This window comes from Photobacterium sp. GB-1 (assembly GCF_003026165.1).
Classification (GTDB): Bacteria; Pseudomonadota; Gammaproteobacteria; order Enterobacterales; family Vibrionaceae; genus Photobacterium.
On the sequence record NZ_PYOB01000026.1, the window covers coordinates 1 to 57671 of the forward strand.

A 57671-nucleotide genomic window follows, 5' to 3' on the forward strand; every position below is an offset into this window, starting at 1 on the left:
TCGCTGCTTTGTAAGTTGCTGGGTGCCAATCGGTGCCTTAGTGGAGGCTTGAGCCGTATGCAGTGAAAGTTGCACGTACGGTTCTTAGAGGGACGGCACTTGGTAACAAGTGTCGTCTACTCGACAATGGGGTGCTATCGGAGCATGAAAAGCGATGTGATAACCAAGCGATTCTGTCGTATCGTAATTACCAAGCGACTTTGCCATTACACTCACTTTAAAGAGAATATCTAGTAAATACTAAGAAAAATACCAACGACCTCCCCCTCTAAGCTGACAATTACCTGACATAACACCACAAAAATAGCGACTTTTGTCATAACCCTGTAAAAAGTAAGTTATTCTCACTGCAAATGATTGCTTTTAATTTATTAACAATCTAACATCTTCTGCAATATTTATTCATATATTGAAAAAGGGTTTTACATGAAGAAGTTATGTTTAGCAGCAATGGTAGCTACAGTACTTGTTGGCTGTAACGCAGGTGACGAAGTTGTAGAACACGGCGGTATCGACATCAATAATTTATCTCAAACCCAAAAACAAGATTACGCAGAGTTAACTGCCGATGCATTAGCAGTCATCGCGCAAGCGGCTGATAATTGTTCAAATGGAATGGCTGTTGGCGAGACAAAACAATGTGACCTTAGCGCTAGCAATACAACGACAAACATTATTGTAGCAAAAGGCCAAATTGACGTTGAACAACAGGAAAATCAAACTGTTATTGTTCATACAACAAAAGCAATGGAGTTTACCTCTCCAAATGCAGTGACAAACGGTGAAGTCATTTCACTTAATTTCAGTGAAAACCTTGATAAAGATTACAACATGACCCTTAAAACGCTACCTGGCGGAAATAACGTTACCTTTAAGGGAATGCTCATTAATACCGCTGACAGCGATGCAAAATATTGGTCTACTGAATCAACAACTGGGCTAGCTCTTAAATATGATGCCAATATCAAGCTTCCATCCCTTATCAGCGGTAATGCCGTAATTACTGGTAAAGATAACCAGACATTTAATTGGTCTGCTGATAGTAATGGCGATATTACCGCTCAATAGAGTTACGCCTAGCATTCATTAACCAGCACTATAATCTAGTGCTGTTTTTTTTCATTTAACCAATTGTTTATTAAACAATAAATTTCTTCCAGCTACGATAGCAGAAATAAGCAGTAACCTTTACTTTTCTAGGTTCAGTTAACATCATTTAATATCTGAGCAGTTCTGTTAGACAAGTGTCATGAAAATTATTTGAAAACAACCATTACTGTCATCTCTTTGTCAAAACCAAGTCATTAACACTGCGAATGATTGCTTTCAATTTATTAACAACCTACCCTCTCTCACAGTATTTATACATATATTGATAAAAGGTCTTGTATGAAGAAGTTATGTTTAGTGGCAATAGTAACAGCAACATTATTAGGTTGTAATGTTGGTGATGAAGTTGTAAATCACGGCGGGATTGATGTTGATAACTTGAGCCATGCTGATTTACAAAACTATGCAGACGTAACTGCAGATGCCTTAACTGTTGTAGCAAAAGCAGCAAAGGACTGTGCTGAGAATCTACCGGTTGGTAATTCTAATGAATGTTATATTCCTGAAATTCAGGGAAATATTGATATTGCTGTTACAAAAGGTCGTATCAAGGTAGAAAAACAAACTGACAGAGTTGTTATTCACACCATTGAAGCGATGCAGTTTACCACCCACAACGCGATTGCAAATGGCGAAATTATTTCATTAACTCTGGATAAAAACACTGATGATGATTACATCATGGCGATGAATAATAGTAATCAAATCACATTTAAAGGTATGTTGGTTAATACTGCGGACAACGATACTACATACTGGTCTACTGAATCTACATCGCCGCTGACTTACCGATATAATATCAATGAAGTTCATCCTTATATCACAAATGGTAGCGCGATTATTTCAGGTAAAGGTAACCAGTACTTTACTTGGTCTGCTGATGCAGATGGCGACATTTCTGTTATTCGATAAATGAATGATCGCCCAGCACGTCATTATACATTGGTCTATGCTGGACGATTAATAGAATCTTATTCATTACTATAATGAATCACGCTCTATTTTAAATTAGCTGTAACACTTGTTTAATTAACGTCACCCCTTCTGGGGTAAACGATAGAATAAACGCCGCGCAGTTAAGTATGATCATTGCCCATAATATGGCTTTAAATGGCTGTTTTTGAGATTTATGGCGCAATATCTTTTGTGCCCATAACGCACCAGGCCATCCCCCCACTAAGGCTAATATATGCAAGCTTGCTTCTTTGGTTCGCCATTTATCTAACTTAGCCGCACGTTTATCATGTGCATACACCGCAAAAGTCACAACGCTTAATACTAAATATCCAATCAGTACTTGATAAGGGGTATTAAAAAGCGCCACAGATATCGCAACAAAAGCCAAAAAGATAACACTAAACCACTGTGACTTTGAAAAAGGTGCGGTGTATTTATCTAAACCTGAATGTGCTTTGGTCAATGTCACTGTTGTTGCTGACATGCGCCCTTTTTTATCTTTACCTATACGAAATGTTACGACCTCATTGATACGAGGACGACACTGTTTATCCGGCAAGGCAGAGACATGAAAAAAAACATCTTGCTCGCCGTTATCTGGTGCAATAAATCCAAAACCTTTTTGTTGATTCCAGCTAATAATCTTTCCCGGTTGGGCCATGTTTGTTCCTAGCTTAAAAAATGTCGTCTATCGCGACGATAGACGTTGTTTTAAATGTTGATGGGCTGAATCAGAGATATCGCTACCCCATGCTTGACGCGCTAACCTATCGGCCGCCACTAATGTTGAACCTGAACCAAAAAACGGATCGGCAATAACATCACCTTCAACACTACTTTGCTCTATTAATATCTCTAATAGTGGGACGGGCTTTTCTGTCGGATAACCACGATAAACACGCTTACATTCCAATACATCTGGAATCGATAAGTTATTCAGTTTTCGCTTACCTTTTTCGAAAAACAAAATAAATTCATAACGTGCTCGATAATGGTATCCCATCCCTATCGCGACTTTATCCCACACGATGGGTTTCCAAAACTTAAACCCCACCTGCTCTGCAATCGGTTTAATGTGAAACATTGTTTCTTGATCACAGAACAAATAAAAATGACTGTTTGGTTTTAAAACGCGATAGGCTTGCGTCAATAAACTTTCAAATCGTTCATTGGGGAAAATATCAAACCATTGGTTACTCGATCCTTTACTTTGTTTTAATCGCGTTGTTGTTCCCACTGAGCGGTGTTTTTCAAGCGACTCATAAGGTGGATCGGTGATCATCAAGTCAATACTTTGATCGGGCAAAGCTGTTAACCACTCAATCGCATCTTTTTGGAAAATTTGCATCAACAAACCTAATCTAATATGTGGGAGGAGAAACACGCAAAATAATGTCCGTCATAATACGTTAAATAACAAAAAACTCATAAAAATGTGATCTAGAATTAAATGTGTGCATATTCTTAAAGGTAATATCGTCTAATTCCAATATGGAATAATTAAATCACCAAGGATAAGGAACAGTGATGAGTAAACGCGCTTTGGTTGTCGAAGGTGGGGCAATGCGTGGCATTTTTGCCACTGGTGTATTAGATGCTTTTATTGAACGTAGTTACAACCCATTTGATTTTACTATCGGCGTATCAGCAGGCTCTGTAGTACTCATGGGATATCTGTGTGAAAGTTATCAACGTAACTATAAAGTTATTACCGAATACGCACGCAGTAAGGAGTTCATTAATTACAGACGTTTTGTTAAAGGTGGTAACTTAATTGATATTGATTGGTTATGGAACACCAGTATCAGTCATCTTCCTTTAGAGCTACACAAATATGAGAATCGTAATGTCCCACTTTACGCCACAACAACGGTGGTCGATACGGGTGAGCCTAACTACGTTGAAGTAACACGTAACAACTTAAATGAAGTGATGACTGCAACATGCGCCCTACCGATCATTTACCGTCAATTTCCACAAGTTGGCGGTATTGAAATGAGCGATGGCGGTATTGCCGATCCTATCCCAGTGATCGAGGCTTACAATAAGGGCGCACGTGATATCACAGTTATTCTATCTCATGCTCAAGGTTTGTTTGCTAAAAATCGACAAGTGCCATGGTTAACACGTCGCTTATTCCGAACAAATCCCGTGTTTGGGCAAGAGTTTTTAACCAAAGAGTCTCGCTATAATAAGGCATTGTATTTTATTCATAATCCGCCAAAGGATTGCAAAATCACCGCCATTGCACCTGATAAAACGTTTATGATTAAAAGATTAACTAAAGATATCAGTAAATTAGATCAAGGTTATCAACAAGGTAGAGAAGCAGGATTAAGGCTGATCAATAATGACCTTCAATTTAAGCCATGATATTTAATGACTTTTTTACTACAAATAGCATCACTATTACGTATACTGCCCGATTCAATTTACACCACGGTTAGTTTTAGATGATTATTTTTACCACCAATGTTGGCGATATTACGATTGAGCTGAACAAGCAAAAAGCGCCTGTTACGGTTAAGAACTTCTTAAAATATTGCCAAGACGGTTTTTACAACGACACTATTTTTCACCGAGTGATCAAAGGCTTTATGATCCAAGGTGGTGGTTACACTGTGAAAATGAAAGAAAAACCAACCCGCGCCCCCATTGTTAATGAAGCAAACCGTGGTCTGAAAAATGTGATAGGTACTATCGCAATGGCAAGAACAGATGCCCCGCATTCAGCAACGGCTGAGTTTTTTATTAATGTTGCTGACAATGATTTTCTTGATCACACAGCAACAACAAATGCGGGCTGGGGATACACTGTTTTTGGCGAAGTAACGGCTGGAATGGACGTAGTAAACAAAATTTCAAAAGTAAAAACATTATCTGTTCGCGATCATGACGATGTCCCTCGTGATCCGATTGTGATTGAAAAAGTCACTATCGTTGAATAGTAAAAAGCCCGTATACGTTTAACTCGCTATGATCGAGTTAGCGTAATACGGGCTTTACCGTTAACTGTAAAGGCTTAAATATCGCTACAAACCTAATGTAAGTTTTCTTGCTTCTCGCCTAGCTTGCGGCGTTAATATACCAATATTCGATATAAGAAAATGATCAACGAAAGGGAAATCGGTTTCACTGTAATTTCGCAATACTAACCCTATCGCTTGCTGCACCTCATAATCACTATCATCGGCTAATAGCAGTACTGTCTCGCACAGTAAGTCGACATTGGTATGCTGTTTGTGATGACAATGCGCCAATAATGACGCTCGTTTCAACCATTTATTATCAGACTCTCGCCATTCAATTAGTTTTGATTCAAATTCGCGATGCCCTAACACAACAGGACTGATTAACTGCTCAACTAAGCGATCAGCAATATCAACCCCATCAACAGTTTCCAGCATTTCTTGATAAGTGTGAAAAGCATGTTCATTTCTAAATGCATGGTAATACTCACCAGCATCAAGTGCTAAATAACGCTCTTCACGATAAACACCGGACCATAGCCAAAGCAGTAAGCGACGATAATTTTCTGCATTATCAATTTTTGTATGTGCTCTCGCATCTTTAAAAATTTCACTTCGTTGCTCGGCATTAACCCCATAGCAAGGCTGATTTACCCTAAGTGTTTGTTGCATATTGGCAGCAACCGCTTTATCTGCAACTTTGGCTAAGTGCTGCTGTATATAAATAACCATAGGTATAACAAGTGACATTGGGCGAATCTTTCCTTTTGCACTGTGTAATGACGCTATGACACTACACATTATGGCCAATTGGCTGACTTTTTATTATATAAACGAACCAAATGGAACGCTGTTCGCTTAACTGTTTCATATTCACTCTAAACAATCAATTTATAAAACACTTTATAATCCCAAGCGATTCGAAACCGTTTTATTTTAGGTTATCAATAGCAAACTAGTTATCAGCACAATCTTCCATTTTTTGTATACAGATTAATTGAGCAGCGTGCAAAACTAAAAAGTGTAAACATCTAATAACACTTCTATCTTTTTTACAGAAATTAACTAATTCATTACAATTAATGATTTTCAACCCCGCCAATGCGTGATAAATATGTTAATTATGTAAACTCAATCAGTTTAAATAACTTTTTATTTTATGATTTATAGTCAAAGATTTTCATATTTCTCATAGTGAAAAGGATATTTAAGACTAAATATTTATAACAATTATGACTCACTACAATCATTAACAGGATGTTTTATGGACACATCAACTTCTCCAACCGCTAATCGTGGAAACTGGAGTTCACGAATTGGCTTTGTTATGGCCGCAGCAGGATCTGCTGTTGGTTTAGGAAACATTTGGAAGTTTCCTTATACTGCTGGCGACAATGGTGGCGGCGCGTTTGTTGCTATTTACTTGTTTTTCGTTATTTTCATTGGCTTTAGCGTCATGCTAACTGAATTTGCAGTGGGACGTAAAACAGGTTTGTCTGCCGTTGGCGCATTTAAAACCACCGATCGTCGTTGGACGTTTGTTGGCATCATGGGGGTATTAAGTGGCCTACTTATCATGGGGTTTTACCCTGTTGTTGGTGGTTGGGCCATTGCTTATATCTATAAAATTTCAACCGGATTATTAAGTACGCCAACGGCTATTAACGATAGTTTTGGTAGCTTTATTTCTGATCCTATACAACCGCTTTTCTGGATGGGACTTTACCTTTTATTTAATATTTTTGTCGTTATCCGAGGCGTTTCAGGTGGTATAGAAAAAGCAGGTAAAGTGTTAATGCCACTGCTTTTCATTATCTTAATCATTGTGTCTATCAAAGGCCTTACCTTACCTGGCTCAATGGCGGGCTTAGAGTTTTTATTCAAGCCTGATTTTTCAAAAATTGATAGTTCTGTTGTGCTTGCTGCACTGGGACAGGCGTTCTTCTCACTAAGTTTAGGTATGGGCTGTATGCTGACATACGGCAGTTACTTACGCAGAAAAGAGAATATCGTACAAACCACCGCTATGGTTACGGCGATGGATACGGGGGTAGCATTACTCGCCGGTATCGCTATGTTCCCTGCAATGTTTGCGTTCAGCATGGAACCTTCTGCAGGGCCAGGTTTGGTATTTGTCGTTGTTCCGCAATTGTTTGCTGAAATGGGTGGCATCGGCTTCTTACTTGCAATTTTATTCTTCGTTGCTTTAAGTGTGGCGGCATTAACCTCGTCAGTGTCATTACTGGAAGTGGTCGTTGCCTACTTAATTGACGAGAAAGGTTTTAGCCGTGTGACTGCGGTGATCAGCGCAAGTATTGTGATGGCGCTACTTTGTATTCTTGCTTCGCTATCTATTGGTGGCTTTGGTCCTAAGCTATTCGACACTGGCGCATTTGATGTCTTTGACTTACTTACTGACAAAATCTTCCTTGCTGTTGGTGGTATGTTGGTGTGTCTATTTGCGGGCTGGCGTTTAGATCGAAGTGAGCTAAAAAAAGAAATTACCAATAACGGAAAAGTGTCATTCCCACTGTTCAACCTTTGGTATGTATTGATTAAATATATCATTCCAGTGGCTATCGCTATTGTTGCAATTTCAGGTGTGAAAGCTGGATTTGATAGTGATAAAGGCGACATCATGTTATTAGGTTTAGCGATTATTGCGCTGTGTGGGGTTTTCTCTAAAAAGCTGTAAATCTATTCGCTACAATCATGACAATATAACAATGAAAGGTTTGTCACTAACAATGACAAACCTTTTTTTTCTTATCGGTATACATTTATTACAAATGAAATCTGGCCATACTTGTATATTTTTATAAATTTGTATTCTCGTATTGAGACCCTTCATAATAATTCGTACACTGAGAGCGTTTAAATAATTAACTGCCATGCATACGGTTTTACTGTAATAAGCTCAATCATAAATCATATTTTTCCTCATTTTCTTATGAATGCGCGACTACACAGCTAATAACAAAATGCCAATACTAACTAGGTGAACTATGTTCAAACGCTTCGAAGGTTTCACGAACGCTTTTCCAAAGCAAGAGCCCACACAACCCCCCCAAGGTATTTTTGCATTTTGTCGCTATTACACTCGTGGATTTGAAAAGCCGTTAGCTTGCATGGCGTTACTTAGTGCTATTGTTGCAATTATTGAGGTTGTGCTATTTGGTTTTATGGGTAAGTTAGTCGATTGGCTAGCAGCAAGTGATCCTAAAACATTCTTAGCTGAAAACGGGACAACCTTAATTTGGTTATCCGTGGTCGTGCTTATCGTAATGCCACTATTAGTCTTGATCTCATCATTGCTATCACACCAAACGTTACTGGGTAACTACCCAATGTCCATTCGTTGGCAAGCTCACCGTTATCTGCTCAAACAAAGCCTGTCGTTTTACCAAGATGACTTTGCAGGACGTATTGCAACTAAAGTCATGCAAACTTCTCTTGCAGTAAGAGAAACGGTAATGAAAACGGCTGATGTTTTCGTTTATGTCTCTGTTTACTTTACTTCGATGTTAGTGATCCTTGCTCAAGCGGATTGGCTATTGATGTTACCTATGTTGGCTTGGTTAATCGCTTATATTGGTATTCAAATTCACTTTATTCCTAAGCTAAAGAAGGTCGCAGCAGAGCAAGCTGATGCCCGCTCGACCATGACAGGACGAATTGTTGACAGTTATACCAATATTGCAACAGTCAAACTGTTCTCCCACAGTAAATATGAAACCGATTATGCCGAAAAAGGGATGAAGGGCTTCCTTGCAACGGTTCATCATCAAATGCGCTTGGTTACCGGATTTGATATTTGCGTTCAATTAGCTAACTACTTATTACTTTTTTCTATTTCTGTCCTCTCTATTTACCTGTGGATGCACAGTGCAATTCAAGTGGGTTCGATTGCAATTGCGATTAGTTTAGCGCTGCGTATTAATGGCATGTCGATGTGGATCATGTGGGAAGTGGGTGCGTTATTTGAAAATATGGGTACCGTTGTCGACGGTATGAAAACGCTGTCTAAGCCAGTTGAAATTGAAGATGAGCCTAACGCTAAGCCATTAGCTGTGCAAAATGGTGGCATTGAATTTGATAACGTAAGCTTTAACTATGGCGAAAATAAAGATGTTATCAACCATCTCACGTTGAATATTAAACCTGGTGAAAAAGTTGGCTTAGTCGGTCGATCTGGCGCAGGCAAATCAACCTTAGTTAACTTGCTATTACGTTTTCATAATTTAGAAGGCGGAAATATTCGCATAGATGGGCAAGACATTGCGAAAGTTACGCAAGATTCATTACGCAGTAAAATTGGCATGGTAACGCAAGATACGTCTTTGCTTCATCGCTCTATTAAAGACAACATTCTTTATGGTGATCCTAAAGCCAGTGAAGAGCAGTTGCTTTCCGCAACTAAACAAGCACATGCCCATGAGTTCATCGAAACATTGACAGACCCGTTTGGTAATATTGGTTACGATGCTCAGGTGGGTGAACGTGGTGTTAAACTCTCAGGAGGACAACGTCAGCGTATTGCTATCTCCCGCGTATTACTGAAAAATGCGCCAATCTTAATCTTAGATGAAGCAACCTCAGCGTTGGATTCTGAAGTGGAAGCGGCGATTCAGGAAAGTTTGGTTGAATTAATGGAAGGCAAAACAGTTATCGCGATTGCCCATCGTTTATCGACTATTGCAGCGATGGATCGTCTTATCGTATTAGATAAAGGCCAGGTTATTGAGCAAGGTACACACCAAGAGCTCATCAATCAGAAAGGTATTTATGCTCAGTTATGGGCACATCAAACTGGTGGCTTCATTGGCGAAGAAAATCATCACCTTGCCACTGAAAGTTAACTATTAACTTAGCCTATGTGTGATTGATGTTAAAAGAGGTCGCTTAGCGACCTCTTTTTTATAATAAGATTATCCGTATTCAATAGCACTGCCCCTTTCATACAACTCTTCCCTTGATTCACGTTGAAACGCCTAACAGTAATATTCCTCATGAAGATAACCCACCAAAAAACAAAAGCTTAATTGAGTTACACGTTGTTACATAAGAATATTTGTTGATTATTTAATTAGCTATTATCATCCCGCTCCCTTTACAAATTTTAAATCCATTTTCCTTTTCTGAGCTTATATGGTTAATAGTCAATCAATTCTAATTGTCGATGACAGTGTAATTATTCAGCAAACGACTAAATTAATTCTGTTGAAAGCGAAATTTGAAGCACAACGAATTTATTTTGCATCAAATGCACAAGATGCAATAAAGCTTTGCCAACGCAATGTATTCGATATCATTTTTATTGATTTTAATTTAGGTCTTGGCAGCACAGGCCTTCAGTTACTTGAGCGCCTCCACCACAATCAATTGATCACTCATCATCCTTTGATTTTTATTGTTACTGCAGATGATTCAGAATCAATTTTGATGGGATTTTCTGAATACCAACCTACAGACTATTTAATTAAGCCTTTTCGTTTAGAAACACTGACAACGCGAATAAATCTCCATTTTAATAAGCATAAGTTTGAAGATGCTGTATTTAACACTTACCAATCAAAGGGTTGGTTAGGTGTACAAGAGTTTATTGAAAACTATTCTTATTGTGATAAATATTGGTCGAGTGTAACAGCCTTGGCTAAACGATTATTGCTAAATAAAGTGACGACAAGTTATAACGATATTGACGTCATGTTAAATAGTTTACTTCAACAAAATGACTATGTGCCTGCTAAATTATTATTAGCGCAATTATGGTTAGAGCAAAATAAATTTGACCAGCTTACTCCGTTGCTTACATCAATTAATTCTTCTAGCCCACAACAACACCTGACACTATTAGATCTTAAAGCTCGCTCTGCATTAAAACAGAACCGTATAAGCATAGGCTATGAATTTTGGTTAGCGGCGCATAAAGTAAGCCGTAATAATCTCTACCGCTTGTTTGGTTTAATATGGATTGAGTTTTGTCTTCAACACGACACTGAGATCGAACGTCATATCAGAGAAGCCTGTTTTTCACTGCGTTTTTCCATTTGGGATAAACCTCAAAACTACGCATTTTTAGTGTGGGTACAGCTACAACAATACAACAAAAAGCACCAGTCGATAGAGAAACTATGGTGCTCTATTAATCAGCAGCAGAAGATCACTAAGCACGATCGCGCCTATATCTATTTATTACAGGCATATCAGGCCGCTGAAAATGATTCTAATTTGATTGCGTATCGTGAATTTATGAATGCATTAAATTATGTAGAGCACCATGAATATAATGAATTACCAAGCGAATTTCTTATTATTGCGCTAAGTACAGCCATTAAGCTTTCAATGCATACTCATATCATTAAGTTTGTAAAGCAGTTGACCAACATTTTCAATTTACAACCTAATGAACCACATAATGTCATTAAGCAGATGTGGCTAAAAGCGCAGACGGCTAAAATTAATGAGAGCAAGTGTGCTGAGTATAGTTATACCTTACAGTTGGTAAAACAAAAACAATTTGTGACGGCTGGACAGTTACTTTTTACATTATGGCCGATGTACCGTTTTGATATCACTTTGGCACGCTGCATAGTGGAACTATTTGCTCGTGGACACCTCGATTTATATGTTAGTGAAAAAAATACTGTCAACGAAGCAAGGTGGGTATTTGAGTCACAAGATATTAAACCTGAATGGTATAAAACATTAAAAACGAAACATACCGTACTCAACCAGCGCCTTTACTAAACGTTAATGAGAATTAAGTCATGCGTCACTTTACTTTACTAATAATTTTATTTATTAGCTCATTAACCTGGGCTGATGACAATGTTCAAAAAACAACATTAAAAGTTGGATACCTTTCATTAGATTGGTCACCGTTATCCTCACTCAATAAAAAGCAAGAAGTCGTAGGGCTATTACCTGACTATATGTCAATTATCAGCCATAACGCTGGGTACACTATTGAAAATATTGTTTATGATACGCCGACTGAAATTCTAACAGCATTAGCACGCGATGAGCTTGATGTTGCCATAGGGGTAAGCAACAGTGCAGAAAGAGAAAAGTTTTTTGCATTTAGTGAGCCTCTATTGGCTTTTCCTTACGCAATGCTTAGCTATTCGTCTTCTAATATTCTCTTAAATTTTGATGACAAGATAATCGCCATTGAAGAGAACAGTGTTCTTAGTGGTTTATTACCTCAAGTTAACGAAAGTATTACCACGATTTCAATGACTGATTCAAAAACCGCTCTCAATTCTGTTAAAAGAGGCGTGGCTGACGCTTACATCGGCAATTCAATTCTTTTAAATAAGCTACTGAAAAGCAATGATCCATCGATCCCATTTGAAGTAACAATACTTGAACAATTACCTTTAGAGCAGTTGCATCTTGCAAGTTCAATAAAAAATAGTGCCATTATCAAACAACTCAATAGCACTATCGTTGCCCTATCTAAAACAGAAATAAATTGGCTTCACAATAAATGGCTGACAAGTAATCAAATTGCTCTACTCAAGGATCCGAGTAAAATTAAACTTACTGGCGATGAAAGTCATTTTCTTGAGTCTTTAGCTACGCTAAAAATTGGTTACCAATTTGATGATAATCGTCTAAAAGATGAAGATATTCTATATCTGCAAGTTGAAGATATCGCTCAAAAAATGAGTTCAGGGCTCGGTATTAATTATGAGTTTATCCATATTAATGACTACTCCCAAGCTAAAGCGTTGCTTGCACAAGGGGATATACATATTCTTAGCGCCGTTGCCACGTCATCATTACGGAAAAAAGAACTGCTTTTTAGCATGCCTTATGGGCAAGAAGGCTGGGTTATTGTAAATAAAATATCAAAACGAAATAGCTACGGAATTACACCTAAAAATAGTATTGGTGTTATTAAATCAAGTTTTGTTAAAAACCTTGCTTTAAACTTATACCCAGATAATAAAACTATTAGTTTTGATTCAAGAAATGACATGCTTGCTGCATTGATTAATGATCAAATCGATTATGCTGTTATTTCACTTAGCCAAGCGCATGTGTTGTTACAAAATGAATACCTTGGCCAATTAAAAATTGTCCCTAGCAAGTTGGATAACCACCAACGTTCAATTAATTTTGCAGTAGATAATAACAATCTTCAGCTAAGAAATATCATTAATAAAGTGATAATGACATTGCCACCAGAAGATCTAACGAATAGTTTTAGAAAGTGGCATTCTATAACCATAAAATCTGACGTTAATTACAGCCAAATCATTGGCTGGGCGATCATAGTTACAACAGTAATTTTTAGTATTATTACTGTAATTATCTATTGGAATCGTCGTTTAAGTCGAGAGATCACACAACGGAAAAATGCCGAACAAAAGCTAACTTATCTAACGAATAATTTTGATGGTGTTTTGATTCAACACTTACAATACAGTGCAAACCCATTTGATATTGAATTTTTATTCATTAGCGAAAAAATCAATCTATTCATTGATTGTGATGCATCTAAACTATACGAAGATCCGGCTTTATTAATTGATATTTTGAAACAGCGTGAAGACTTCGAATCTCTTTATTTAACAATGCAACAGGCAGTTTCTATTGGCTATTGGAGTACTAATTTACAAATTCATTCCAACACGCTTAAACCGCGCTGGATAGAACTACGTTGCCAAATATCGGAAGTTGAAAACGGTTGGCAGTGGAATACTATTATTCTAGATATTTCGCAAACCAAAGAACAACAAGTAGCACTAATGGAAGCTAACGAGAAATCACTGGCTGCGACTGAATCTAAATCACGCTTCTTGGCCATGATGAGCCACGAGATCCGCACGCCAATCAGCGGAATTCTAAGTTTATTAGAGCTAATGGAACCACATGCGAAAACTAATGAATTACGCCAAATTCATCATAATTTGTCACAATCAGGGCGTAACTTGCTCAACATTGTCAATGATGTATTAGATTTTTCGAAAATTGAAGCTGGTAAGCTCAGTATTAACCCAAGTGAAAATAATATTTCGGATCTTATTCATGAATTAGTACAGCCCCACTCTATTCATGCACAGCAAAAAGAAATTACATTCACCTTGTGGCTCGATCCTTCCATCGCACACTGTTTGCTGTTTGATGAAGTACGTTTAACGCAAATTCTTAATAATCTTATTAACAATGCGATTAAGTTTACCGTGCAAGGAAACATTCATCTGGCTGTTGATATGATCCAAGAATCAGCATCAGAACAAAAGCTGACATTCTCTATCACTGATACGGGGATTGGTATTAAACCTAAAGATTTAGAGCGTTTATTTCAACCATTTGTTCAAGTTGAGCAAAACAGTAACCGTCGCTTTAGTGGTACAGGGCTAGGTTTATCCATTTGCCACCAATTAGCCCAACTAATGGGGGGTGAAATTGTCGCGAAAAGTGACATTAATGTTGGCACTACATTTAGTGTTACGATCCCCTTCACTGTTGTTGAAAAGAAATCTGTCAAGCCGTTACATAAACATTGTGGCTTTTTGGGCGATATTGACGAGCAGTTTTTAGAGTTATATTTACAATCATGGCATTGCTCATACACAAAAATTGCAATTGCAAATAAAGCTAAATTACCAGCATTCATTCTAACGAATAAAATCAATACGATTATCGTGAAAGACACATGGCTTACTGATCACAATATTGATGCAGCATGGTTTAAGGCTAATTTACCGTCAATAAACGTTATTACAATTAGCTCTCCGAGCCATTTTTTCACTCAAAGCACCTCGGAAGGTTATATCATTTCTTGTAATCCATTATTGCCGAATCTGTTCTATCAAGCGCTAGCAAAACAGACCTGTAAAAATACCCTATTCCCTGATATAACCACCACAGAAAAGCGTGTATACACCTATGAGCAGGCTGTTGCAAAAGGGCGTTACATTCTGGTTGCAGAAGATCACCCTATTAACCAGCAGATCCTTAAACAACAACTAGAGCAACTTAACTATGCCGTTGATATTGTAGATAACGGTCAAAAAGCACTAGATGCATTAAGCAAGAATTCATATGATCTATTACTAACAGATTGCCATATGCCAGAGCTTGATGGTTTTGAGCTGGTTAAAGCCATTCGTAAACAAGAACAGATAAAAGCTGCTAAGCCTCTTCCTGTATTGGCGTTAACAGCAGATGCGCTATCTAACGAACAATTTTTTAAAGAGATTGGATTTGATGCGTATTTAATTAAGCCAATAACATTAGATGAATTAAATACCGTATTAAACCAATGGATACCGAGTAGAAATTGTGACAATGTCACGTCAACATATGAGCACCTCGTGCCTAATACGTTAACGGATAGTGAAAGCACAACGGATTTAGTTAATATTAACGAGCTTATTGATATCTTCGGTGATAGTGAAACAGCCTATACATTGCTCGATCAGTATCTTGCATCATGTATTAAAGACCAGCATGAATTGAATATGGCTATTAACGAAAATAATATTGAATTAGTAGGCTTAATTATTCATCGAATTAAAGGTGCAGCTCGCGTCATGACGTTCCACCAGCTTGATGCACTTTGCATCGATGTGGAAAAGGATATTCAACAGCATAGAATAGAGACTTTACAGCACCATTATGAATCATTAATAGCTTTAGTTGGTCAACTCACTCAACAAATCGATAATTTAAAAGGTAACTAAAATGCGCATACTATTGATAGAAGATCATGATTTTCAGCGCCAAGTGCTAACAACGCAGTTAGCTCGTATTATCGATCCTGTTAATGATGAAATTCATTGCGCGGTTAACGGTGCCGAAGCATTAAAAATTATGCAGCAATATCAACCACAGTTATTGTTGTGTGATTTAAATATGCCGGAAATGGATGGCATCAGTTTCCTTGGTCACATTGCAAAACAGCAGTTTAAGGGCGCTATTATAATCACCAGCGCCTTGAAACAAGATATCTTAGCCAGTGTTGAGAAAATGTGTCTTAACTATAAACTTAATTTATTAGGCACATTGGCTAAACCTACCTGTTTAAAGCAAATTAGTGCTTTAATTGAAACAGCAAAGCAAACTAATGCATTACCTGAACGCCTACCGTCTTGTGATATAAAATTGGATGAAGCCTTTATCGATCTCGCCTTTAAACAATACTGGTTTGTGCCTTACTTTCAGCCTATCGTATCGCTTGAAACAGGTGAATGGGTTGCTTGTGAAGCGTTAATACGTTTAGTGCATCCTGAATATGGTACGGTTCCGGCTTACCAGTTTATTGATCAAATCATGGCGCACAATAAAGAAAAGCAATTAGCAATTTACATTATTCATTACGTAATTTGTTATCGTTCATATTTCCATAATCGAAAAATTGCGATAAATATTTCATCTAAAACATTGGCTGATCCACATTTCATCAACTGCGTACTGAAATTAAAAGAACAATATTACGATTTAAATCAATGGTTATATTTTGAACTAACAGAGTCCGATATATTTGAATCAGTCGGTGAAGCCATTGAGTCTGCATCACGCTTGAGTATGCACGAGTTTGTTTTATCCATTGATGATTTTGGTACTGGCTATTCGTCACTTAAGCAGTTAGAAACATTAACGTTTAATTCCCTTAAACTTGATCTTGGCTTTATTCAGGCATTACCAACAAGCATTACGGCACAAGCCATTGTGGAATCATGCTTACTACTCACTAAACGCTTAGATTTAATCACTATTGCTGAAGGCGTTGAAAACCTTGCTTTATGGAAGCAATTACAGGAAATGCACTGTCAACAAGCACAGGGATATTTTATATCTCCCCCTTTGCCATATGACAGTATTGAGCAATGGTATCAGCAGTGGCAACAAAAAAGCGCCTCACTTGCTATTACTCCCGCTGAATAAAAAAAGAGTTAGTGTTTTTGAACACTAACTCTTCTTATGCCCTCTTAAAAATTACAATGCTGCAATTTCAGCTTTTCGCGTTTTAGAGGTCACACAAAAATTCCCACGGCGAGTTCGACATTTTGAGCATCTTTCACACTCAACATCGATCCGATCCCCCTCTTTCCAACGTTTGATCAGTTGTGGCTCCGTCAGTAGCGGACGTGAAAACGCAAACAATTCAATATTTGTATTATCAGCAAGCGCTTCAATTGCACAGTAATTACTTAAGCCACCAACAGTCATAACAGGCACTTTAACGTCTTCACTTATCACACGGCCATATTCGCTAAAGTAACCTTCCGCTTGAATCTCATAACCATCATGCACTTCACCAACCATAGTATCGGCTTTGCCATGAATATTGCCTGAGATGATAATGGCATCAACCCCAATCGCTTCCAGTTTTTTACAAATAACACGCGTTTCTTCAAAAGTTAATCCACCTTCAAAAAATTCTGTCGCGGTTAATTTCACTAGGATCGGGAAATCTTTACCGACTAACTTTCTGATCGCATCGTAAATTTCAATTAAGAAACGCATACGATTTTCAAGGCTACCGCCGTACTGATCTTCACGTTGGTTGTAGTAAGGGCTTAAAAACTGATTTATTAAATAAGTATGCGCCGCATGAATTTCTACACCATCAAAACCCGATTGTTGAGCACGTAAGCTTGCTTGGGCAAATGCATTAACGATGTAATCAATTTCTTTTTGTGTCATTGCTTTACCCAATGTTTGGGTACTTTTTTCACACACGGCACTAGGTGCAAAAATAACACGTTCGCCAAGATTATAGGTTGTTTTCGTGCCACCATAGGCTAACTGCATGACAATTTTTGAATCATATTGATGTACAAGCTCTGTAAGCTTTTTATATTCTTCAATAAAAGAATCGTTATACATCCCCATCATGCCTGCATTCGGCTTTTCTTCTTCTACAATATTGGCATAACCCGTGACAATTAAACCAACCTCACCTTTGGCAAGCTCTTCATAGATAGCATAAAGCTTATCTGTCATATGCCCTTCTTCTGTCGCCATATTTTCCCACGTTGCACTGCGTACAAAGCGGTTTTTTAACGTCATCGAACCAATGTGAGTTGCAGAAAACAAATTACTCAAGGTGAAGCCTCTTACATCTTTTTATGATTTATCATCAGATTGAAGAACAAAAAAGAACAGCGATACGATTAAGGTATCGGTTCTTTTTTCTAATATCTGTCAACTTTGAACAGATGAAGGGGATAGTACTGATAAAGGAAGGTGAAAACTTTAATCTGGATTAAGTTAAAGGCAGTTCTGTAGCACGTAAAAGTAATAATTTGGCTTAAAAACGCAATATATCCAAATACCCTGTGTGTATAGAGCACAGCCTTGCTAGCGATTTAGTGCATCATAATGCTTTTACTTAACCGTTAGTTGCAAATGTCTGGGTTAAATGATGTCTTTTCAATACTAGCAACCCATTGCTGTAACTGCTGGTCTGTAAATAACGGCGCCTTAAATGTATGGATATAATGCATCATTGCACTTACTGATTTGACTACATTATCAGGCATCTCGGTTTTAAAAGTACAATCACCAACAAAAACCACTGCGGAATGAAATGCCGTTTCATCAACACCCAATAAATATTGAAGTGTCTTAGTATGTTGAGCATTTTGATGTAACGGGTTTTTAAATACTGATGAGCGATTAAACGATGCTTGTTGCCATACTGACTGATAGGTCCCACCAAAAATCCACCCTTTAATATTTATCGTTTCCACGACAAAAATACCGTATTGAGAAACAACAAGATGATCAATTTGCGTTGTACCACTTTCAGTAGGCAAGGTTACATTAGTTAATACTTTGTAATGTTTTGCTGGCAAAAGTTTTAATCGGTAATGAACAATTAATTCACCTGCACGACCTTTAAACCACGGTGAATTTACTAAAAACAGAATAAAAACAACCGGAATAATCCAACATAAAGGCTGTAGAGCATTAAATATTATTGATGTCATATCCATGAATTAGGTTATCCATTCCAGTAAGAACGATTGCGCCTCTGTCTAACATTATTTAAGTGAAAAAATTAACGTTTTTAGAGATAAAATACTAAGTCAAAAATATGGCAGTATATTTACTGTTTTTAAAGGTCAAAAATGTAACGTTTTAATACACATGAAATTATATTGAAAAATACACATGGCGTTACATATAAAGCTATTATACAAATCATGAAATACAACTATTTGAGTATCGTTTAAATTTTACTTCTATTTCTACAAATGGAATTTAATTATACCGCTGTTTCATAGTAAAATATTTGCATTATGAATGCGTAAAAGGCATGTTATTAGGCTTTAATTAAAATCTAATTTCGTGGAGTTATATTAGTGTTTAAGCGTTCTACCTCACTTGTTGCACTTACTTTTTCTGTTTTTAGTATTTCTAATGCTTTTGCTGATACCACTCAACATAATACCTACCAAGCTGTCCCGTCCAAAAATGAGTTGATCACTCAAACTGATTTTGGCAATCAAACCTATGTTTTTCACTTTAGTAGCGGCTCACATCAACTCGCCCGTATCGACTTTATCGACCATATGCCTACTAACCAAAGTGTATGTAAAAGTTGGAAATATGTTTCAGCGCTAAGTAATTACAATGTGGCTAAACAAACCTTATTACGTGTATCTACTAGCTTCGATCCAAGCAATAACACCTGTACGGCCTATGCTTACGCCAGTAATAATGGCGCACAAATGTCGCAAGTTCTTGACCTATTTCAAACTAAAAACTACGTTGACATCGCAGGTTTCAACTTATCGGCTGACGGTTTTACCGCAGCAGTAAACGCACTGTAATCAAAGCGTTAATATCAACAAGAGATCCAAGTACTATTTAGTGATACTCAAATATTCATTTTCTTGGATCCTTACTCTCCGATACGTTTCACGATCACTTCTCCCCTTGCAACTAATCTAAAACTGACACACCAGTAAATGTTAATAAATCTTATTACCATTCATTAATGGATCCTTATCTCTCAATAAAACACATTTATAACGATAATTATTATCATTACTATTTCGAAAATTTTTTAAGGATAGCCATTTTGAAAACGCCCATTAAAACGTTGCTTTCTCTAACTGTTGGCTTAACAGTTTCCAATATCGCTTTAGCAAGCACCTATCCCATCACAGTAACGGATGTTGCGGGTAGACAAGTTACCTTTGATCATCAACCTCAAAACATTGCACTTTCAACCAGTCGAATTTTTCCATTGCTAGAAATTATTTATCAAAAAGAAGCAGCAAAGCACCTTGTTGCGGCAAGAGATGATATGCGAGTTTCAGCGCCAAGCATGTATGCTAGCTATATTAAGCAATACCCCTCACTAAAAAATGTTCCGACTATTGGTCTTATTAAGTCTGGAGAATTTGATGTTGAACGGTTTATTAATCTAAAACCTAAACCTGATCTTTTTATTGTTGATCTATCAAATATTAAGTTGGCTGAAGATAAAGGCTTATTGAAAAAACTCAATGATGCTGGCATTAAAGTATTAACGGTCGATTTCCGTGAAAATCCACTCAAAAACACAGTGAAATCAGTACAGGTTTTCGCTGATGCTGTTAACCGCTCAAAGCAAGGCGATGCATTCGCCAAATACTATACAAGTCACTTGAATGTGATAAAAGAGACACTGGCACAGCACCCAAACACACCGACTCCGCGCGTGTTTATTGAACGCGCTGCAGGTTACAGTGACTCCTGCTGCCGTACTTTTGCTAATGGTAATATGGGCGCTTACATCCCAATGCTTAAAGCTGAAAATATTGCGATAGCGCCACTTGATGGTTCTGAAACTGGACAGATGTCACCAGAGACAGTCATTACCTCACAGCCTGATGTTTATATTATGCAAACAACCGGTTGGATCACCAATGACGGTCAGCCAACAAGTGGGATTCCTCTTGGTTACTCTCCTAACCATGCTGCAATTAAACAAGCGACCACCGATTTGATGAATCGACCATGGCTACAAGCACTAACAGCGTATCAACAAAAGAATGTTTATTCGATTTATATGCCATTTTACAACTCGCCGTATAACTTAGTGGCGATTGAGTATTTTGCAAAATGGTTACACCCTTCACTTTTTTCAACGTTACAGCCAGAAAAGACATTTGAAGAGATGAACCTTAAGTTTGGTCATCGTCATCTGAGTGGTCAGTTTGGTCAAGATAACTTCAAGGCAATGAATCAGTGAATAGCATTACAGTTGAATTGAGAGCTCACCATATTCGTTCTCGTAATAAAAGAATCGCACTGATCAGCCTTGCCATATTAAGTGTGTTATTTGTCATTATTGATGTGCTTATTGGCTCACAAGGTCTCTCTTATTCACAAGTGATCCAAGCGATTTTCTCACCAAACCAAAGTGCTATCGCTAGTCGAGTCATTGTGTGGGATATACGCATGCCAATGTCACTCATGGCTCCTTTTATTGGGGGAGCATTAGCCTTGGCGGGTGCACAAATGCAAACAACATTGCATAACCCGCTAGCGGATCCTTATACCTTTGGCGTTTCAGCAGCGGCAGGGTTCGGAGCGTCTTTAGTTATCACCAATGTTGTTGCTCTGCCCTTTATCCCTGCACAGTATCAAATAGCTGTTATGGCGTTCATCATGTGTTTATTAACGACGTTATTAATTGCGGGTATTTCGTCAATAAAGCGTATTTCAATTGAAGGTGTAATGTTATTTGGTGTTGCCGTTATGTTTGCATACGATAGTTTGCTGATCATGATGCAATACATTGCCAGCGAAACCCAATTGCAAACATTAGTCTTCTGGCAAATGGGATCGCTAGATCGTGGTAGCTGGGAAAAAATTGTTTTCTTACTGATTTTGTTACCCATTGTATTAATCATTATGATGAAAGATGCTTGGCGATTATCTTCATTAAAAATGGGACAAGAACGTGCAGAATCGATGGGAATTAACGTTAAGCGTCTACGTATGAAGACCTTAGTGTTAGTTTCAATTATTACTTCTATCTCGGTTTCATTTGTTGGCGCAGTCGGATTTGTAGGTTTAGTGGCTCCGCATATTGCACGGATGGTTTTAGGTGAAGATCAACGCTTCTTCTTGCCCGCATCATTCTTAGTTGGAGCGGTATTATTAGAGTTAGCCTCTATTGCGAGTAAAGCAATTATGCCTGGGATCATTTTGCCTCTTACTGTTGTAATGTCGATTGTTGGGATCCCTTTCTTTATCTTTCTTGTGATTAAAAAAGGGGGACGCTAGCATGAGCCTTGATATCAATCATGTCACAGTGACATTTGGTAAACAGTCGGTCTTGAATGACTTAACATTGCCCACTATTCACTGCGGCGAAATGGTAGCCTTGATAGGAAAAAACGGTGCAGGTAAATCGACACTCTTGCGCCAAATGACTGCGCTGCTTAAACAATATCCTGAACAAATTCGATACCTTAAACAACCGCTTTCATTAAAGGATATAGGCTATTTACCGCAAGAGCATCGTATCCACGCTAACGTTACGGTACTCGAGTTATTGATCACGACAATGAACATCCACTCAACGTCTTTGATCGCGAAAAAAGAAAGTGCAGAGCAAGGGTTATTCTTATTAAAAGATATGGGGATTTTACATCTCGCTAATAAACAATGTTTTGCACTCTCTGGTGGTGAAAGCCAAATGGTAGGGCTTGCTCAAGCGTTAATAAACGCCCCTAAAGTATTGCTGTTAGATGAGCCAACTTCAGCACTTGATATGCAAAACCAATTACGATTGCTCAATTATGTTCGATCTTATACTAAGCGCACAGGGGCATGCGTGATTATGGTGATCCACGATCTTAACTTAGCGCTTCAATATGCCGACCATATTGCCGTGCTACATAACGGCAAATTATTTGATTATGGCTCGCCTAAAACAACAGTAACGAGTGAACTTATCTCTGCTGTATTTAATGTTGATTCGCATATCATTATGGTTGATCACACCCCTATTGTAGTCTTGAAAAAAACGCATTAAATAATAATAACAACTAAAAAGCCCGTAGCAGAACAATGTGCGTCTGTTACGGGCAAGTATTTGATGACTTATGATATGGGCTAAATATTAGTTTGTTGATACCACGATTTTCTTACCTAATGACATCGCAAGATTATTATCATAATAAGCGGCTTCATTAATAAAGTGAGGGTACGCTTCATAATCCCCTTCCCAGAAAATCTCTGTACCGTCGAACAAGGTGAAAATAGGGTCGCCTGAGCGCAGTGGTTCAAAATCATTATCTTGAACAGATTGATGAACCATACCAATTCGCTCCCCTTGTTCATCTACTGGAAGCTTGAGGGTTTCTTCATAACGGTAAGCGTCATAACTTGCAGGTAAGTCAGGCACTTCATTAGTGTTATTTAAATGAACAAAATCCAAAATATGTTTTGTCATCGCTTCCATCCAATCTAATACATCCTGACGGATAACCGATTGTGGTTGCGGCCCTATTTCAACGATCACACCTTGCTTGGCAATTGAGCAAAGAAATAAATGCTCATCAACAGAGGTATGATCTTCAAATACCACCACTGCTTTTGGCATTTTAGACTTAACATACGCCCCTAACTGACGATTAAATAGATCAGACTGAAGTAAGATTAACGAAGGTCCCATATTACTGGTGGTATTATGCAAATCGATAATAAAATCAGTATTTGCCTTTCCTTTTGGTCCAATTTGCTGATTAATTGCTTTAGCGCGAGTCTGTTCATAACTCGTCAGCTCATTATTCACGAGATCATCAATACCAAATTGGCGATTCAAATCATGATCAACATATCGCTTATTTTCACCGTATGCTTTTGGGTTAGCAAAGACAGTGTCGACAGAAAAACTCTCACGCGCTAATTGCAGGGGATCACTTTGCCACTTTTTGAGTAAGTAAATACCACTAAATTCATTACCGTGAGTACCACCAACAACTGCAACTTTATTTATCTTACTCATCCTTGACCTTCCTAATATCCAAACCTTTTTATCAGTGTACTGATAATATACATCGATACCAGTCTATTTTATCAACCAAAAAGCTATAGATTAGAATTTAATAGGTCGTGTTTGCGCTAATTTAAGATACGAATGCAGCTCGCCATTTTTGTACTCGATGGCGGAATGGATATTAGCGTGACGGTTAGCAAAGACAGTAAAGCGATAGGTATTCTCTGCTTTTTTAATTTCTATTTCGATCGCTCCATCTACTAGCTCCCAATAGCCAGTGGTGTGTAGACGATTAAATAGCGTGTATTCATCAAGCGTTCCGTCATCATGTAACCTTAACTCTGTTATGTACCCTGCACTACAAGTTTTTAACCATACCTGCTCCACAATTTCATTGTGTTCAAAATTGCGTTTGGTTTCTAACCATAGGTTCATTTGTTGTTGCTGTTCAACAGCTAATGGCGGGAGATCGTCTAAAGTGAATAAACGTACGCGCTCTGTTTCACGATAAAACAACTGTAAAAGTTGAAGTGTTTTTTTCTCGAACATCCCTGCCACCCAATAATAAATAAATGCAATAAAGAATTTACACAGCTATTGATAGCAAAGATATTCGGTTAGGTATCACAATGTCACTTCTTTACAGCAACTTATGCCGTAAAGGTCACATTAATATTGGTTAAAAATTCACTTTACCTCTGAGGTTTTTGGTTTTCCCTCGCTGGGTTTTCTTATCGACACGACGTACCTGTGAGTTTTTCGTCGGACGTGTCGCTTTACGCGCTTTCTGGGTTGTCATAACACTTTGAATAAGTGTTTTTAGACGTGCTAATGCTTCATCACGGTTCATCTCTTGAGTACGATGTTGTTGACTTTTAATAACAATGACACCCTCTTTTGTGATACGGCTATCAGATAGTTTTAAAAGGCGTTCTTTGTAAAAGCCAGGTAAGGATGAACGATTGATATCAAACCGCAAATGGATTGCACTCGACACTTTGTTGACGTTCTGACCACCAGCACCTTGAGCTCGGATAGCGGTAAGCTCTATTTCCCAATCGGCAAGTTGGACTGAATTTGAAATAACTAACATGTATTTACTCTCTGCATTTCTTACGTCAATTTTACCATAGAGAGCGTTAAATCGTTATATAGCAATATGGAAAGAAATAGTTATGCCTTCTTCGTACTCAGAGCCACGACAAGGATCTAAATACTGTAATAGAAGCCAGTTAAGTATATCTCTGTATGCCGTGATCTTCTTGGCAAGTTTGTACTACTACACTAGTTTTTTATCATCAACACAACTACCCTCAAACGTCATTATTTAGCAGAAATAGTATACTTACATGGAGCTCATTATTCGTCTTTTATCTGATTTAGGACACGATCTTCGTCCTTGGTTAGATGATATTTCAACCGCGATTGTCGCTTGTTCATTGGTTGTTTTCGGTGGGGATTTTAATCGTTTTTTACGCAGGCATTTGTCCCATTACAATTTTATTATTAGGACTATTGTATTTATTCTCGTCAATGCCTTCGGTTATGGCTTTTTAATTATCAATTTATCACCTTGGGTATATCGTGAGCTGTTAAATCTTCCTAATTATTTGTCAGTTTGTATTATAAGCATCTTTTTTATCTTTATTGGCTGTTGGGCACAACGAAATAAACATATATAAAAAAAGCGACCATAACGGTCGCTTTTATTAAATTCATTAACAACTAGTACTGTGAATTAGTCACGACTTCTTCACCGAAAACACCATTTTTAGCAATTGGTCGGTTACTTGAGTTGGCAGCTCGCATAATACGAATGCCTTCTGCTCCCGCTTTGCGAGCTGAAATAATATCACCGTCAGAATCACCATAATATAACTTAATATTATTTTCTTTTATGTAAGGCGTTTTAGTAAATTCTGTTTTACTTGATCCTGCAAATATCACCTTATGCATATTTTTAATACCAAATACATCTTTTAAATATTGCGTGGTAATTTCACATTTTGACGCTGTACGACCTGTAATAAAGTAAATTTGATCGCCACGTTTTTGGTGCATAGCAATCAACTCTTTACCTATTTGCTTTGGTAAACTAAATTTCTCCCACTCACAGTTCATTTTATCCCAGAACTTCTGCTCATGCAGGTATGAAAAACTATTTGGAGAAAACTCCTGCTTACCACGATAGAAACCCGGTGTACTGAATAATACCGTGTCATCAATGTCAAAGCCGACAGCCATTGGTGGCTTACCTTTTAATTTTTCAGCAATTTGCTTAACTGAGATCCAATGGACGTCTTTTGGTTGCCCCATTTCCATTATTTGGATCGTACTATAACCAGGATCAGTCGCCGGTACTTTAGGATCCGCAAAAGCCGCTGTAGAAAGTGTAGATAAAGCAAATAATGAGCTAACGGCTAATAATGTAAATTTTTTCTTCATAATAAGATCTCTGTTCATTCGTTATGAATAATTTACAACAAAAGTATTCATAATTATGCGCAATACATCACAATGATATTTTCAAATAATGAAAAATAAGATCTATATTTTATATAACAATTTAATTAACTCACTTTCTTCTATTGAATTTTTTATTTAAAAATAAACATTTCTATAATATTTAACAATTTGATTCAGGTTACATTCATACTCTATATCATTTAATTGGTGATAATTAATACGCTATCTAACGTATAGAGATAAAATGAAAAAACTAATTTTACCGCTTATGGTGACAGTACTATTAGCTGGCTGTAATGAAACAACAGCAGTTAATAATAAAGACTTTAGCCCTGAGCAAAAAGCGCAAATTGAAAAGATTGCCAGCCAATATATTATTGAGCACCCTGAAGTTTTAGTAAAAGCATCAGAAACATTGCAAAAGCAACAGATGGAAAAGCAGGTACAATCAGCGAAGCAAACTGTTGTCGCTTATGCTGACCAACTTATTAAAGATGCTAAAACACCATATGTTGGCCCTAAAGATGCCAAAGTAAACGTTATTGAGTTTTTTGATTACCAATGCATGTTCTGCTCAAAAATTTCACCTATCGTGAAACAACTTGAAGCTGAAAACCCCGATGTAAAATTCATTTTCAAAGAAACGCCAATCTTTGCATCACGTTGGGAAGCTTCAAAATATGCGGCAGATATGGGTAACTGGATTTTTGCCCATAAAGGCAGTGACCTTTACAGTAAATACCATAATGCCGTATTTGCCTCAGGTAAAGATGAAGGCAAATTAACCAAACAAGATGTTAATGATATTGCAACTAAGTTGGGCATTGATATTAGTAAGTTTGATGCAAACAATAGTTTTGAAGGCAACTTCCAGCTATTTAGTAAATTAGGTTTTCAAGGAACACCGGCATTAATTGTTATGCCAACAGATAATGTAACCACAGACAATGTTCACATTATTAATGGCTACGATCCTCAGGGGCTTAAAGATGCCATTGCGGAAGTAAAGAGCAACGCTAAATAATTCAGTACGTTATTAAGCGAGTATCAAGCCAGTCAGGAAGACTGGCTTTTTACTATAACAAACCTACGTAAACACGAAACTCAAGCCAATAAATATAATCTAGTAATACTGAAACATCTTTTGTACATCACGATAATCATTTGTTTGCGTTAATGACAGCATTAATAGAATACGGGCTTTTTGGGGATTTAGAGTTCCGGATGCAACAAAACCATATTTAGTGTCATCGATTTCTGCCGCAAGTGTTGTCGCGCCAGTAGGTACACGAGAACTCCGAACGACCATGATCCCGTCTTTACTTGCTTTAGCTAGTTGTTCGAAAATACCTTTATAAATATTACCATTACCAACACCAGCACTCACAATACCATCAAATTTTGCATCAATTAGCGCTTTAACAGGTAAGTCAGAGGCGTTGGAATAGTTATAAACGATCCCGACTTTAGGTAAGGCTTTCACTTTCGATATATCAAACTTAGAATCGTTCGTATTATGACGCTCTGGACTGCGTTGATACACCGCATCGCCATTATGGATATAACCTAACTCACCAAAATTAGGTGATTTAAATGTATCGACAGCTGTTGTACTGGTCTTAGTGACATCACGCGCATCCAAAATCACATCATTCATCGCCATTAACACACCGCGGCCTTTTGAATCAGTGTCAGCAGCGGTGATCACAGCATTGTATAAGTTAACAGGTCCATCAGCACTCATCGCGGTTGATGGGCGCATTGCACCCACTAATACAACAGGCTTATCACTCTTCACGGTTAAATTTAAAAAGTATGCTGTTTCTTCCATGGTGTCAGTACCATGTGTAATAACAATACCGTCAACATCGTCTTTCGCTAAGAGTTCATTGACACGTTTAGCTAACGTAAGCCATACCTGATCATTCATGTCTTGCGAACCAATATTCGCAACTTGCTCGCCACTGATATCGGCAATTTTTGTCATTTCCGGTACAGCATTAATAAGGGCATCAATACCGACTTGTCCTGACGTATACGCACTGCCTGTTGCCGATTGCCCTGCACCAGCTATTGTTCCACCCGTTGCTAATATCTTAATATTAGGCAGTTCAGTACCTTGAGCAAAAGAGGATGATTGAAAACTTAAACCAGCAACCAAGATACCTAAGCAAACTAAATTCTTTTTCATTAATACTTCTCTCGATATTTATTACAAAATATTTATAAATTGAGAGTAGTTATTAATAGAAATCATTTTTGCGCAGAGAATCACCCTTTATATAAATGATAATTCGATATTCATCACACAAAGGAATAACGCAATACAAGCATTAACATTAATAAGACGTAATATTTTAATCCATCACATCAGAACAACATATTAATTATATTAATAACAAATTTTTAAGCACCAATAGCTGAGAATGGATCAACTTCAAAATAGTGGCTCTGACAACAATCTGCTAATTGAGCATCGACATAATGCTCAATCATTTCAAGAGATTCTGCTTCCCAAATACATTGAAACGTTTGATTATCAACATAAACTAAAGCAAGGTGTAATTGTAAATTAGATGGTAAATTGCACCCCATATACTGCGACTTAATGAAAAATTGCTCTTCATTTGTCATTTTATGTTCACTGGTAAAGAACATCACTGACCCTCCTTAACCGTTAAATTAACAATAAGTATAGGTCAGCTTTTTACATAATTAATTATGGGCGATATCTTTAACTGCACGTAAATAGGCTTTTTCAGATTCTATATACTCTAAAGACTTTTTGGCTCTTAACCATTCAGGATACAATAAATCTCTTTTTATCAATAAGTTATTTATAAAGGATTGTTGTTGTTCTGACGCCGGGTATTTTGTCTTAATACGTTGAATTTCAAACATCACATGAACTTTATTACTAACAATTTCTTTATAACTTTGAAAATCAAACTTTTGCAATTGCGGCCAAGTATCATAAAAAGCACTTAGACACTTTTGCTCTATGAGCGATAATTCATCGTCCATAATTTTGTACCACGCATAGGACTGTCCTAAGCGCTCATACATTACGCGTTCTCTTTCAGTATAATAAATCGGTGTTGTGTTATCCCTAACCTGTTGATCGATACTTCCCATCACATTCGACTGAGGTTGATATTTCACAAAACTACCTGTGGTTACTTTATTGTTCCTATTATTCAAATAATGCTAGATATTTTTGTCAATATAATGACAATTTATCTCAATCCGTATTAATTAGTTTATATAAAAGATGGATAAAGACTCATAGCTTTAGCAATAAATGACCACTATACATCATGTTAGATATTCCCCCTTTTTTGCACAGTAGTCTTATTTAACCTTCGATTATGTTTAGTTTGTAATCACTCTATGGTGGCATTTTAAACAGCAATGAAAGCGGCGTGTAAATTTTCATCGAAAAAACACAACACGCTAGGTTTTATAAGGGCTGGGAACAATTTTAAGGTATCCTATAGACTCCTTTTTTGCTTGGCGTTAATAACGACAAGCGAGCAAACGCTCATTACTCAGACTTAATTTATGCTTTACGATCAGAAAAGTCACATCCGCTACCCGAAAGGATTTTTTGCGATGTGGACAGTTTATAGTTTCACAGGTGCAGCTATTCTCGCCTCTATCATCTTCTCGCTGCTATTATTCCTTTCCATTGATGATGATCCATTAATGAAGTTTCTCTTTGGTGGATTGGCGGTTATTTTCGAACTAGGAAAATTCTTCGCATGGTACGAAGTTGGGGAACGTAAAGCACGTCGTAACTATACTGGCACACTATCTGCTTTTACTTTTTACGCCGTTCTTGCCGCAATTTCGATTGGTGGATCTATTGGCGGTATTAACAGCGCAACGAATAAAGCACAAAGTGAAGTTAACGTTCAAAAAAGCAAAATCAATGCATTCAACATGCAGATTGAAGCCATTGAAAAACAAATTGATCTCAATAACGTCGCAGCAGAAAAATACATCCAGATGGAGCGCATTGCCTCTGGTGTTGCACGCATTCAAAAACAAAATGATGAATTACGTAAGCAACAACAAAAGCTTGCAATGGAACGTGATAGCATTCCTGTCGTTAGCCAAGGCTCGGTTTTAGGATTGATTGATAGTCTTGCAGAATCGTTACATGTAACCCCTCAAGCCGCACAGTTAGGTTTAGTGGTGTTTCTATCAGTATTATTAGATTTCTTTGCTGCATTCTTTGTAGGGTTAATAGGTGAAGAGAATCGTTTTCGTCATCAGTATCGCCATAACAAAGTGTTAGAAATGGCAGGATACAATGAATTTGACCAACCTAAACTGCTAGAACATTTTGACCCTTCAACGATTGGAACATCAGAAGTTAATGTACATGAGCAAGAGCCAGAAGAAATTATTGTCGAACCTGAACAGCCTAAAACCCCTTATGAATTAACCGTTGATGCGCTTAGTCATAACAAAGTAAATTGCAGTAAACGCGCTGTAAGTAAGTTTTTAAATATTTCAACCGATGAGGTTGATAGTATTTTCAAACAGCTATTGGATGAAGGTATTGTGAGTAAAAAACCTAACAATCATTACCAATGGCATGGACTTACAACCACGACGAGTTAACGCATCACTGTGATAGATTAACCAAAATACCAGCCCGAAATAAGCAATTATTTCGGGCTTTTTTTGACTCAAGATAATAATAGATTCTTACTTTGTTACACTTCTTATCAGTTAGTTTTCTAAAAGCAGAAAATGATCACATAATGTATTTTTAATTACAGCTTACCCAATTATTCCTCTGTAGAATCCAGTCACATTTATTTTCAATGTCTTAGCCATGATCCGTATTAAAGATTATAAGAAGCTGTTATCTCGTACTATTATCGCAACAAGTATTCTAGCACTTGTTGGTTGTGCTCAACCGTTATCACTAGAAAAGCAAGCAAGCTATTCCAATGTAGATAATTTCAACACTAGCTTGTACCAAAGCTCTTTGCCTTATACCAGCATTCATCCTGATAAAACAGGCTTCTACCCTCTTGGTGATGGTCAAGCCGCATTACTTGCACGTTTGGCTATTATTGAACATGCACAAAAAACACTGGATGTTCAGTACTATATTTACCGTGATGATGCGACAAGTGGGTTGATGACATGGTATTTATATCAAGCTGCTGAGCGTGGCGTTCGTGTGCGCTTATTACTTGATGATATGCAAAATCGTGACGATCAAGCATTAGCAAGCCTCTCTGCTCATCCTAATGTTGAAGTACGCTTATTTAACCCATTTTCAAACCGTACTATTAAGCCATTAAGTTTCTTAACTGACTTTGATCGGTTAAATCGCCGTATGCACAATAAAGCCATTATTGCAGATGGTGTGTTTGCCATTACCGGAGGACGTAATATCGGCGACGAGTATTTCTCTGCCAATAGTGACGTAGAATTCGGAGACTTCGACCTCATTATGCTGGGTAAAGTGATCCCACAATTCGCACGTCAATTTGATGAATACTGGAACAGTAAACCAGCAACACCGATTGAAGCCTTAGTCTCATCAGCACATAAGCCTACAAAAGAACAACTGGCACAGTGGAAAGATGCTCAGCTTAAGTACATGTCATCAGACTATGCAAGTTCGCTAAAAAACCACCCAATGGTACAGCAGTTAATGGAAGAGACATTACCGCTATACTGGACAGATGCAGAACTGCTTTACGATACACCGTATAAAATTGCGAATAGTAAAGATGATTTATTGCTACATAAGCTATCAGAGATGATCGCGAAAGCAGAGCATGATTTCTTTTTAGTTTCACCGTATTTTGTCCCAACAGAAGAAGGGGCTAAAGTGCTAGCTAAAGCGGCAAAGAACGGCAAAAACATCACTATTGTTACCAACTCATTAGCTTCTAATGACGTTTTCGCTGTACATGGCTGGTATGCCAAATACCGTAAAATCATGCTAGAAGGTGGTGTTAAGCTATACGAAGTAAAAGTAGAACCCGGCCATAAAACAAAACACAAATGGCTAAGTCGCTCTCGTACAAGTTTGCATGCGAAAACGTTCATTCTTGATAAATCTAAAATTTTCGTCGGTTCATTTAACTTTGATCCACGCTCTGCATACTTAAATACAGAGTTAGGCGTGATTGTTGATTCACCTAAATTCTCAGGTGAAGTTTACAACACGATCAATAACTCACTAGTTAAAGATGCTTACCGTTTAGCATTGGACGAAAATGGTGAGATCATATGGAATGATGATACAACGGGCAAGCAGTATACATCAGAGCCAGACAGTAGCATTTGGCTTAAAATGGGCGCTTGGGCGGCCGGTGTATTACCAATAGAGAAACAGTTATAAGTCGGTAAGATAACCATTAAATAGTGACAAAAAAGGCGCTCATTGAGCGCCTTTTTTATGCTTGATTTTTCAATTAGCCTTTATTGCGAAGTGTCGTTTTTTTCACTGCATTTTTTTCGATGTAATCGATGATCATGCCGGCAATATCTTTACCTGTCGCTTTCTCAATACCTTCAAGGCCTGGTGAAGAGTTAACTTCCATAACAAGTGGACCACGCTCTGAACGTAACAGGTCAACACCAGCAACACCTAATCCCATAATTTTTGCAGCTGCAACGGCTGTTTTACGTTCTTCAGGTGTGATCTTAACCAGTGCTGCGCTACCACCGCGGTGTAGGTTTGAACGGAACTCGCCTTCTGCACCTTGGCGTTTCATTGCTGCAATCACTTTATCGCCAATAACGAAACAACGGATATCTGCACCGCCTGCTTCCTTAATGTATTCTTGAACCATGATATTCGCTTTAAGACCCATGAAAGCTTCAATAACACTTTCAGCAGCTTTACGTGTTTCAGCAAGAACAACACCAATGCCTTGTGTGCCTTCTAATAGCTTAATAACGACTGGCGCACCACCAACCATATCAAGTAAATCTTTAACGTCATCAGGCTTACTTGCAAAACCTGTCACAGGCATACCAATACACTTACGTGATAGTAGTTGCATTGAACGTAACTTATCACGTGAGCGGCTTATCGCTACAGATTCATTAACGGTATATACACCCATCATTTCAAACTGACGCAAAACAGCAGTACCGTAAAATGTTACTGATGCACCTATACGTGGAATAATCGCGTCAAAATCCACTAAATCTTCACCTTTAAAGTGAATCTGAGGTTTTTGCGAGTTAATGTTCATATAACAACGCAGTGCATCGATCACTTTAATTTCATGGCCACGTTGTTCAGCGGCTTCAATCAAACGAGCTGTCGAATACAGTGAACGATTGCGAGATAAAATTCCAATTTTCATGACAACTAGCCTTGATTTTTAATAAGATAAGATGCTTCTGGATCAACAATAATACGATCATGCATAGCTGTACGCCCTAGTAGCATACGGAAAGCCATATTATCACGACTGGTTAGCGAAATTTCAATCGGCCACTGTTGACCATTAAAATCAATTGTAGAAACGATAAAGTAGCGCAGTTGCTCATCACCACCTGAGTTTCTTACAACGCGTTTATCAGCCACTTTAGCTTCACAAATTTGTTCTACGTCGGTGTTGTTATGGATTGGATGAATCCAAAACTTCACCCAATCTTCACCGTCACGGGTAAATTCTTCAATTTTGAAAGTATGTAGGCACGAACTACGTGCACCAGTATCAATTTTTACATGAATATTATTGATACCCAGATCAGGTAATGTAGCAACTTCACGCCACCCAACAAGAAACTTATTATTTTTATTCACTATTGTATCTTTATTAACCATATTAGATGTCCAATATACTATAGAAGCATTAAACCCAATACCTTGAAATGATACTACTACAGTATAGAGAACATTAACCAGACCCTCTGGTATAAATTTTACATTGAAGAAATGTAAAATTTATAGCTAACAGCAGGGAAACAAATTGCTTATTTTCATTAAGCTAAGATTTTTCGCTCAGGACACCTCGGCGTATTTGGTCAAGTTCAATTGATTCGAACAAAGCTTGAAAATTACCTTCACCGAATCCTTGATTTCCTTTGCGTTGAATAATCTCAAAAAATACGGGGCCAATCACAGTTCCCGTGAAAATTTGCAACAAAATACCATGTTCATCGCTATCGATCAGTATTTTGTCATGCTGCAACAATGCAATATTTTCATCGTGACAATCAATCCTTTTATTGACCAGTTCGTAATAAGTATCCGGTGTATCCATGAAGATAACACCTAATTGACGAAGTTTTTTCACAGATGAAAGAATGTCATTAGTACTTAAAGCGATATGCTGAATCCCTTCTCCATTATATTGTTTTAAGTATTCTGCAATTTGAGAATGTTCATCGCTTGATTCATTGATAGGAATGCGGATTTTGCCACAAGGTGATGTCATTGCGCGAGATTTTAAACCAGTCAGTTTCCCTTTAATATCAAAATATTTAATTTCTTGAAAATTAGCAATTTTTTCATAAAAATCAGACCACTTATCCATGTGTCCAATTGCAACATTATGCGTAAGGTGATCAATCGTTAATAACCCTGTATCTATAGCGGCTAAACGCTGTTGTGCGTCTGGGTAATACTCAAAATCCACTTCATAAATATCTCGTTCGCCATAACGATCGACAAAATATAATAATGCACCACCAATACCTTCAATAGCGGGAATGTTGAGTTCCATAAGCCCAACATTATTTTCGCACCTCGTTGCACCATGCTTGATAGCATAGTCTAACGCCTTGTTAACCTCTTTCACCCGAAATGCCATCGCATTAACGCTTGCGCCATGCTGCAATGCAAACGAACTTGCTTGCGAAGCTAACTCGCCATTAACTATGAAGTTTATGTCCCCCTGACGGTAAAGCCACACCATTTTATGTTTATGTTTCGCTATTTCCGCAAAGCCCATTTGTCTAAATAATTTTTTAAGCTTAGTGATCCCAACTTTTGTTGGAGCAGTGTATTCAACAAATTCAAAACCATCAGTGCCTAATGGATTACATACTTTTGACATACAGTGACTCCTATAAAACTTATTGTTAACTCTTTAAGCTTTAGCAGCACTTCAAAATAACGGGCAGTTTTATCTTTCGTCATTGTTCATTTAATTTATTCTTCATTGTAACGTACTGTTTCCATAATATTTACATACACAAATAAGCCTCATGTTTCAGCTGTAAACGTTTATTTGTTCTATATTTAGGGTTTAAAGTGAATTTTACTAGTTAGGCAAAATCATGCATAAGCGAGACACTTTTCAGCTTCCTCGAAAAACGTCAGGTGTTTATCCTATTCATTCTACTTTGCCACTATTTAAAATTATTCGCGCTCACGTATTACAGAGCTTCTCTTTTTGTGAAAACTATCAAAAAGGTATTGTAAAAGATGATGATCCTGAATTTCTTCATCAATATCGCGTTACCATGCGCCGTATACGCGCCATACTTAGTCTCCATCAATCACTTTTCATTCCAGAACAACTAAAAGAAACGAATTTAGCTATCAAAAGTTTAATGCAGCCCACTAATTTACAACGCGATCTCGATGTTTATCTCATGCAAATGGAGCATTACTTTTACTTAGTCGAACATAAGCATCATCAAGGACTGGCACGCTTTTTTGACGATCTGCAGCACCAACGCCAAAAAGCCTATAAGAAAAATAAGCATTGGTTAAAAAGCGAAGAATATAAAACGCAATATAAGCTCATCTGTATACAGTTAAAGCAGCTATCGCCTCTCATGGAAGATCTATCTACACCACCACAACAAATGATAAACACGCTATTCGTGAACTTAAACAATCGTATTATCACCTCAATGAAGGCTATTGATTCAAAAACGTCTGACGCGCAACTTCATCGCTTGAGAATCAAATATAAAAAATTACGTTATGGTTTGGAGTACTACCACCCATTAACAGAACAGTTATCACTTCGTTTGAAATTAAAAACAGTGAAGTTTCTACAAGCCAAATTAGGTGACTTCAATGACAGCTCGGTACAAATTGACTTTCTTAATCATTATTTAGAGCAATACAAAACAACGGGGAGACGTGCGAAGGCGATTGGTTTATTACTTCAAAAAGCACAACAACGGCACCTAGAAAATAAGCAGCAATTGATTAATGAAGTCATCCTATGTAGTCAAAATACTGCTTATTAATCATTATGATAGTAGCTTGATAATATCATCTTCTAAAGCAAATGGTTTTGTGGTGGGTGCATAGCGTTTCATTGGTTCACCCTCTCTTGAAATCAAAAACTTGGTGAAATTCCATTTAATATCATTGCCTAGCAGGCCAGGTAATTGTTTTACGAGATAAGAAAATACAGGTTCAGCATCACGCCCTTTTACATCCACCTTACTAAACATCGGAAATGTCACGCCATAATTGATTAGACACTCCTGTTTAATTTGGCTTTCAGTTCCAGGCTCTTGTCCACCAAACTGATTACATGGAAAACCAAGTATTACTAAGCCTTGATCACGATACTTTTCATATAATGCCTGTAATGCTTCATATTGAGGTGTAAAACCACACTTACTAGCAGTATTTACAACGAGTATAACCTTCCCTTCAAAAGCACTTAATGAAAGCGCTTCCCCTGAAAGTGCTTTAACCTCGAAGTCATAAATTTTTGTCATTCTCATTCCTATTTATTATTACTCGCTAATTGTCCATGTTATTCTGTGGACGTCCTTTTGTACGAAGTTAATAGCATGACAGATCTCAAACACTTATTTTTTTCTCTTGGCCTTGAACAACTTGATTTATCAGAAAAAGAGAAAAACATTATTAATGCTTTTATTCATGAATCAACACCTCGATTTAATGATATTTGCCACCAACGACAAGATAAAGAGCCTTTAGCGTTACTATTAGGCTATATGACGCAACAACATCACATTGCCTCGTCTCGTTGGACTGAACAACAGACCGCCTATCATCAAATGCAATCGGTATTTCAATCAACCGTAGGGGTTGAACACGCTAGCAAATTTATTAATCAAGATGTCGATGAATATATTCTGATCACTCTACTATGGTTGCTTGTTCAAGGGGCAAATAAAATTGATTATAGTTATGCTAATGAACAAGCAGAGACGCTGTTAGATCACATTAGTGAAGAGATAAAACAGTCGAATGACAGTAAAAAAGATGAACAGCTTCGACAACGGTTACTGCAAGCATACTATCAAGGAAAAAAAACGACGCAGCAAAGCCTTTTCACAAAACTAAAGCGTATGTTCAGGTTATCGCAACAACAATAGGAAATGACAGCATAACTTATCGCGATAATACGCGAACCAAAACGTAAATAGACTGTCACCTAATAATCTAAATATTTTGCTAACTCGATGAAATAGAGTCGTTATTTTACCGTTCTATTTTATCACCAAGACCATAGTATAAAATTTATACGCTCATGATCGTTGCAATGACATGCGCATTGTTAAAACGGAGTTCTAGATTGAAAAAGATATATCTCAATACTTATTTCGTCTGTGCCATGCTCGGCGCATTACTCAGTATCACTTTTTCCAGTCAAACCTTTGCGGCTACTGAGATTACAACTGGGTGGGTAACAAACCCACAGCATCCCCCTGTGCAAGTTAGGTTAGTGCTAACGGGTGAAAAAGACACAGCTAACCATACAGTTCAAGGACTGCTAGAAGTTAAACTTGATAAAGATTGGAAAACCTATTGGCGATCGCCTGGTGAAGGTGGTGTCGCACCATCTATAAACTGGGATATGTCTAGTAATGTTGAAAGTGTTGACTGGCAGTGGCCGATGCCAAAACGTTATGAGTTCTTAGGTGTTGAAACGCTGGGCTATAAACATGATGTTATTTTCCCACTTTCAATTCATGTAAAAGACATGAATAAGCCTGTATTCCTTGCAGGTAAATTAACCATGTCTTCCTGTACCAGTATTTGTGTACTGACTGACTATGAATTAGCACTTGATTTTAACCCTGAAAAACTCAGCTTATCGACTGACGCGATGTTTTTATACAACAAGGGTTATAGCCAAGTACCTAAATCGTCTCAAGCAGTAACATTGGATACTGTCTCTTATAACAAGGACAAAAAAGCAATTACGGTGGTTGCAACAAATAAGGCTGGCTGGATAAAACCAGATGTGTTGATTGACGGACATAATAAAGCCGTTAAAGACACCTCTTTTTTAGCGCCGAATGTTACGATTAAAGATAAAACACTGTATGCGGTATTACCGGTGACCAGTTGGTTTGGTACACCAAAGCTTGTTGGTGAACCACTTCAAATCACAATCGGTGATAATAATCTCGCTGTTGAGATCCCAGCAACAGCAACAGATACCCCAGTGATTGTGCCAAGTTCTAATAGTAACTTATTAGAAATAATTGGCATTGCGCTATTGGGCGGTTTAATTCTTAATATCATGCCATGCGTATTACCGGTATTAGGCATGAAGTTAAGTAGCGTTGTTTCAGCGAAAGGCTTAGAAAAACGCCAAATCCGTACCCAATTTATCGCTTCTGCTGCAGGTATTATCACCTCATTTTGGCTATTGGCTGGCTTTTTAGCATTAATGAAATTATCAGGCCAAGCGTTGGGCTGGGGAATCCAATTCCAGAGCCCTTGGTTTATTGGTGCCATGATTGCGATCACCGTCCTGTTTGGTGCAAATATGTTAGGCTTATTTGAAATTCGCTTATCAAGTAACACCAATACTTGGATGGCAACCAAAGGGGATAACTCACACCTTGGGCACTTTATTCAAGGAATGTTTGCCACCCTTCTTGCAACGCCATGTAGTGCCCCATTCTTAGGCACAGCTGTCGCGTTCGCATTAGGTGCTAATTATGTGACACTTTTTGCCATCTTCACCGCGTTAGCGATTGGTATGGCTGCACCATGGTTGCTCATTGCTCTCTTCCCACAACTGGCAAACGCATTGCCAAAACCTGGTCTATGGATGGATAGGGTTAAAACGCTGTTTGGTTTGATGATGCTGGCAACCAGTATCTGGCTATTAAGCTTAATGACTAGCTTCTTTTCTGCAGCGGTTGTTTGGGTGATTGGTCTACTGATCATGCTTGTTATCTTATGGCAATTAGGTCGTAAGAAAGGACGTAAAGCCGTTATCATCACAACAGCAGTTCTTTTACTGGGTGTTGCAGGTAGCCTTATCGTGGGTAGCTTAACCTCAAACCATTGGGCGAAGCCGCTAGCTGATGACCACCATTGGCAAACGCTAAACGTTGATAACATTGCAAAACAAGTCGCTGAAGGAAAAACAGTCTTTGTTGATGTTACAGCTGAATGGTGTATCACATGTAAAGCCAATAAAGTCGGTGTATTACTGCAAGAGCCCGTATATTCAGCCTTATCTGCTGATAACATCGTGTTAATGCGCGGTGATTGGACAAAACCTTCTGACTACGTCACAGGCTTCTTACAGTCACATGGACGTTTTGGTGTACCATTTAATATTGTATATGGTCCTAATGCGCCTCAAGGTATCCCATTGCCCGTAATTTTAACAAGTGACGAAGTGCTTAACGCAATTAAAAAAGCAAGTAAGGAATAAAGGAATAACATACATGACAAGGACGTCTGCCAAAGGATGGCTTAAAAACATACTTATCACTGCTATATTAGTAACAGCAATAAGTATTGTGGTTGATATCTGGCGAAATAAAGATTTAACGGTTTCTGTTGATAACCATTCGGTAGAAAAAACTATAAACCAGCATGATATTGATTGGCTAACTCTCAGTTATCAACAGCCTGTTGTACTCTATTTATGGGCAACATGGTGTCCAAGTTGCCGCTTTGTAAGTCCATCAATCAATTGGCTGCAGCAATATCAAAGTGATCTGAATATAAAGGTATTTAGTGTTGCTATTCGCTCTGGAGATGACCGTTCTTTACGAGCATACATGAACAGTAAAGATTATCGCTTTCCTGTCATTAATGACCAAAATGGTTCTATTAGCCAACAATTAGGGATAAGTGCTACACCTACTATTCTTATTGTTAAAAATGGCGAAGTCTTTAATTCTACGACAGGTGTGACGACTCCTGTTGGTTTATTCGCTAGAGTAATGGCCGCAACATATTTATAAATAAAAAGCCCAGCTAGAGTAGTTGGGCTTTTTATCATCTAATTGTCATTGTGGTTTCGGCATACGTCTAATTTGCCAAAAATGTCGCTTCCAATAAGGATTATCTAAGCGTGAAATCATCACACCTTTTGATTGTGACGCGTGCATAAATTCTGAATTGCCTAAATATATTCCAACATGGCGTGTATTACGTCCCGTTCGGAAAAAGACTAAATCCCCTTCTTTTGCACTGTTACGTGAAACTTTACGTCCCTTTTTCACCAATTGTAATGTTGTTCTTGGCAACATCATTTGGTAAACACTGGAATAACCTACTTGCACAAATGCTGAGCAATCAATGCCTTTCTTTGTTGTTCCACCAAGACGATAAGGTGTTCCTTTCCATGAATGGTAAACACCATCAAACATACCTGTATCTACAGAAGCGTTCTTTTTCAAACCTTCTTCCAACATATCATTGCTAACAGCAATTTTTTTGTCTACTGACGTTGTTTCAGCAGCCTTATTGTTTGATGTTTTATCATTTACAGAGTCAGTCGAAGAACACCCAATCATTGACACAAGCGCCAATGCAAATAATGCGTGTTTATTATATTTAAATCCGTTCTTCAAAATTTAGCCTGTACTGATCGTTTGATAATACTTTTATTGATTATGGCTTAAAATAATACCAATAATAAGGACAAAGTGCACACTATCAGAATAAATTTGACCTATTCCAAACAATAACAATTCTAATATCTTAAAATTAGATACAAACATTAAACGTATACGCTCAACAATATGACCTCAATACAATTTCATAATTATAATCCCCATTATGAGCAAGAATTGTCTCAGCTTTACTATGACGCTATTACAAAAATTGCGCCTGCTTATTATCATCCACAACAAGTCAAAATATGGGCTGATTATCCGCGCAAACACCCAAACGAATTTGCTAAATTATTAACACAAGGTGCTGTAATAATGGCAATTAACAATGAAGGGAGTGTCATGGGGTTCGGTCAACTTCATCCGAAAAATTATATTGCTTTACTCTATACCCGGCCTGAGTTTAATCGCTTGGGTGTCGCGAGTGCTATTTATAGTAAGCTCGAACAAATAGCACATATAAGCCATCAAACAACACTGAGTGTTACAGCCAGTAAACTCTCTCTACCCTTGTTTAGCAAGCTAGGTTTTGAATTAATCGATACAGAAATTGCTATCCGTGACGACATTACGTTCGAACGCTACAACATGGTAAAATTATTGTAGGGAAGGAAAAAAAAAGCTTACTGTTAAGTAAGCTCAAAAATTTATACAACAGAAGAGATAAAAACTACGTCTATAACGTATTGATTATCTATATATAATTTTTACTTTTATCCTATTTAAGATCCAGTCATTTACTTATCTATAAATACATATGCGATTATCTTCACGCCTAGATTGAAAATGTAACTGTTAATGTTATTAACAAGCAATATATCATCTGACCAGATACCGTATATTTTTATAAATCGTGATAACACACTATAAAATGTTAATTATTTGTAAAGCCACACTATCACAATAATAACTATTTAGGTAATGTATAAAGATGTAGTCATGCGACATAACTTAAACAGCATAAGGAGTATATGTGCTGGCTTTAATTCGAATTACCATCGCAACCCTTTTTATTATCATTACAACCTGTTGTGCACTACTTTACTGCCTAATAAACCGACCTCGTGCACCTAAACATGTCTACACCTTTTGCCGCTGGTTTAACCAATTGCAAAAAATTACAGGTGTTCGTGTTGAGCAACGTGGACTCAGTAACAGCGCCAATATTGCTAATGCCGTCTATATCTCCAATCACCAAAGTGTTTATGACTTTGTTACGACCCCTGGTATGTTGCAACCAAATACCGTGTCACTAGGGAAAAAAAGCTTATTATGGATCCCTTTCTTCGGGCAGCTTTACTGGATCACGGGCAATATACTGATTGTTCGTGAGAATAAAGCCAAAGCGCGTAATACCATTCAGCAAGTTGCTGATGCTATCCACCAGCGAAATTTATCTGTCTGGGTTTACCCAGAAGGCACGCGAAGCAAAGGACGTGGATTGCTGCCTTTTAAGACAGGAGCTTTTAGAATGGCGATAGAAGCAGGTGTACCTATTATTCCTGTCGTGATCAGTACGACACACAATAAGATTGATTTAAATAAACTTGATAACGGTACTGTTATAGCTGAAATGCTAGCCCCAATCGACACTCAAACATTTAAATCGACTGACGCAAGACAGTTAGCTGAAAAATGCCATCAACTTATGGCAGAAAAGATCGCCCAACTTGATAATGAATTATCGCAAGATTCTTATTTGGCGAGTGAAGAGACATCAAAAGAGAATAAAGCCTAAAATAATTACACCCAATGAGTTTCATTGGGTGTAAATTATATCAACAATCTAAGGCTTAGATGTAAAGCTTAGCAACATCGCTAGGCTCAACTTCCACACCTTCAAGACTTTCGTTCCAGTTCAAACCAACAAGAACACCGTCTTCAGCTAATGTGATCATCCAATCTTCTAAGAAAATATCTAGTGGCAATTCACTTGGTTGGAACTCAGCCCACTCATCAGCACATTGCGCTTTCGCATCTTCTTCATTTGACCAGAATGGCATTACTTCCGAATCTTCAAACTCAGATGAAGCAACAGATAGCCAATCACCTTCTTCATTACGAAGGCTCCAAACAATACGTGTATTTTGTGTTTCTTCAACAAACATTAATTTGTTAGCTTGGATATCTGACGTTAATTTAGTCATCTATTTTCTCTCAGTTGTAAACCTAAATGGCAAGCAACCATAGCTTATATCACCACAGCACTCTAACCCATGAAGTTTAACAAAAAACAGAATAAACAGTGATTAAATATTGTTTATATTTTTATGCTATATAGATATAAAATAATGTTGACATATACCTATTCGATGGCAAAATGTCGCGATTATCGTCTAGGTTCATTCTGTTCCACCCGATATGGCAAAGTCTTGCCAACACATTACATCAAACATTTACACTTACTGTTAGGTCAATCAATGCAATCTCGTCGTGCTGGAAATATGCTGGCGGCATTTTCTTTTGTGCTTTGGGGAATTCTCCCACTGTATTATCAGTTCTTGCCACAAGCCAATATTAATGAATTACTCGCACTAAGACTTATTTTTTCAGTGCCTGTTATGTTATTAGTCATACTACTACTTAAACGGCCTTTACCTAACGTTACGGAACTGTTGGCAGATAAGAAATCGTTCTTCATGTGCGGTGTTGCTGGCTGTATTATGAGTGTATCTTGGTATGCTTTTACCTGGGCGATTACCCACGGTGAAGTGCTTGCCGCAAGTCTTGGTTATTTTATTAACCCATTATTTGCTATTGCCTTAGGTATGTTTTTCTTAAGAGAAAAGCTCACAAAAGCTCAAGTAATCGCTGTGGTTCTGGCTATCTTAGGTATTGCTTATCAAGTCTGGCAGTACGGGGAATTACCTTGGTTGTCTCTTCTTATGGGCAGCTTTTTTGCTATCTATGGATTAACCAAAAAGTATATAAGATATGATGCATTAACCTCGGTGACTATTGAAGCCGCTATCCTTACCCCCTTTGCTGTAATTTATATGCTGTGGCTTTACTTCTCTGGTGATAGTGTGTCGTTAACATCAGGTACGACTTCATTTCTATTATATGTAGGCTCTGCGCCAGTTACAGTCGCACCCTTAATCTTCTTCGCTTTAGCACTGAATCGTACTAGCTTAACAATGGTTGGATTAATGCAATATATCGAGCCAACATTACAGTTCTTATTAGCCGTGTTCTTGTTTGGTGAGGTCTTTGATCATACTAAAGCGATCAGTTTTAGCCTTATTTGGGCAGGTTTGATCTTTTGTACGCTTGAAGCATTACCCAACTTATTCGATAAAAAGCGTAACGTTACCCTGCCTCACTCGTAATTGTCTTAAATGTAAACACCGTGCGTTGTACGGTGTTTTTGTTTATCCTTCAATTATTGTCCAAATAAGAACGTTTTATCATGTCATCAAACCCACCTTCAGAGCTACAGCAACTACAAGAACAACTCCGACACTTTGCAATACAGCGCAATTGGGATCAGTTCCATACCCCTAAAAACTTAGTAATGGCCTTAAGTGGTGAAGTGGGTGAATTAACAGAAATTTTCCAATGGTTAACCCCCGAGCAAAGCCAAGACCTTTCAGTTGAAAAAAAACGGCAATTAGAAGAAGAACTTGCGGATGTGATGATGTACTTGGTTCGATTAGCGGATAAGTGCGATGTGGATATTTTAGAGGCTTGCCAGAGAAAGATAATCAAAAATGCTGATAAATACCCTATTGAGAAATGTTATGGATCAGCGAAAAAATATAATGAGTTATAACAGCGTTCAGTAAAAACAAAAAAGCTGGCGATTATAGCCAGCCTTTTTCATTTACTTGCCAACTATTTTTGGCCAACACCGCGATTTTCTTTTTTCGCTAAAGCAATTTTACCAAAGCCTAGCTTACGAAAATAACTATCACGATAGTCACGGGCAGCTTTACTTGAATTTGAAACTGCTTCAACTTGCAATTCCATTTTTAGAAATGACGTTAAGTCGATACCTTCTGCAGCAGCTACCGCTTCATGAATATTACGGTATTGATCAAATGAAAAAATAAGCTCTTTTTCTTCATTTTTGTAGGTATAGATAATAGTGCGTGACATAACGTCCCCAGTAGAGCATAAAAATGGATACGAAATTTACCGTATATCCTTTTAAGATGGAAGCTTAAACAACGCGGTATTATTTAATAAATCCGTCACCATTAAACTATACCTCGATAGCTGTTACCTGCTTGGTTGTCAGATCATTATTTATATCGTTATTAGAAACAAAGTCTTGTAATAATTCATTAGCAAAAACATCTTGTTGCGACATTGGTCGATAGTAATAAAAACCTTGAATATAGCGTACCCCCACAGATTGAATAAATTCAACTTCTTTAAGATGCTCTACCCCTTCAACAACAATCTCAGCATTGGTGATCTTACCGAGTTGTACAGCTAAGCTAAACAGATCTTTACCTCGCTGTGTTTCTAGATTCAGTACCAGTGTTCGATCAATTTTTACTTTATCAAAATCAAAACGCGATAAATAAGCCAGTGATGAATAGCCAGTACCAAAATCGTCTAATGCTACGGCAATGCCTAATTGATGTAATTGATCGATGACTTTCGCAACATCGGCTTCATTTTGCACCAATAACTCTTCAGTGATCTCAATTTCAATTTGAGAGAATGACAGTGAGCTCTCTTCAATATGTGTTTTAATCGTTTGGACAAAATTTTTCTTTAAGACAGTATCTGGTGAGATATTTATCGATAATCTAATGTTCTCATTCACTTTCGCAAATCGTTCGCCAGCACGTAATGCTTTGTCAAAAACCCAATAATCTAAATCAGGCATTAACCCTAATTGATTAAAGGCGGCTAAAAACGTCGGCGGTAAAATCTTTCCATCCTTATCATGATAACGAATAAGTGTTTCAAAACTAATGATCTTATTCGTATTCACATCAACCTGAGGTTGAAAATAGAGTAAAAACTCCCCTTCAGCTTGTAGCCGTTCGATCTCTTTTTGTGCTTTTAAATTTCGATGTAAAGACGGTATAAAACTGGTTAAACGTGTTTTAACTTCAATCTCATCACTGGTAAATAAGCGATTGGAGAAGACATCGGACACACCAATACCAAGGTTACGCTTATCCATTAGTTTAAAGAATGGGTAATAGATCGCGACACCAATTAGGATGATAACAGCCTGTAATATTGCGCCAGAAATAGCCCCTCCTGTTGCAACATAGCCGCTTAATAAAGGCGGCATTAACCAGCTTTGGATTTCACTTAATGGTGGCACAATTCCCCAATACATCGATCCATAAGCCACCACAAAACCAATTGCAGGTGCAATCAGAAAAGGAATAATCATGATTGGATTAAATATAACAGGCACACCATAGAGCACCGGCTCATTGACGTTAAAAAGACACAAGATAAGGGACGCTTTTGCTAATACTTTATAGCCTTCACTTTTTGCAAATAACAGCATACAAATAACTAAGCTCAATAAGTTGCCGCTACCACCAATACCCGTAAAGAAATCATAAAAATTGGTGCTGATAATATTAAGATCTGCACCAAAATTATGCCATGCTGAAATATTCACCATAGTGATATCGTAAAGTTCAGCTTTGTACATATGAAGTACATTATGGCCATTGATCCCTACGGACCAAAACGCCCCGCGCAATAACTCATAAATAAGGCCATCAACAAAAGAAGTAGGATCAAGCGAGGGTAATAATGAAGATGAAATGCTTACCGAATTAACAGCAAAGTAAATAAGCTGACTGGATGTTATCAATGCACCAATGGAGACTATCGCACCTAGTAGCATGTTTGCTGAGCTGTCGATGACGGAGTCGCGATCACTGCCTCTAAAAACACGAAATTTCTTTAATCGAGAAATCAGTCCACAAGTAATATATGCCGTTAATAACGACAACGGAAAACTATTAGGTAATGGCATAATTTGCGATAAAAAGCCCCATTGGTAGGACACAACAAAATACACAGTTAATGCACTGGCTATTGAGACCCCTTTAGGGATACGTTTTACAGAAGAGAGGTATGTAACAAGATAAAAGTTGATCAATATAGGAAACATCAAACCCGTTGATTCACCTACATACCTTATCGTGCCAGTTAATGAGTCATAGCCGTAGTGCTCACAGAATACCGCTATAAGTTCACAGAACGTCGAGATTAATGCCAGCGGTAAGGCCATGATAAAGACATTCGAAACAGCAACAAGATATTTATTCGACGAGAGCTCTGACATTACTCTGTAAACAGTCATAACTATTTTCTTATTTAATTATGATAAATACTATCAGCTCGATGCTGCCTGTATTTCACTACTCAATACCAACATTCGTGTTGATAACATCAACTAATCATCACGAACAACGCTAACTAATTATTTTATTTCAATAAATTATACTATCAATCATATCAGTTTATTATACATGAAAATTTATAAAATACTGTGCTACCTATCACTTCACACAAAACATGTAAGAGATTGTTAATAAAGTATACTTCGAACACTATTTAAAGCTGCATATCAAAGAAATAAGAGATAAATACCGTTATGTAACCACAGGAGTAATAATTAAAATGTGACATGTTTTAAACGTATTCTCGTTAATAGGGCATGGGTAAAATCATACACTGCCTTTTCCCATACTTATACACAGAAACAGTGGATAACTTTACTAACGCTGTGAAAAAACACACTTTTCGTATGTTTTTCATACAGGTGGGATTTTTAAATAATCAGTAAGTTACGATAGTAAGTCAAAATTATCATGTAATTCTCATTATGATTATTTTTTAGTTAAATAGTGGATAACTTGATTCTCACTACCACGCCATACCAAAGCAGGATCTCGTTGAGATTCTTCGTATTTTCCATCAACAAGAACATCGATAAGATCAACAATTTGCTGTTGCTGCTCAGTTAACTCAGCGAACGTGTACCCCGTCCATAACCAAATATCTTTACCAATACATTCACTACGGACACGTTTTACCAACTTTAAAATATCAGGCACGTTGTTTGGGTGTAATGGATCACCTCCAGATAAAGACAAACCACGGCGTTTAATTCTAGTATCGTTCAAATCATTAATGATCTGATCTTCCATCTCTTGGCTAAAAAAGTGCCCTGCATCTAGTCGCCATGTACTCTGGTTATAACAACCTCGACACTGATGAATACAGCCAGAAACAAATAAACTTGCACGAGTGCCCGGTCCATTAACAATATCGACAGGGTAATAGTTGTGATAATTCATATTGGTCACCTACACTCTCTAGTAATTTATTAAATAATAATCTTAAAAAGAAAAAGTGCCCTCTCAGGCACTTTTATCTTGTTACACTATGCACTCAAATAGAAATTACATGTGTTTAACACGACGCTTCACTTCTTCTTGTTTACCGAAGTTAAACGGGCGTGCGTCAGGGCTACCTAAGTAACCGCATACACGGCGTGTTACTGATACCTTAGATGGCTCGTGGTTACCACACTTAGGACATGTAAAGCCTTTACTTGTACAGTCAAACTCACCCGTAAAACCACACTCATAACACTCATCAATGGGTGTATTAGTACCGTAATAAGGAACACGCGAATAGCTGTAATCCCATACATCTTCTAGTGCTTCAAGGTTATGCTGAATATTTGGGTATTCACCGTAACAGATGAAGCCACCATTCGCGATATCAGGGTAAGCCATCTCAAAGTCAATTTTATCGTATGGGTTTACTTTCTTTTCAACATCTAGGTGGAAGCTATTTGTGTAGTAGCCTTTGTCCGTCACACCTGCAACAACACCAAATTCTTTAGTATCGATTGCACAAAAACGACTACATAGGTTTTCACTTGGCGTACTGTATAAGCTAAAGCCATACCCCGTTTCTTTCTTCCATGCATCTGTTGCATCGCGTAAACGCTGAACAATGGCAACCGCTTTTTGGCGAAGCTCTTCACTGTCGTATACATGCGTATCATTGCCATATAGTGCATTCACTGTTTCATGAATACCAATATAGCCAAGCGAAATTGAAGCACGACCATTTTTGAAGATTTCTGATACGTCATCATCTTCTTTAAGGCGTACACCACATGCTCCTTCCATATATAAAATAGGGGCTACACGTGCTTTCACTCCATCAAGACGGGAGATACGTGCATCAAGTGCACGACGAGATAAGGCCAAACGCTCATCTAATAAAGTAAAGAAACGCGCTTCATCCCCTTTTGCTTCTAATGCAATACGTGGAAGGTTAATACTTACAACACCAAGGTTATTGCGGCCTTCGTGGATCAACTCACCATTTTCTTCATACGGACCAAGGAAACTACGACAACCCATCGGCGTTTTGAATGAACCCGTTACTTCAACTAACTTGTCATAGTTCAAAATGTCTGGGTACATGCGCTTAGAAGCACACTCTAACGCCAATTGCTTAATATCGTAGTTCGCGTCATCTTGTTTATGGTTTAAGCCATCTTTAATGGCAAACACAAGCTTAGGGAATACTGCCGTCTTATGATTTTTACCCAAACCTGAAATACGGTTCTTCAAAATAGATTGTTGAATTAAGCGTGATTCCCACGACGTACCTAAACCAAAACCGAAAGTAACAAACGGTGTTTGCCCATTTGCGGTATGTAATGTGTTTACTTCATATTCTAGTGATTGGAATGCGTCATAACATTCTTTTTCAGTACGCGCATTAGCAAAAGCAACTGGGTCTTCAATGCCCCACTCTTTTGCTACTTCTAAATGCTTTTTATAACTAACAGTAACATAAGGTGCTAATACTTCATCAATACGGTTGATGGTTGTTCCACCGTAGATGTGGCTTGCTACTTGTGCAATGATCTGAGCTGTAACTGCTGTTGCGGTAGAAATAGATTTAGGAGTATCAATCTCTGCGTTACCCATTTTAAAACCATGGGTCAACATGCCGTTTAAATCAATCAGCATACAGTTAAACATAGGGAAGAAAGGAGAATAATCCAGATCATGGAAGTGAATATCACCACACTCATGTGCTTTAACAATGTCACGCGGCAACAAATGTTGAGTCGCGTAGTGTTTAGCAACAATACCAGCCAATAAATCACGCTGCGTTGGGATCACTTTACTGTCTTTATTCGCGTTCTCATTAAGTAAAGATGCATTGCTTTGCTCAATCAAACCACGAATTTCATTATTTAGGCGGCTTTTCTTTTCACGTGCAACATCGCGATCATGGCGATATTCAATATAGGCACGGGCAACTGTTTTGTGAGGACCAATCATCAATTGATTCTCTACAGCGTCCTGGATAGCGTGAATATCTACTTCTTCAGCATGCTGGAATTGAGCTAATGTCGCTTCAGCAACAGACATTGCATCCACTTCACTCATATTCATGTCATTGATTGACTGAGCTGCACCCATTACCGCTTCTTTAATGCGTTGCATTTCGAAAGGTACACGGCAGCCATCACGCTTAATCACAACAAGTTTCACACTAGGCTCCTAAATATACAATATTCATTACAGTGTCACGTAAACACAAAATATAGGTACTCGGTATACACGCAACAACAAGATGTGGGTATTAGGCGAGATTTTCAAAAAACAAACATTGATCCAAATCAATTTGTTTTAAAGAGAGATTACGATACGAACGATGCATCTGATGCGTCACAAAATTCTTTATAAAAGCAAATTTACATATACGCTTGTCAATAAAATTATTTGGTATTTAAGTAAAAATAATGAGAAAAAATTCTTGATTTTTTGCTGAATGAAGTAGACTGATTAAACACTTTTACTAGGCTGATTTGAATATTTAATGGATGGCTTAACACTTACACAGCGTATCAATAAAGTAACCTATAAAAACCTTCGTATTGGTTTTTTATGGTCATCTAAGATATCTCTGATGATCTTATCTTTAATGTTAGTCACATTATGGCTCAATCATTTCACTAATGACTCTGATATATCATTTTTGTTAACAGCCCAGTTTACTTGGCAAATGATACTTTCTGGTTTCGGGATCATTTATTTTAATCGCAGCACTGAACCTGCAAATTATCGCTTAGTGAGTGCCTTTTATAGCTTCACCTATGGTTTGAGTTGGGGAGCAACTATCTTAATCTTAGGCCTGTATGCACAATTCACTTTACTCTCTGAAGTATTAGCCAACCTGACAACTATGGTGGCATTACTTGGATTTTATACCTACCGAAATGCCTTATATTTAGCGATTACACCAATACTTGCTTTGAGTACTTGGATAACAATCAAAGATGAGCACTTAACATTACTGTTTTCGTTTGAAAAGTTTATGATCACTCTCATCATCATTGAATCTGGACGCCGTGTGCTATATCGCTGGTTCAGTAATCGTATTCAACAAGAACATGAGAATAAACGTTTACTAAAAGAGTTAAATCAACTCGCTTCTCGTGACCAATTAACCCAAATTAAAAATCGCCGTTTTTTCCAAATAGAACTTGAGAAGCAAATTAAAAATAGCCAACGCTTACATATCCCTTTGTCTCTAATTTTAATTGATATTGATCACTTTAAAGCATTTAACGACAGTCAAGGCCATATTGCGGGGGATGAGTGTTTAAAATTAGTTGCAAAAGTGATTGATGCAAGCTTGCTTCGTGGCACAGATAGTGTTTCTCGTTTCGGTGGAGAAGAATTTGCGGTTTTGTTACCAAATACCAACCTTGATGGCGCTATTTTAGTCGCCCAACGTATTCAGGAAAACTTAACTAAAGTAGCGATTGATCATCCCGCCTCACAAACCAGTCATATCGTGACAATCAGCCAAGGTATAACGACTTATGAGGAAAGCCAACGTTCAACGCAATTTATAGAAAAAGCAGATCACAATTTATATGATGCAAAAAAATCAGGACGAAATTGTTATATCGCTGCTTAGTAAATACCGCACTTTGAGCTATGTATAATAACCATCTGTGGCTGTTTTGGTCATATTGCGTCAACGGCTTGCCGACATTTAGATACTCGTATCGACATTACACTTTTATAGTGTTCTGCTTGCGCTTTGATATACACAGCGCAGCCAGCACGATCATGAGATATCCATGCCTTTTCTGGCTCAAGCGCTACCTTTTTCCCTTCAGGAAAGACATAGTTCAAAATAACATTGCCATTAGGTTGAATCGCAAAACTATAAAATCGATCTAAATGCTCTAAATAGCCTACTGTTAAAAATAATACAGGTAGAAAAGAGCACTTAAACACAATGCTTTTAACGGTTAATGACTTAAATTTCATGTATGCTTCTACACGCAGCACAACATAGACCAATACAATAGATAAAGCAGCAAACCACGCAAGGATCTTAAATTTCCCCCACGAAACTTCGGGTTCAAGCAGTAGTATTTCCACCTTAGATTCCTTTCTAAAACAAAGCTGACAGTAAGATGCCACAAAAGTTATAACTCATGATTTTTGTTTGAGATAACACACTGCATACGATATTAAGAATAGCTTTCAAGTGGTGTGATAACTCACTCCAGAAAACTATGTTTACCAAGAATAGTGAAACTGAATTTTCATCATAAATATTATAATAAGGCTAAAAAGTTAACCTAAAATAAGGAGAACAAAATCCCGTATTTATTCTTTTTTGCGATTCAATTCATACTCGCTAATATTTGTCATGCACACTCATTAACGTTAATGACGTGGAATTTTCAATGGCTAGCGGATCATCCCAAAAACGACATACAACGAACAGCAAAAGACTACCAAATATTAAAGCAAATCTTTCTTACTCACCAACCCGATATTCTCGCCTTTCAAGAAGTCGATAGTGCCTCAAGCCTTCATCGCATTGTTCCTAAAGACCGCTATCAAATATACATATCATCAAGAGTCAAAAACAAAGACGACGTTTTTAATGGGATCAACCAATTCACTGGTTTTGCCGTTAAAAAACACCTTACCGTTAAAGAACACCCAGATATAACCACGTTGAGCTCTCCCGCTATAGCATTAGGAAACAAGCCGTATTACCCACAAAAGTTACGTTATGGTTCAGCAATTAAAGTCAATCTTAATCAGCATGATATTATCGTTGTGAATGTACATTTAAAATCAGGTTGCTTTACTCCTAAACAGCTAAAGAACAACCGTAAAAAATCCTGTCGCACACTGAATTTACAACGAACATTAATCCAACAATGGATAGAACAGCAAGAAGTGAAAAGGCAGCCTTTTATCTTAGTTGGCGATTTTAATCATCGTATATCTCTTAATACAACAAATAACAAAACTTACTTTTTCTCCAATAATAATCAGCAAGGTTCTTTAAAATGGCTTACTCATAATGTTAAAGGTAACTGTTTAACAAAAAGAAGAAAGAAGAATAAAACCTATTATCGTCGTTATAAAGAATTAATTGACCATGGTTTTAGTAGTGAACATTTTACTATCTCATCTATCCAGCAGGTACCTTATTCCTTCGAGCAAGTATCAACTTACCAATTGAGTGATCACTGTCCAGTTATCTTTAGCCTCAGTTTTACACCGTTTATTTCTTCATGACTTATTAAGTTGTAAACTACAGTCAAAGAAAAGCCCACTTACCGACACCCTACGAGAAAGTGTTAAATAAGTGGGTATTGTTCATCAAATTTTATTCTGTCGCGTAATTGGAGCCATTGTAGTAACGTACATCAGGCACAATATTATGTTTATTCAACAAGCGGTACATTGTTGCTCTTGAAACACCAAGATCTTTTGCAGCTGATGCTACTTGACCACGGTGAGTTTCTAATACAGCAACCAGTACGTCTTTTTCTGCCTCATCTTTAATATTACGTAAACTTTGCTTCATATTAATTTTCTTAGGTAAGTCGAAGTGTTCAACACCCACTTCATTACCATCTGTTAATAACGAAACGCGTTTAACTTGATTTATTAGCTCTCGTACATTACCCGGCCAGTTATAACGGAGAAGTAACTGCTTTGCTTCTTCATTATACTGAGTTGCAATGGTGTTATATTCGCTTGAATACTTATGTAAGAAATATTCAGCTAAAGCAATAATATCAGCACCTCTTTCACGTAACGTTGGTACTGAAATATGGAAAACATTAAGTCGGTAAAATAACTCTTTACTGAATGTTTCATTCGCAATTGCTTGTTCTAAATTAGCACTAGAGCAGGCAATAACACGAACATCACACTCTCTGGTATCTTCTAAAGAGTCATTAGTCGGTTTTTGTAAATAAGCGAGAAGCTTCTGTTGCAAGTTTTTAGACAGTTCTTCAATACCATTAAGTAAAACCGTACCCGCTTTTATCGTGTTTTCAGATACATGTTCACCGTCTGAATTTAAAAAGGCTATTTGCTCATCATCGTCCATAACTGATGCGCAATTGATCATAGTAAAACTGTCATTTCTTCGTTTACTTAAATTATGGATAGAATTCGCAATAAGATCTTTTCCGGTTCCTTGCTCACCGCTAATAAAAATATTAACGTCTGTCATTGCAACACGCCGAACCATATCTCTCAAATGCTTAATTGATTTAGATTCACCAAATAAACCGACATCTTGCTGAGCATCTGTCCAAGAATTAGATTCAATTTCTAACATGCCTAATTGATGGCCGACAGTTTCCAATAGATGCGTCGATGGAATGGGAATTGAAAAATAATCAACACAATAATTATTTATAAATTGACAAATAGCATCCATACCAAGCTGTTCTTTCTTAATTACAGCAATCCATTTTACTTGCTTGGTTTTATTTGCCCTTAAAGAAATGCTATTTAAACTAAAATCATTATTACTTAGATCGACAATACAAATGCAAGGACTATATTCTTCCAAGATGGCGTCAGCAGTACGAAGGTCATAACAACAATGTGTTTTCCATCCAGTTTGTTCTAATAACGCAATCCAAGGTTCATAAGTACAGCCAATAGCAACGAGTTTAGCTTTGAACGTTTTCTTATCACACTGTGCTAGCATTGAAGCCACCTTTATAATATCGTTGATTCCCCTCTTTTTTATAATATAGGCAACAAATGAATAATATGCCTCGTATTAATACCGCTAAATAAATAAAATATATACTATTTATTTTGCATACCAAAATGCAAAAAATACATTATTATATCTAATTCATCATCTTATTTATTAATTATAACTGTTTTTATGATGTTATATTTTTATCTAATTCTTTTTTTGACAAATAAATACAAGAGATAAATCCATTTTAAATATCTAATTAATTATGTTGTATTGTATAACTATATTTACATTCTTATTATAATAAGAAATTAAACAGCCATGACGGCAACCACATAAATTTCATTTTTGTTGTATCAGGCTCACCAGATCCATAAACATTAACTGGGTTATTTTGACTATCTATTGCCTCTTCATTCCCTACGATTTGGTATCCATTCTTTGCTCGTGAACGAATACTCTCCTCAATTTCAGCGACAAGCTGATCGTTGCCACGACAAAAAAGTCCCATTTCAGTATTATAGTGATTAGAACGGTTATCAATATTGTACGTCCCCACCATCACTTCATTTTGAGCATCACCATTGCGTTTATAAATTTGTGTTTTTGAATGCATTCCCCACCTTGCATTTTCCACCGCTTTACTCACTGTTGCAGTTTCATTTAGCCATTCGCCAGCATGGAGATAGATATGCATTCCCTTAGCTTGCCAATCATAAACATGACTATAGAGTTGTGCCGCTACATAAGTGGCATCGGTTGAGGATAAAGAATTGGTGTATAACGTCATATCGATATTTTTATCGAGTAATATTTGCATTAAATGCTCTGATTTTCGATTATTCAGTAAATAAGGAGAGGCCAATATTAAACTGTTATCGACTGTCATCACTTTATCGAAAATAGTTTTACGTAAAAAACGATAATTATCACTATACGGATCTTTAAATCGCGTCCAGAACGATCCTCCTGGTGCGTCTGAAGTAAATGTCGTTTCAGGACATAAATACGTCTTTTTCTCCATTAAAATCGGTCTTGCGATGGCTTCTATTCTTGCTCTTGTCGCCTCTTCAATTTCTGTGTGAGCAAGAAAGGCTTGAACGGCTTCCTGTTTACGCTCGTATTTTTGCAATTCAATACGATTGTTAGGTACTTCAGGAGAGTGATAACGTTCACTGATATCATGTTCAAAAAACGCATTAAAAGAATCTTGCATCGCTTTAACAATAGACCCTGATACATGCAGATCGCGATCAAGAAAGTTATATTGTTCTGAAAGATCAAAATAATCATTTTCGATATTTCGTCCACCCGTTACCGCTTCTTTACCATCAACCACCAACAATTTACGATGATTACGAAAGTTTATCGTAGAAATATAATACAGCGGTGCGGCATTATAATAACGAACATCAATACCATGATCTTTCAAACCATCGGCGTAGTATTCATCAAACTCAAATACGGTGGCAGACTTATCAATTAATACCCGTACTTTTACTCCTCGCTTTGCTGCTGACACTAATTCTTGCACGATTATTTTCCCACTCATATCGGGCGAGAAAATAAAGTATTCCACCTCTATCGTTTTATGAGCACGTCGGATCATATCAATACGGGTTTGTAATGCTGCAATACCGCTATTAAGTACTGTTATGTCATTGCGCCCTACACCGCTATCCGGCTGATAAATATCAACTTGATGAAACGGGTAAGGATTCGATGACGAAAGATCATGATAGCTCTCAAAATCTTCATCCCAATAAACCCAATTACACCCAGAGAGTAGTAATGATAATGACACAGTGGTTGCAATAGAACGGTAAGTAAACAACACAGGCTCCTTGTGCTATATAAATAATATTTCATCTTGCATGACAACCTAATAAAACCCCATAAAATTGTAATAATCAGTAGGATAAAACAAGATCTCTGTTCTATTTTGATTTATTCTTACAATCAATCGACATAACTACCAAGGTAATACACCCATGTCTACGCCATTAGATGCAACAGCAATTGAAACAATCCAAGGTTTTGATGCCGAAAAGCGTTACAAGCATTTAGTTAAAGAAGTTGTCGCTAACCGTGAAATTTGGATCCTTATCGATGAACACGGTTGTGTAATGCTTAATACCGACGATGAAGACTGTGTACCAGTATGGCCAAATAAAGAGTTTGCAGAAGCATGGGCAACTGGTGAGTGGGATAATTGTAAAGCAGAAGCTATTTCATTAAACAAATGGCATAGCCGTTGGACACATGGCCTTGAAGATGACGAACTGGCAATCGTTGTATTTCCAATTCAAGATCAAGAGGGTTTAGTGATCTACCCTGACGAGTTAGATTACGAGCTAAAG

Annotated in this window: 54 protein-coding genes (1 of these 54 running past the window's edge); 29 read left to right on the forward strand and 25 right to left on the reverse strand. The window is 37.5% G+C overall.

The features are described 5' to 3' along the window. The first annotated feature begins 62 nt into the window (after positions 1 to 62). The 3 genes from C9J45_RS21695 (at position 63) to C9J45_RS18315 (ending at position 2022) form a co-directional block, all read left to right on the forward strand. The gene (locus C9J45_RS21695) at positions 63 to 221 is read left to right on the forward strand and encodes a hypothetical protein (RefSeq protein ID WP_199190640.1); all 159 of its coding nucleotides are present in this window, start codon (positions 63 to 65) and stop codon (positions 219 to 221) included. A gap of 205 nt (positions 222 to 426) precedes the next feature. After that, positions 427 to 1068 carry a hypothetical protein gene (locus tag C9J45_RS18310; protein WP_107207610.1) on the forward strand — a complete coding sequence of 214 codons (642 nt, stop codon included), beginning with the start codon at positions 427 to 429 and terminating at the stop codon, positions 1066 to 1068. A gap of 321 nt (positions 1069 to 1389) precedes the next feature. Further along, positions 1390 to 2022, forward strand: coding sequence for a hypothetical protein (locus tag C9J45_RS18315; RefSeq protein WP_107292847.1), 633 nt, complete (start codon positions 1390 to 1392; stop codon positions 2020 to 2022). A 91-nt stretch (positions 2023 to 2113) separates the two neighbouring features. On the opposite strand, the gene C9J45_RS18320 is transcribed toward C9J45_RS18315, so the two are convergent. Both C9J45_RS18320 and C9J45_RS18325 read right to left on the reverse strand, forming a co-directional pair. Further along, positions 2114 to 2728 carry a cold shock and DUF1294 domain-containing protein gene (locus tag C9J45_RS18320; RefSeq protein WP_107292848.1) on the reverse strand — a complete coding sequence of 205 codons (615 nt, stop codon included), beginning with the start codon at positions 2726 to 2728 and terminating at the stop codon, positions 2114 to 2116. A 27-nt stretch (positions 2729 to 2755) separates the two neighbouring features. Next, positions 2756 to 3415 (reverse strand): site-specific DNA-methyltransferase, encoded by a 660-nt coding sequence (locus C9J45_RS18325; protein WP_107207607.1) that lies wholly within the window; start codon positions 3413 to 3415, stop codon positions 2756 to 2758. Between the two features lie 179 nt (positions 3416 to 3594). Here C9J45_RS18325 and C9J45_RS18330 point away from each other — a divergent pair, with 179 nt between their 5' ends. Then, positions 3595 to 4440 carry a patatin family protein gene (locus C9J45_RS18330; RefSeq protein WP_107246091.1) on the forward strand — a complete coding sequence of 282 codons (846 nt, stop codon included), beginning with the start codon at positions 3595 to 3597 and terminating at the stop codon, positions 4438 to 4440. Between the two features lie 80 nt (positions 4441 to 4520). Then, a complete protein-coding gene (locus C9J45_RS18335; protein WP_107292849.1) occupies positions 4521 to 5015 on the forward strand; it encodes a peptidylprolyl isomerase in 495 nt (164 codons plus the stop codon). A gap of 84 nt (positions 5016 to 5099) precedes the next feature. On the opposite strand, the gene C9J45_RS18340 is transcribed toward C9J45_RS18335, so the two are convergent. Beyond that, the gene (locus C9J45_RS18340) at positions 5100 to 5786 is read right to left on the reverse strand and encodes a DNA alkylation repair protein (RefSeq protein ID WP_107207604.1); all 687 of its coding nucleotides are present in this window, start codon (positions 5784 to 5786) and stop codon (positions 5100 to 5102) included. Between the two features lie 514 nt (positions 5787 to 6300). Here C9J45_RS18340 and C9J45_RS18345 point away from each other — a divergent pair. From C9J45_RS18345 to C9J45_RS18365, 5 genes are all read left to right on the forward strand, one after another. Next, positions 6301 to 7731: a sodium-dependent transporter gene (locus C9J45_RS18345; RefSeq protein ID WP_107207603.1), complete on the forward strand. Its 1431-nt coding sequence runs from the start codon at positions 6301 to 6303 to the stop codon at positions 7729 to 7731. Between the two features lie 310 nt (positions 7732 to 8041). Then, a complete protein-coding gene (locus C9J45_RS18350; RefSeq protein WP_107287950.1) occupies positions 8042 to 9895 on the forward strand; it encodes an ABC transporter ATP-binding protein in 1854 nt (617 codons plus the stop codon). 289 nt (positions 9896 to 10184) lie between these two features. Then, the gene (locus C9J45_RS18355; RefSeq protein ID WP_107207601.1) at positions 10185 to 11786 is read left to right on the forward strand and encodes a response regulator; all 1602 of its coding nucleotides are present in this window, start codon (positions 10185 to 10187) and stop codon (positions 11784 to 11786) included. Between the two features lie 20 nt (positions 11787 to 11806). Further along, positions 11807 to 15736: a transporter substrate-binding domain-containing protein gene (locus C9J45_RS18360; protein ID WP_107292850.1), complete on the forward strand. Its 3930-nt coding sequence runs from the start codon at positions 11807 to 11809 to the stop codon at positions 15734 to 15736. A gap of 1 nt (position 15737) precedes the next feature. Beyond that, positions 15738 to 16940, forward strand: coding sequence for an EAL domain-containing protein (locus C9J45_RS18365; RefSeq protein WP_107207599.1), 1203 nt, complete (start codon positions 15738 to 15740; stop codon positions 16938 to 16940). A gap of 51 nt (positions 16941 to 16991) precedes the next feature. Here the strand turns inward: C9J45_RS18365 and C9J45_RS18370 are convergent, their stop codons facing one another. Together C9J45_RS18370 and C9J45_RS18375 are read right to left on the reverse strand one after the other, a co-directional pair. Next, the gene (locus C9J45_RS18370; protein WP_107292851.1) at positions 16992 to 18104 is read right to left on the reverse strand and encodes an NADH:flavin oxidoreductase; all 1113 of its coding nucleotides are present in this window, start codon (positions 18102 to 18104) and stop codon (positions 16992 to 16994) included. A 293-nt stretch (positions 18105 to 18397) separates the two neighbouring features. Beyond that, positions 18398 to 18997: a nuclease-related domain-containing protein gene (locus C9J45_RS18375; protein ID WP_107292852.1), complete on the reverse strand. Its 600-nt coding sequence runs from the start codon at positions 18995 to 18997 to the stop codon at positions 18398 to 18400. 369 nt (positions 18998 to 19366) lie between these two features. On the opposite strand from C9J45_RS18375, the gene C9J45_RS18380 reads away from it, so the two are divergent. The 4 genes from C9J45_RS18380 to C9J45_RS18395 all read left to right on the forward strand — a co-directional run bounded on the left by C9J45_RS18380 (position 19367) and on the right by C9J45_RS18395 (position 23040). Beyond that, complete coding sequence (locus C9J45_RS18380; RefSeq protein ID WP_107207596.1) at positions 19367 to 19837, forward strand: hypothetical protein; 471 nt, start codon at positions 19367 to 19369, stop codon at positions 19835 to 19837. 251 nt (positions 19838 to 20088) lie between these two features. Further along, positions 20089 to 21246: an ABC transporter substrate-binding protein gene (locus tag C9J45_RS18385; RefSeq protein ID WP_107261093.1), complete on the forward strand. Its 1158-nt coding sequence runs from the start codon at positions 20089 to 20091 to the stop codon at positions 21244 to 21246. Beyond that, entirely contained in the window at positions 21243 to 22286 is a 1044-nt protein-coding gene (locus C9J45_RS18390) for an iron ABC transporter permease (RefSeq protein WP_107261095.1), read from the forward strand. The genes C9J45_RS18385 and C9J45_RS18390 overlap by 4 nt, the downstream gene beginning before the upstream one ends. 1 nt (position 22287) lies before the next feature. Beyond that, positions 22288 to 23040: an ABC transporter ATP-binding protein gene (locus C9J45_RS18395; protein ID WP_107261097.1), complete on the forward strand. Its 753-nt coding sequence runs from the start codon at positions 22288 to 22290 to the stop codon at positions 23038 to 23040. Between the two features lie 87 nt (positions 23041 to 23127). Here C9J45_RS18395 and C9J45_RS18400 read toward each other — a convergent pair whose 3' ends face one another. From C9J45_RS18400 to arfB, 3 genes are all read right to left on the reverse strand, one after another. Continuing rightward, positions 23128 to 24015, reverse strand: a complete 888-nt coding sequence (locus tag C9J45_RS18400) for an aspartoacylase (RefSeq protein WP_107261099.1) — start codon at positions 24013 to 24015, stop codon at positions 23128 to 23130. A gap of 90 nt (positions 24016 to 24105) precedes the next feature. Further along, entirely contained in the window at positions 24106 to 24555 is a 450-nt protein-coding gene (locus C9J45_RS18405) for a hypothetical protein (protein WP_107246107.1), read from the reverse strand. 130 nt (positions 24556 to 24685) lie between these two features. Next, positions 24686 to 25099, reverse strand: a complete 414-nt coding sequence (gene arfB, locus C9J45_RS18410) for an alternative ribosome rescue aminoacyl-tRNA hydrolase ArfB (protein ID WP_107207590.1) — start codon at positions 25097 to 25099, stop codon at positions 24686 to 24688. Positions 25100 to 25355: 256 nt separating this feature from the next. Between arfB and C9J45_RS18415 the strand changes: the two genes are divergently transcribed. Continuing rightward, positions 25356 to 25688 (forward strand): DUF3392 domain-containing protein, encoded by a 333-nt coding sequence (locus tag C9J45_RS18415; protein ID WP_107207589.1) that lies wholly within the window; start codon positions 25356 to 25358, stop codon positions 25686 to 25688. Between the two features lie 43 nt (positions 25689 to 25731). On the opposite strand, the gene aphA is transcribed toward C9J45_RS18415, so the two are convergent. After that, positions 25732 to 26451: an acid phosphatase AphA gene (gene aphA / locus C9J45_RS18420; RefSeq protein WP_107246109.1), complete on the reverse strand. Its 720-nt coding sequence runs from the start codon at positions 26449 to 26451 to the stop codon at positions 25732 to 25734. A 265-nt stretch (positions 26452 to 26716) separates the two neighbouring features. Here aphA and C9J45_RS18425 point away from each other — a divergent pair, with 265 nt between their 5' ends. Further along, the gene (locus tag C9J45_RS18425; protein ID WP_107246110.1) at positions 26717 to 27496 is read left to right on the forward strand and encodes a thioredoxin domain-containing protein; all 780 of its coding nucleotides are present in this window, start codon (positions 26717 to 26719) and stop codon (positions 27494 to 27496) included. Positions 27497 to 27595: 99 nt separating this feature from the next. Here the strand turns inward: C9J45_RS18425 and ansB are convergent, their stop codons facing one another. From ansB to C9J45_RS18440, 3 genes are all read right to left on the reverse strand, one after another. Then, positions 27596 to 28663, reverse strand: coding sequence for an L-asparaginase 2 (gene ansB, locus C9J45_RS18430; RefSeq protein WP_107292853.1), 1068 nt, complete (start codon positions 28661 to 28663; stop codon positions 27596 to 27598). Between the two features lie 215 nt (positions 28664 to 28878). Further along, positions 28879 to 29130 carry a hypothetical protein gene (locus tag C9J45_RS18435; RefSeq protein WP_107292854.1) on the reverse strand — a complete coding sequence of 84 codons (252 nt, stop codon included), beginning with the start codon at positions 29128 to 29130 and terminating at the stop codon, positions 28879 to 28881. 57 nt (positions 29131 to 29187) lie between these two features. Further along, positions 29188 to 29634 carry a hypothetical protein gene (locus C9J45_RS18440; protein ID WP_233217771.1) on the reverse strand — a complete coding sequence of 149 codons (447 nt, stop codon included), beginning with the start codon at positions 29632 to 29634 and terminating at the stop codon, positions 29188 to 29190. Between the two features lie 450 nt (positions 29635 to 30084). Between C9J45_RS18440 and C9J45_RS18445 the strand changes: the two genes are divergently transcribed. Further along, positions 30085 to 31101 carry a Preprotein translocase subunit SecY gene (locus tag C9J45_RS18445; RefSeq protein ID WP_107207584.1) on the forward strand — a complete coding sequence of 339 codons (1017 nt, stop codon included), beginning with the start codon at positions 30085 to 30087 and terminating at the stop codon, positions 31099 to 31101. A gap of 217 nt (positions 31102 to 31318) precedes the next feature. Then, positions 31319 to 32848 carry a phospholipase D family protein gene (locus tag C9J45_RS18450; RefSeq protein WP_107292855.1) on the forward strand — a complete coding sequence of 510 codons (1530 nt, stop codon included), beginning with the start codon at positions 31319 to 31321 and terminating at the stop codon, positions 32846 to 32848. A 73-nt stretch (positions 32849 to 32921) separates the two neighbouring features. Here the strand turns inward: C9J45_RS18450 and rimK are convergent, their stop codons facing one another. The 3 genes from rimK to hppD all read right to left on the reverse strand — a co-directional run bounded on the left by rimK (position 32922) and on the right by hppD (position 35525). Then, entirely contained in the window at positions 32922 to 33824 is a 903-nt protein-coding gene (gene rimK / locus C9J45_RS18455) for a 30S ribosomal protein S6--L-glutamate ligase (protein WP_107207582.1), read from the reverse strand. A gap of 5 nt (positions 33825 to 33829) precedes the next feature. Beyond that, complete coding sequence (locus C9J45_RS18460) at positions 33830 to 34291, reverse strand: ATP-dependent zinc protease (RefSeq protein WP_107207581.1); 462 nt, start codon at positions 34289 to 34291, stop codon at positions 33830 to 33832. 163 nt (positions 34292 to 34454) lie between these two features. Then, the gene (gene hppD / locus C9J45_RS18465) at positions 34455 to 35525 is read right to left on the reverse strand and encodes a 4-hydroxyphenylpyruvate dioxygenase (RefSeq protein WP_107207580.1); all 1071 of its coding nucleotides are present in this window, start codon (positions 35523 to 35525) and stop codon (positions 34455 to 34457) included. Between the two features lie 223 nt (positions 35526 to 35748). On the opposite strand from hppD, the gene C9J45_RS18470 reads away from it, so the two are divergent. Further along, positions 35749 to 36675 (forward strand): CHAD domain-containing protein, encoded by a 927-nt coding sequence (locus C9J45_RS18470; protein ID WP_107246118.1) that lies wholly within the window; start codon positions 35749 to 35751, stop codon positions 36673 to 36675. 3 nt (positions 36676 to 36678) lie between these two features. Here the strand turns inward: C9J45_RS18470 and C9J45_RS18475 are convergent, their stop codons facing one another. Beyond that, a complete protein-coding gene (locus tag C9J45_RS18475) occupies positions 36679 to 37158 on the reverse strand; it encodes a glutathione peroxidase (RefSeq protein ID WP_107207578.1) in 480 nt (159 codons plus the stop codon). Positions 37159 to 37233: 75 nt separating this feature from the next. Between C9J45_RS18475 and C9J45_RS18480 the strand changes: the two genes are divergently transcribed. The 3 genes from C9J45_RS18480 to C9J45_RS18490 all read left to right on the forward strand — a co-directional run bounded on the left by C9J45_RS18480 (position 37234) and on the right by C9J45_RS18490 (position 40629). Beyond that, the gene (locus C9J45_RS18480) at positions 37234 to 37785 is read left to right on the forward strand and encodes a hypothetical protein (RefSeq protein ID WP_107287938.1); all 552 of its coding nucleotides are present in this window, start codon (positions 37234 to 37236) and stop codon (positions 37783 to 37785) included. A gap of 200 nt (positions 37786 to 37985) precedes the next feature. Further along, positions 37986 to 40091, forward strand: coding sequence for a protein-disulfide reductase DsbD (locus tag C9J45_RS18485; protein ID WP_107261109.1), 2106 nt, complete (start codon positions 37986 to 37988; stop codon positions 40089 to 40091). 13 nt (positions 40092 to 40104) lie between these two features. After that, the gene (locus C9J45_RS18490; protein ID WP_107261111.1) at positions 40105 to 40629 is read left to right on the forward strand and encodes a protein disulfide oxidoreductase; all 525 of its coding nucleotides are present in this window, start codon (positions 40105 to 40107) and stop codon (positions 40627 to 40629) included. A gap of 45 nt (positions 40630 to 40674) precedes the next feature. On the opposite strand, the gene C9J45_RS18495 is transcribed toward C9J45_RS18490, so the two are convergent. Then, the gene (locus C9J45_RS18495; protein WP_107261143.1) at positions 40675 to 41184 is read right to left on the reverse strand and encodes an NlpC/P60 family protein; all 510 of its coding nucleotides are present in this window, start codon (positions 41182 to 41184) and stop codon (positions 40675 to 40677) included. Positions 41185 to 41460: 276 nt separating this feature from the next. Between C9J45_RS18495 and C9J45_RS18500 the strand changes: the two genes are divergently transcribed. Together C9J45_RS18500 and C9J45_RS18505 are read left to right on the forward strand one after the other, a co-directional pair. Beyond that, positions 41461 to 41889 carry a GNAT family N-acetyltransferase gene (locus tag C9J45_RS18500; RefSeq protein WP_233217772.1) on the forward strand — a complete coding sequence of 143 codons (429 nt, stop codon included), beginning with the start codon at positions 41461 to 41463 and terminating at the stop codon, positions 41887 to 41889. 367 nt (positions 41890 to 42256) lie between these two features. Then, positions 42257 to 43021 (forward strand): 1-acylglycerol-3-phosphate O-acyltransferase, encoded by a 765-nt coding sequence (locus tag C9J45_RS18505; protein WP_107292856.1) that lies wholly within the window; start codon positions 42257 to 42259, stop codon positions 43019 to 43021. Between the two features lie 55 nt (positions 43022 to 43076). On the opposite strand, the gene C9J45_RS18510 is transcribed toward C9J45_RS18505, so the two are convergent. Next, positions 43077 to 43430 (reverse strand): DUF2750 domain-containing protein, encoded by a 354-nt coding sequence (locus C9J45_RS18510; protein ID WP_006644976.1) that lies wholly within the window; start codon positions 43428 to 43430, stop codon positions 43077 to 43079. Positions 43431 to 43703: 273 nt separating this feature from the next. Here C9J45_RS18510 and rarD point away from each other — a divergent pair, with 273 nt between their 5' ends. Continuing rightward, on the forward strand, positions 43704 to 44612 hold the full coding sequence (gene rarD, locus C9J45_RS18515) for an EamA family transporter RarD (protein ID WP_107292857.1): 909 nt from the start codon (positions 43704 to 43706) through the stop codon (positions 44610 to 44612). Between the two features lie 80 nt (positions 44613 to 44692). After that, on the forward strand, positions 44693 to 45055 hold the full coding sequence (locus C9J45_RS18520; protein WP_107207572.1) for a nucleotide pyrophosphohydrolase: 363 nt from the start codon (positions 44693 to 44695) through the stop codon (positions 45053 to 45055). A 62-nt stretch (positions 45056 to 45117) separates the two neighbouring features. On the opposite strand, the gene C9J45_RS18525 is transcribed toward C9J45_RS18520, so the two are convergent. The 4 genes from C9J45_RS18525 to nrdD form a co-directional block, all read right to left on the reverse strand. After that, positions 45118 to 45381, reverse strand: coding sequence for a DUF2960 family protein (locus tag C9J45_RS18525; protein WP_045084205.1), 264 nt, complete (start codon positions 45379 to 45381; stop codon positions 45118 to 45120). 106 nt (positions 45382 to 45487) lie between these two features. Then, positions 45488 to 47575 (reverse strand): EAL domain-containing protein, encoded by a 2088-nt coding sequence (locus C9J45_RS18530; protein ID WP_107292858.1) that lies wholly within the window; start codon positions 47573 to 47575, stop codon positions 45488 to 45490. Between the two features lie 529 nt (positions 47576 to 48104). Then, complete coding sequence (gene nrdG / locus C9J45_RS18535; RefSeq protein WP_107207570.1) at positions 48105 to 48575, reverse strand: anaerobic ribonucleoside-triphosphate reductase-activating protein; 471 nt, start codon at positions 48573 to 48575, stop codon at positions 48105 to 48107. Between the two features lie 105 nt (positions 48576 to 48680). Further along, positions 48681 to 50807: an anaerobic ribonucleoside-triphosphate reductase gene (gene nrdD, locus C9J45_RS18540; RefSeq protein WP_107292859.1), complete on the reverse strand. Its 2127-nt coding sequence runs from the start codon at positions 50805 to 50807 to the stop codon at positions 48681 to 48683. A 328-nt stretch (positions 50808 to 51135) separates the two neighbouring features. On the opposite strand from nrdD, the gene C9J45_RS18545 reads away from it, so the two are divergent. Continuing rightward, a complete protein-coding gene (locus tag C9J45_RS18545) occupies positions 51136 to 52242 on the forward strand; it encodes a diguanylate cyclase (protein ID WP_107207568.1) in 1107 nt (368 codons plus the stop codon). A 50-nt stretch (positions 52243 to 52292) separates the two neighbouring features. On the opposite strand, the gene C9J45_RS18550 is transcribed toward C9J45_RS18545, so the two are convergent. Then, positions 52293 to 52715, reverse strand: a complete 423-nt coding sequence (locus C9J45_RS18550; RefSeq protein ID WP_107207567.1) for a hypothetical protein — start codon at positions 52713 to 52715, stop codon at positions 52293 to 52295. Between the two features lie 294 nt (positions 52716 to 53009). On the opposite strand from C9J45_RS18550, the gene C9J45_RS18555 reads away from it, so the two are divergent. Further along, a complete protein-coding gene (locus tag C9J45_RS18555) occupies positions 53010 to 53876 on the forward strand; it encodes an endonuclease/exonuclease/phosphatase family protein (RefSeq protein WP_107292860.1) in 867 nt (288 codons plus the stop codon). Between the two features lie 91 nt (positions 53877 to 53967). Here C9J45_RS18555 and C9J45_RS18560 read toward each other — a convergent pair whose 3' ends face one another. Both C9J45_RS18560 and C9J45_RS18565 read right to left on the reverse strand, forming a co-directional pair. Beyond that, entirely contained in the window at positions 53968 to 55311 is a 1344-nt protein-coding gene (locus C9J45_RS18560; protein WP_107207565.1) for a sigma-54 dependent transcriptional regulator, read from the reverse strand. Between the two features lie 298 nt (positions 55312 to 55609). Next, positions 55610 to 57145, reverse strand: a complete 1536-nt coding sequence (locus tag C9J45_RS18565; RefSeq protein ID WP_107207564.1) for a phospholipase D family protein — start codon at positions 57143 to 57145, stop codon at positions 55610 to 55612. 157 nt (positions 57146 to 57302) lie between these two features. On the opposite strand from C9J45_RS18565, the gene C9J45_RS18570 reads away from it, so the two are divergent. Then, positions 57303 to 57671 carry the 5' portion of a DUF2750 domain-containing protein gene (locus C9J45_RS18570; protein ID WP_005365846.1) on the forward strand. The gene runs 24 nt beyond the window's last position, so the window shows 369 of its 393 coding nt (coding positions 1-369); its start codon is at positions 57303 to 57305; the stop codon falls past the right edge of the window.

Bases quoted from the DNA above. Each gene is read 5' to 3' on its own strand.
- C9J45_RS18310 (WP_107207610.1), top strand. From the start codon at position 427: ATGAAGAAGTTATGTTTAGCAGCAATGGTAGCTACAGTACTTGTTGGC.
- C9J45_RS18315 (WP_107292847.1), top strand. From the start codon at position 1,390: ATGAAGAAGTTATGTTTAGTGGCAATAGTAACAGCAACATTATTAGGT.
- C9J45_RS18320 (WP_107292848.1), bottom strand. From the start codon at position 2,728: ATGGCCCAACCGGGAAAGATTATTAGCTGGAATCAACAAAAAGGTTTT.
- C9J45_RS18325 (WP_107207607.1), bottom strand. From the start codon at position 3,415: ATGCAAATTTTCCAAAAAGATGCGATTGAGTGGTTAACAGCTTTGCCC.
- C9J45_RS18330 (WP_107246091.1), top strand. From the start codon at position 3,595: ATGAGTAAACGCGCTTTGGTTGTCGAAGGTGGGGCAATGCGTGGCATT.
- C9J45_RS18335 (WP_107292849.1), top strand. From the start codon at position 4,521: ATGATTATTTTTACCACCAATGTTGGCGATATTACGATTGAGCTGAAC.
- C9J45_RS18340 (WP_107207604.1), bottom strand. From the start codon at position 5,786: ATGTCACTTGTTATACCTATGGTTATTTATATACAGCAGCACTTAGCC.
- C9J45_RS18345 (WP_107207603.1), top strand. From the start codon at position 6,301: ATGGACACATCAACTTCTCCAACCGCTAATCGTGGAAACTGGAGTTCA.
- C9J45_RS18350 (WP_107287950.1), top strand. From the start codon at position 8,042: ATGTTCAAACGCTTCGAAGGTTTCACGAACGCTTTTCCAAAGCAAGAG.
- C9J45_RS18355 (WP_107207601.1), top strand. From the start codon at position 10,185: ATGGTTAATAGTCAATCAATTCTAATTGTCGATGACAGTGTAATTATT.
- C9J45_RS18360 (WP_107292850.1), top strand. From the start codon at position 11,807: ATGCGTCACTTTACTTTACTAATAATTTTATTTATTAGCTCATTAACC.
- C9J45_RS18365 (WP_107207599.1), top strand. From the start codon at position 15,738: ATGCGCATACTATTGATAGAAGATCATGATTTTCAGCGCCAAGTGCTA.
- C9J45_RS18375 (WP_107292852.1), bottom strand. From the start codon at position 18,997: ATGGATATGACATCAATAATATTTAATGCTCTACAGCCTTTATGTTGG.
- C9J45_RS18395 (WP_107261097.1), top strand. From the start codon at position 22,288: ATGAGCCTTGATATCAATCATGTCACAGTGACATTTGGTAAACAGTCG.
- C9J45_RS18400 (WP_107261099.1), bottom strand. From the start codon at position 24,015: ATGAGTAAGATAAATAAAGTTGCAGTTGTTGGTGGTACTCACGGTAAT.
- C9J45_RS18405 (WP_107246107.1), bottom strand. From the start codon at position 24,555: ATGTTCGAGAAAAAAACACTTCAACTTTTACAGTTGTTTTATCGTGAA.
- arfB (WP_107207590.1), bottom strand. From the start codon at position 25,099: ATGTTAGTTATTTCAAATTCAGTCCAACTTGCCGATTGGGAAATAGAG.
- C9J45_RS18415 (WP_107207589.1), top strand. From the start codon at position 25,356: ATGGAGCTCATTATTCGTCTTTTATCTGATTTAGGACACGATCTTCGT.
- aphA (WP_107246109.1), bottom strand. From the start codon at position 26,451: ATGAAGAAAAAATTTACATTATTAGCCGTTAGCTCATTATTTGCTTTA.
- C9J45_RS18425 (WP_107246110.1), top strand. From the start codon at position 26,717: ATGAAAAAACTAATTTTACCGCTTATGGTGACAGTACTATTAGCTGGC.
- ansB (WP_107292853.1), bottom strand. From the start codon at position 28,663: ATGAAAAAGAATTTAGTTTGCTTAGGTATCTTGGTTGCTGGTTTAAGT.
- C9J45_RS18435 (WP_107292854.1), bottom strand. From the start codon at position 29,130: ATGTTCTTTACCAGTGAACATAAAATGACAAATGAAGAGCAATTTTTC.
- C9J45_RS18445 (WP_107207584.1), top strand. From the start codon at position 30,085: ATGTGGACAGTTTATAGTTTCACAGGTGCAGCTATTCTCGCCTCTATC.
- C9J45_RS18450 (WP_107292855.1), top strand. From the start codon at position 31,319: ATGATCCGTATTAAAGATTATAAGAAGCTGTTATCTCGTACTATTATC.
- rimK (WP_107207582.1), bottom strand. From the start codon at position 33,824: ATGAAAATTGGAATTTTATCTCGCAATCGTTCACTGTATTCGACAGCT.
- C9J45_RS18460 (WP_107207581.1), bottom strand. From the start codon at position 34,291: ATGGTTAATAAAGATACAATAGTGAATAAAAATAATAAGTTTCTTGTT.
- hppD (WP_107207580.1), bottom strand. From the start codon at position 35,525: ATGTCAAAAGTATGTAATCCATTAGGCACTGATGGTTTTGAATTTGTT.
- C9J45_RS18470 (WP_107246118.1), top strand. From the start codon at position 35,749: ATGCATAAGCGAGACACTTTTCAGCTTCCTCGAAAAACGTCAGGTGTT.
- C9J45_RS18475 (WP_107207578.1), bottom strand. From the start codon at position 37,158: ATGACAAAAATTTATGACTTCGAGGTTAAAGCACTTTCAGGGGAAGCG.
- C9J45_RS18480 (WP_107287938.1), top strand. From the start codon at position 37,234: ATGACAGATCTCAAACACTTATTTTTTTCTCTTGGCCTTGAACAACTT.
- C9J45_RS18490 (WP_107261111.1), top strand. From the start codon at position 40,105: ATGACAAGGACGTCTGCCAAAGGATGGCTTAAAAACATACTTATCACT.
- C9J45_RS18495 (WP_107261143.1), bottom strand. From the start codon at position 41,184: ATGATTGGGTGTTCTTCGACTGACTCTGTAAATGATAAAACATCAAAC.
- C9J45_RS18510 (WP_006644976.1), bottom strand. From the start codon at position 43,430: ATGACTAAATTAACGTCAGATATCCAAGCTAACAAATTAATGTTTGTT.
- rarD (WP_107292857.1), top strand. From the start codon at position 43,704: ATGCAATCTCGTCGTGCTGGAAATATGCTGGCGGCATTTTCTTTTGTG.
- C9J45_RS18520 (WP_107207572.1), top strand. From the start codon at position 44,693: ATGTCATCAAACCCACCTTCAGAGCTACAGCAACTACAAGAACAACTC.
- C9J45_RS18525 (WP_045084205.1), bottom strand. From the start codon at position 45,381: ATGTCACGCACTATTATCTATACCTACAAAAATGAAGAAAAAGAGCTT.
- C9J45_RS18530 (WP_107292858.1), bottom strand. From the start codon at position 47,575: ATGACTGTTTACAGAGTAATGTCAGAGCTCTCGTCGAATAAATATCTT.
- nrdG (WP_107207570.1), bottom strand. From the start codon at position 48,575: ATGAATTATCACAACTATTACCCTGTCGATATTGTTAATGGACCGGGC.
- C9J45_RS18545 (WP_107207568.1), top strand. From the start codon at position 51,136: ATGGATGGCTTAACACTTACACAGCGTATCAATAAAGTAACCTATAAA.
- C9J45_RS18555 (WP_107292860.1), top strand. From the start codon at position 53,010: ATGACGTGGAATTTTCAATGGCTAGCGGATCATCCCAAAAACGACATA.
- C9J45_RS18560 (WP_107207565.1), bottom strand. From the start codon at position 55,311: ATGCTAGCACAGTGTGATAAGAAAACGTTCAAAGCTAAACTCGTTGCT.